Genomic DNA, 56857 nt, shown 5'->3' with positions numbered 1-56857 from the left:
ATCCTGGGTACCGAGGTGCACGTGCACGGCGCTGAAATGTTCAAAAGTGCGGGTTTCGCCCGGCAACAGATTTAGCTCGATATCGACCCGCATGCTGGGCGCATGCAGCCACTCGGGCACCAGCCAGTCACCTCGATGCAGTTGCTCTACCGCCAGGCGTTCGGCAGCAATGTTCAGTGCCACCCGCTGGCCCGCTTCGGCGACCAGTGCGGCCTGGTTCTGTGCATGCAGGCCGCGCACCCGCACCGGCTTGCCAGCCTTGCCCAGCAGCAAGGTTTCGCCGGCACTGACTCGCCCGGCCAGCGCGGTGCCGGTCACCACCACACCCGCGCCGGTAACGGCGAAGGCACGGTCGACGGCCAGGCGAAAACCGCCGCGGGTACTGCGCTGGCGCACTTGCTGTTGCGCCGCCAGCAGGGCCTGGCGCAGGGCATCGACGCCTTCGCCGGTGACGCTCGACAACGGAAATTGCCGCGCCCCGGCATAGGGCCCCGGCGCCAGCAATGCATCGACCTGCGCCTGCACTTCGGCCAGGCGCGCCGGTTCAACCCGGTCGCATTTGCTGATCGCCACCAGGGCCTGGGGAATGCCCAGCAGTTCGATGATGGCCAGGTGCTCGCGGGTTTGCGGCATCACCCCATCGTCGGCAGCCACCACCAGCAGCACCAGGTCGATGCCATGGGCGCCGGCCAGCATGTTGTGAATGAAGCGCTCATGGCCCGGCACGTCGATGAAGCCGGTCAGCGCGGCCCCTTCGGACAGCGCCGCATAGCGGTAGCCAAGATCGATGGTCATGCCACGGGCGCGCTCTTCCTGGCGCTGGTCCCCGGCCTGGCCGGTCAGGGCCTGCAGCAATGCGGTCTTGCCATGGTCGATGTGGCCGGCGGTTCCTACGATCACTGCACCGGCCCCAGTTGCAGGGCAGGCAACTGCGCCAGCCACTGGGCTTCGTCATCCAGCTGGCGCAGGTCCAGCCACAAGGCGTCGTCATCGATACGGCCGAGCACCGGCACCGGCAGGTCACGCAGGGCCCGCTCCAGCACATGCAGGCTGCGCCCACGCAGCTTCTTCGACACCTGTGGGCGCAGGCACAGCGCTACGCTCGGCAGGCGCGCTACCGGCTGGCTGCCGCTGCCGATCATGCCCAGTGCCGGCGCCACGCTGACCTGCCATTGCTCACCGAGGCAGGCCTTCAGCTCAGGCGCCAGGCGCTCGGCCTGGGCCTGGATTTCGGCCTGGTTGCGGGTCAGCAGGCGCAGGCTGGGCAGGCGTTCGGCCAGGCGGTCGGGGTTGCGGTACAGCGCCAGCACCGCTTCGAGGGCCGCGAGGGTGATCTTGTCGACACGCAGCGCGCGCTTGAGCGGGTTCTTCTTGATCCTGGCGATCAGCGCCTTGCGACCGACGATGATCCCGGCTTGCGGCCCGCCCAGCAGCTTGTCGCCACTGAAGGTGACGATATCGGCGCCATCGGCGAGGGCCTGGCGCACGGTCGGCTCGGCAGGCAGGCCCCAGCGGGTCAGGTCGAGCAGGCTGCCGCTGCCCAGGTCTTCAAGCAACGGCAAGTCATGTTGGTGGGCGATGCGCGCCAGCTCGGCGGTGGCGACCTGGGTGGTGAATCCCTGGATGCTGTAGTTGCTGCAATGCACCCGCATCAGCAAACCGGTGCGCGGATTGATGGCGGCCTCGTAGTCGCGGGCGTGGGTGCGGTTGGTGGTGCCGACCTCATGCAGCTTCACGCCGGCGCGGGCCATGATGTCGGGAATACGGAAAGCACCGCCGATCTCGATCAGTTCGCCACGGGAGATGATGCCCTCCTTGCGCGCGCCCAGGCTGTTGAGCGCCAGCAGCACGGCGGCGGCATTGTTGTTGACCACGGTGACGGCTTCGGCGCCAGTCAGCTCGCGGATCAGCCCTTCGATCAGGTCGTCGCGGTCGCCGCGCTTGCCGGTGGCCAGGTCGAATTCGAGGTTGAGCGGGTAACGGGCGGCGGTCTGCATGGCCTCGATGGCTTCCTCTGGCAGCAAGGCGCGGCCAAGGTTGGTGTGCAGCACGGTGCCGGTGAGGTTGAAGACGCGCCGGACCTGGCTGCGCTGCTGATGGGCCAGGCGTTCGCCGGCGCGGCCCAGCAGGACCTCGGCGGCGAGTTCGGCGGTGCAGAGCTGGCCGTTGCGGGCGGGGTCGCGCAGGTCGTCGAGCAGTTGCCGCAGGGTGGCCAGCACGGCGTCGCGGCCGTGCCGGTCGATCAGCGGCAGGCAGGCCGGGTGGCGCAGCAGGGTATCGATGGAGGGCAGGCGTGGGGTGTCGCTGGCGAGGCTGGAGGGCATGCGGTACTACCTTGGACTATTCCGTTGTCTGTTCTGGCCTCTTCGCGGGTGTGGCCGCTCCCACAAAGGTTCTGCGCAGGCCTATGTGGGAGCGGGCGTACCCGCGAAGAGGGCGACTCGGTCTTACAGTGTAGACACTCAGCCACTATCCGGGCGCGAGCATCAGGTTCGGTGCCAGGCGATGAAAGCCCTCCTCGTCCAGGCGGATATCCAGCGCCAGGCTGGCCAGGTCGTCGGCCAGGGGCTCGGCAGCCGCATCGTTTTCCAGGTAGTTGTGCTTCAGGTAGCTTTTGCACGCGGGGCAGCACTCGGCCCGCAACGGCGCCTTGCCCGGGGCATGGCGATCGTCGTCGAGGCTGGTGTAGCGCAAGTCCTTGCTCGACTCGCAATACACGCACTTGACCCGCACCACATGCCATTCACAGGCACACAGCGAACAGGCCAGGTAGCGCAGGCCATTGTGCTTGCCACGGTTGCGCACCACCCCGGCCATGGCCGGTGAACCACAGGCCGGGCACTGCGCCAGGCTGCCGGCCGGCTTGAGTTCAGGCGCGGGCAGTGCCAGCAGCCAGCTGGCCCAGGCCGCCTGCAACGCGGCGCCGAGAAATGGCACCAACGCCGCTGGCACGGCATCGTACTGGCCGGCAAGCAAGGCGATGCCCCAGCCCTTGCGTTGATCGTCGCCACTGCCACGCAGGGCTTGCAGCGCCTCCCCCAACGGACCGCTGGTGTCAGCGTCGAGGTACCCAAGCAAGGCGTGCAACCAGGCCAGCCACGGCCCTTCGCGTACCAGGCTGTCTGCCGCCAGCGGCGGCAAGCCATGACTTATACACAGGCACTGACGCTGCTCGGCCACCGGCATATCACCGGGTGGGTTATCCACAAGCTGCTGCTGGATGCGGCACAAGCGGGCCGCTAGTTTCAGGTAATCGCCAAGGGCATTGCCTTCGGCCAGCTGTTCCAGGCGCGCGGCGCGCAGCTCGAACAGGTTGGCCGGGGGCAGGTGCAGAAACGGCGGCATCACCGCCGATGCTTCGATCTGCCCGGGTTCGAGTATCGTGCTCAAGCGCTCATCCTTCTTTCCGTCCGTGGCTGCCCGGGGTCTTGTCGCCGGTCACTTCGCGGTACCACAATTCATGGTGCTTGCGCGCCCAGGCGCGGCTGACCCGGCCATGCAGCATGGCGCCGACCGAGCCCTTGATCCAGATGCCGGCGTAGATGTGCACGATGATACTGAGGATCAGCACGAACGCCGCCAGGGCATGCAGCAAGGTGGCCAGGCGAATGGCGCCTATGTCGAAGTACTGGCTGAACCAGGCACGCCAGATCACTACGCCGCTGAGCAGCAGGATCAGCATGCACACCAGCAAGGTCCAGAACAGCAGCTTCTGGCCGGCGTTGTACTTGCCGATCGGCGGTACGCCCTCCTCCTGGTTCAGCATGACCCGATCGATCCGACGCAGCCATAGGCGATCGTTGGCGCTGATGAAGTTCGCCCGCCAGAACCGCAGCACCAGGCCAAGGAAGAACACGAACATGGCCACGCCCAGGAACGGGTGGAGGATACGCGTCCATGGCCCGCCACCGAACAAATGGCTGAGCCAGAACAGTGCCGGATGGAACAGCGCCAGCCCGGACAACCCGGCGAGGACGAACAGGATCGCGACGACCCAGTGGTTGCTGCGTTCGTTGGCGTTGTAGCGCAGGATGGGTTTGTGGTCGTTCATGGTCGCTGCTCCTCCTGGCCACCGGGCCGGGTCGGGTCATAGACATGCACCGACGGGTCCACCTGATGCACGCTTTCGTCGGGCGCCGCCGGGTGCTCGTCGTCTTCCACGCGCTGTGGCCCGACCCGTACATAGTGGAAGAACCCGGCCAGCACCGCCGCGCCCATGGCCAGCAGCGCCAGCGGCTTGGTGATGCCCTTCCACAGCCCTACCAGCGGGCTGATCACCGGCTGGTCCGGCAGGCCGGCGTACAGCTTCGGCGTGTCGGCATGGTGCAGCACATACATAACGTGGGTACCGCCGACGCCGTCCGGGTCATACAACCCGGCCTTGTCGTAGCCCCGCGACTGCAGGTCGATGATGCGCTCGGCGGCATGCACCTTCATCTCGTCCTTGCTGCCGAACACGATCGCCCCGGTCGGGCAGGTTTTCACACAGGCCGGCTCCAGGCCCACGGTTACCCGGTCGGAACACAGGGTGCACTTGTAGGCCTTGTGGTCCTTCTGCGAGATCCGCGGGATATTGAACGGGCAGCCAGTGATGCAGTAGCCGCAGCCGATGCAGTGGTCCTGGTTGAAATCGACGATGCCGTTGGCGTGCTTGATGATCGCGCCCGGGCTCGGGCAGGCCTTCAGGCACCCTGGCTCGGCGCAATGCATGCAGCCGTCCTTGCGGATCAGCCACTCCAGGTTGCCGTCGTCGCGCTCGTGCTCGGTGAAGCGCATCAGGGTCCAGGTCTCGGCAGTGAGGTCCTGGGGGTTGTCGTAGGTGCCGTGGTTGTGGCCGACCTCGTCACGCAGTTCGTTCCACTCCGAACACGCCACCTGGCAGGCCTTGCAGCCGATGCACTTGGTGGTGTCGATCAGCTTGGCGACTTCCTGCTGCTGGCGTACCGAAGGCGGTACGGTGGTGGTGGCCGAGCGGGCGATGATGTCTTGGCTGGCCATCAGAGTTTCTCCACTTTTACGAGGAACGACTTGGACTCCGGCGTCTGCGTGTTGCCGTCACCGAGGAACGGCACCAGGGTGTTGGTCAGGTAGCCGTGCCGGGTGGTACCGGTGAAGCCCCAATGCAACGGGATGCCGATCTGGTGCACGGTCTGGTTGTTGACCTGGAGCGGGCGGATCCGCTTGGTCACCACCGCCACCGCCTCGATATGCCCGCGCTTGCTCGACACCCGCACCCGGTCGCCGGCCTTGATGCCCTTCTCGTTGGCCAGCACCTCGCCGATCTCGACGAACTGCTCGGGCTGGGCGATGGCGTTGAGCCGGCAGTGCTTGCTCCAGAAGTGGAAGTGCTCGGTCAACCGGTAGGTGGTCGCCGCATACGGGAACTCCTCGTGCTTGCCGAGGGTGTCCCATACAGAATCGAAGATCCGCCCGGCCGGGTTGCTGGTGGCCTTCTTGTTCTGCGGGTGCAGCGGGTTGATACCAATCGGCGTCTCGAACGGCTCGTAGTGCTCGGGGAACGGCCCTTCGGCCATCTTGTCGATGGCGAAGAACCGGGCCACGCCCTCGGGGTTCATGATGAACGGGTTCATCCCCGCCTCGGGTGGCGAGTCGACCTTGAAATCGGGCACGTCGGTGCCGGTCCAGGCCTTGCCGTTCCACCATACCAGGCGCTTCTTCTCGGCGTCCCACGGCTTGCCTTGCGGGTCGCTGGAGGCACGGTTGTAGAGGATGCGGCGGTTGGCCGGCCAGGCCCAGGCCCAGTTCTGCACCTGGTGCATGCCGTACGGGTCGCTGTTGTCGCGGCGAGCCATCTGGTTGCCCTGCTCGGTCCAGCAGCCGGCGAAGATCCAGCAGCCGGACGCGGTGCTGCCGTCGTCCTTCAACTGGCCGAAGCCGGCCAGCTGCTGGCCGGCCTTGATCACTGCGCCGGTCGGGTCGGTGACGTCGGTCACTGCCCAGCCGTTCATTTCCCTGGCCAGCTCCTCCGGGGACGGCTCTGCGGGAATCTTGTATGGCCAGCTGATGTTCATCAGCGCGTCTGGGTAGGCGCCGCCCTCGGCCTGGTAGCGTTGGCGCAGGCGCAGGAACAGCTCGCTCATGATGTGCACGTCGGTGCGGGTCTCACCCGGGCCGTCGGCGCCCTTCCAGTGCCACTGCAGCCAGCGGCTGCTGTTGACCAGCGAGCCGTCTTCCTCGGCGAAGCAGGTGGTGGGCAGGCGGATCACTTCGGTCTGGATATTGGCCGTATCGACGTCGTTGAACGGCCCGGCATTGCGCCAGAACTCCGATGTTTCGGTGGCCAGCGGGTCCATGATCACCAGCCACTTGAGCTTGCCCAGGGCCGCGGTGACACGGTTCTTGTCCGGCAGCGCGGCAATCGGGTTGAAGCCCTGGCACATGTAGCCGTTGACCTTGCCCTGGCCCATCATCTCGAACATGCGCAGCACGTCGTAGGCTGGCACGTCGAGCTTGGGCAGCCAGTCGTAGCCCCAGTTGTTTTCTGCCGTGGCATTGGCGCCGTACCAGGCCTTCATCAGGCTGACGTGGAACTTGCCGTAGTTCTGCCAGTACGACAGCTGGCCTGGGCGCAGTGGCTTGGAGGCGCGCTTGTCGATGTAGGCGGCGTAGTCCTGCTCGGCATCGCCGGGCAGGGTCAGGTAACCCGGCAGCGAGTTGGACAGCAGGCCGAGGTCGGTCAGGCCCTGGATGTTGGAGTGCCCGCGCAAGGCGTTGACCCCACCACCCGGCATGCCGACGTTGCCCAGCAGCAGCTGGACCATCGCCGCACTGCGAATGATCTGCGCGCCGATCGAATGCTGCGTCCAGCCGAGGGCGTAGAGGATCGTCATGGTCTTGCCCGGTACCGAGCAGGTGGCGATCTCTTCCCAGATCTTCAGCATGGCGTCCTGCGGCATGCCACAGGTCATGCTGGCCAGTTCCGGGGTGTAGCGGCTGTAGTGCTGCTTCATCAGCTGGAACACGCAACGCGGGTGCTGCAGGGTCGGGTCGACCTTGGCAAAACCGTCCTCACCCAGCTCGTAGCCCCAGCCGGACTTGTCGGCATACACGCGCTTGGCTTCGTCGTAGCCGCTGAACAGCCCGTCCTCGAAGCCATAGGTTTGCTTGACGATGAACGACACGTCGGTGTAGTTGCGCACGTATTCGTGCTGGATCTTGTCGTTGCTCAGCAGGTAGTTGATCAGCCCGCCCATGAAGGCGATGTCGGTGCCGGTGCGAATTGGCGCGTAGTAGTCCGCCACCGAAGCGGTACGGGTAAAGCGTGGGTCGACCACGATCAGCCGCGCCTTGTTGTGGGCCTTGGCCTCGGTCACCCATTTGAAGCCGCACGGATGCGCTTCTGCTGCGTTGCCACCCATCACCAGGACCAGATTCGCGTTGGCGATATCGGACCAGTGGTTGGTCATGGCGCCACGGCCGTACGTCGGGGCAAGACTTGCCACCGTCGGGCCATGTCAGACACGTGCCTGGTTATCGAACCCCAGCATGCCTGTTGCGCGGATGACCTTGTGGGTCAGGTAGCCCGCCTCGCTGGAGGCGGCAGAAGCAGCGAGAAAACCGGTGGTGAGCCAGCGGTTTACCGTTTGCCCCTGGGCGTTCTTCTCGATGAAGTTGGCATCGCGGTCCTGCTTCATCAGCTCGGCGACGCGGTCGAGCGCCTCGTCCCAGCTGACCCGCACCCACTCCTTGCTGCCCGGCTTGCGTACCTCGGGGTACTGCAGGCGGCTCGGGCTGTGGATGAAGTCCAGCAGGCCGGCGCCTTTCGGGCACAGGGTGCCGCGGTTGACCGGGTGGTCGGCGTCACCTTCGATATGGATGATGTTCTGTTTGACGTTCTTGCCCGCATCACCCTGGCTGTACATGATCAGGCCGCAGCCGACCGAGCAGTAGGGGCAGGTGTTGCGGGTTTCTTTGGTGTGCGCCAACTTGAAGTGGCGCACCTGCTCGGCGAATGCCGGTGTCGGGGCCATGCCCAACGCCGCAAGGCTCGAGCCTCCAAGGCCGACGGCGGCGACCTTGAAGAATTGCCGACGGTTCAGGTCCATCGTGCACTCCTGATCAGGTGGTGGACGCACGGAACATGGCCGGCGCCTCTTGGTAGTCACGGTGGCGGCCAATTGATGGCCGCCAACAGGTAAGACTAGCCAAGAATCGAGAAGGTGCGATGACCTGGGTCAGCTGCCGCCTTGTTTGCTGACCTGGCCGGTGCCATCCCCCACCGGCTGATCAACAACGCGGCAGGTTGCGCACCACATTCAGCGCGGCGCTGCTCTGCGCCACCGGCATGATCTCGACGGTATTGATGTTCACATGCCCCGGTTGCTCTGCAATCCATGCCACCGTGGCGGCAATGTCCTCGGGCAGAATGGCCTGTACATCACGGTACAGGGCCTGCACGGCCTCCAGGTCACCATTGAGGCGCACCACCGAGAAATCAGTGCCCGAGCACAGCCCCGGCTCGATGTTGCTCACCCGCACCCGGGTACCGGCCAGGTCGGCACGCAGGTTGAGGCTGAACTGGCGGACGAAGGCCTTGCTGGCGCCATAGACGTTACCGCCTGGGTAGGGATAGGTGCCGGCGATGGAACCGATGTTGATGATCATGCCACTGTCGGCCTCGACCATCTGCGGCAGGATCTTGTGCGTGACCATGGCCAGGCCGGTGATGTTGGTGTCGATCATGCGCTGCCAGTTTTCCGCACTGCTGGCCTGGGCACGGTCTACGCCCAGCGCCAGCCCGGCGTTGTTGACCAGCAGGTCGATGTGCAGCGATGCGTCCTGAATCTGCGCCATCGCGGCCGCGATCGAGGCAGGGTCGGTGACGTCCAGCGCCAGCGGGATGAAGTTGACCCCCAGTTCGGCTTCCAGCGACTGCAGTTTATCCATGCGCCGGGCACCGCCGATCACGCGATAGCCCTTGCCGACCAGCGTGCGGCAGATGGCACGGCCAAAGCCTGCGGAAGCGCCGGTTACGAATGCGGTTTTCATCAGTTGTCTCCTAATGGGATGGGTCAGGCCAGGTACTTCACGCCGAGGCTGGTGAACAGGCAGAGCATCGAGAACACCAGCGCCTTGCGCACCACTTCGTTGCCCTTGCGCAGGGCCAGTGCGCTACCCAGGTGGTTACCCAGGATGTTGCAGGCCACCAGTGGCAGCGCCAGCAGGTACACGACCTTGCCGGCCATGACAAAGGCCACCAGAGCACCGATGTTGGACGCGAAGTTGAAGGTCTTGGAGTTGGCCGAACTGGAAACCAGGTCCATGCGCAGCAGGTAGTGGAAGGCGATGATGAACATGCTGCCGGTACCAGGGCCGAAGAAGCCGTCATAGAAACCGATGGCCAGGCAGGTCAGCGGGACCACGGTGAACAGCATGCGCGACGACAGCTCGCGCTCCTCGACTGGGCGATCCTTCGGTGTGAGGAAGATGAGGATGCCGAACGGAATCAGCGCCAGGATGATCTTGCCTACGGTCTCCTGGGAGATCGACACGATCAGGTGCGCCCCCAGGTAGGCTCCGAGCAGCGAGAACGGCACGCCGACCAGCGCCACCTGCCAGACCATCCTGCTGTTGGCCAGGAAGTTGCGGATAGCAGCCAATGTGCCGAGGGTGCTCACCAGTTTTTCCTGGCCGAGGGCCACTTGCGGTGGCATGCCGACCAGCAGGAAGCCCGGCACCAGGAACAACCCGCCGCCCCCGGCGATACTGTCGACGAAGCCCGCGACAAAGGCGATTGCGCCGAGCATGAGGATGGCGAGTAACCAGTGTTCCGCCCAGAAAGCGCCTAACAGTTCCATAGCAATACTTCCATCGAGTCAGTAAAAGGGATCAGGAGAGAACTTCGTAGAGATGGTCGGCCCGGGCGAAATGCACGCGGCTCAGGTCGTTGACCGCGAACACGCGCAACAACCAGCGGTCGGCACCGTCGTTCTGCGGCTCGAAGCCATCGCGGGCGTGCAGCACGCGTTGGTTCTTGAACACCATGAAATCGCCTGGCAGCAGCAGGTGCGGCTCATCGAAGCGGCGGCTTTCCAGCACACTGCGCAGGTTGCCCAAGGCTTGCTCGGCGCGCAGGTTGAGGCCGTGGGTGTTCTCGCTGTCGAAGCGGCACAACCACTCCCCTGTGTGGCCACGCGCCAGCACCGGCAGTTCGGCCGTACGACGACGGTTGCTGGCAAATGAGTCCGGGCGGCGGATTTCGAACTGCGGCAGGCAAAGCTCACGCACCGTCGATGGCGACAGCGCGGCGATCACCGCATCGAGGTTGACCAGGGTGGTGCTGATGCGCGGGTCGCAGCGCATGCCGAAGAAGGACAGGTACTCCGGGCAGCAGGACGCGGCACCGAGAGGTTCGCTGGAGAGCGGCAGGTCCGGGTTGTCCACATGGTAGGAAAAGCGCAGGCGCGAGCCATGTGAACTCTTGTGGCTGGACGAGCTGCGCGATGGAATGACATGGCGAAACAGACGGCCGTCATTCTCTCCCTCGTAGACGACCGGGTGGATCCCCATCAGGCTCTGCATGGTCAGGCTGACCAGGCAGGCGATAGGTGTGCTGCGCGGACTGAGCACCCCCGAATAGGGCGTGGGCGGAATATCACGGTCCCGTGGGCAGTTGCGCACGATCATGCTGGTGAGGTGCGGTGTTTCGACGAAACTGCGGATTTGTTGGCAAAGCGCGTTGCCCAGCACGTCCTCGGCCTGGTCCTTGAGTTGCGGATAGAGTTCCTTGCTCGTCTCGAAATCGAGCGGGGTATTGTTCAGCAGGGTTTGCCAGGCACTGGAGATGACCCAGGGCAGGCGGATCTCGAGGGAGGTCTGAGGCTCGGCCCCTTGTTGCAGATGTGCGCTTTCCATTTCGAACTGGTATTCCATTGAGCAGGCGCGAAGCCGTTCGGTGTCGTTCCAAGCCGGGCAGAAGCGGCTTCAGACGTTGTTTTGTTAAACCGTTCACAGCTGTGCGATGGCCAAGCAGGCGAGCCATCATGGCGCCTGCACATTGCATCGACTCAATCATTGTAATTTCAAAAATATCGTCGATTCAATTTATTTCTTTCAGAACCAAATGACCGATTGAATCGATTTAATCAAGTTATTGATTTCAAAAGATTTCTATTTTTGCCTGGGATGGACCTGGAACGGGCTTGCTTGGGGCGTGCCTTCTCCCTGCAACGCAATCGGTGCAATTTACCTACACAAAAACAGAATTACTCCCATTGGGGCTTTCGTGCTAGGCTTCCGCGCTATCGCATTTTCTGGGTGCCATTTCTATGTGGGTTCCTCACTACAGCGACCTGGCACAGCCGGTCTACCTGATGATCGCCGACGCGTTGGAGCAAGACATCGGCAGCGGCAGGCTTATGCCCGGCGAGCGCCTGCCGACACTCAAGGACTTGGCCGAAACCCTGAATGTCACCCCAGGCACCATCGGCCGAGCCTACGACGAAGCCGCCAAGCGTGGCCTGGTGGTAGGCGAAGTGGGGCGCGGCACCTTCGTGCTGCCGCAGCGGCCGGTACAGAGCGCTGCCCCTGCACCAAGCGTTGCACCGCAGCCAGCACCTGCGGAGCGTCAAAGTGGCCAGATCGACCTTTCGATCATCAAGCCCAACGATGCCCACATGACCGACTGGCTGCGCGGCGCCATCAACGAACTGGCCGCGTCGCCCGGCCTGGCACAGGTGCTCGACTACGTCACCGAGGGCGGCCACGCCACCCACAAGCAAGCCGGTGCAAGCTGGATCCAGCGCTGGCTGCCAGAGGCACGCTGGCAACAGGTGGTGCTGACTTCAGGAGCCCAGCACGGCTTGCTGGTGGCCATCAGCAGCCTGTCGAAAAGCGACGATGTGGTGCTGTGCGAGTCGTTCTGCTACCCGGGCATCATCTCCCTGGCCCACAGCATGGGCCGTCGCCTGCGCGGCGTGGCCATGGACGAGCACGGCCTGATTCCCGAGGCATTGCGCGCAGCCTGCCTGGAGCACCGCCCGTCGCTGCTGGTGTGCGTGACCACCCACCAGAACCCGACCAACTCGATCATGCCCCATGCCCGGCGCCAGGCCATCGCCGAGATCGCCCGTGAGTTCGACCTTTTCATCGTCGATGACGATATCTATGGTTTCCTCGAGCCTGCTGCGGACTACCAGCCATTGGCTGCGTATGCACCCGAGCGCTCGGTCTATCTCACGAGCCTGTCCAAGAGTGTGCTGCCGGCACTGCGCATCGGTTATCTGTACGCCCCGCCGCAAACCCTTTCGCGGTTATCGTCGATGGTCCGCAGCAGCGTCTGGATGCCATCGCCACTGATGGCGCAACTGGCCAGCAACCTGATCAACAGCGGCATGGCCGACCAACTGGTGCGGGTTCAGCAGGACGAGGCAGCGGCGCGCCAGCAAATGGCGCGGGAAATTCTTGGCAGGTACAAGATCCGCAGCCAGCCGAACAGCTTCCACATCTGGCTGGAACTACCGGAACCGTGGACCAGCGACGAATTTGCCAACCTGGCGCGCAACAACGGCGTGACGGTCGTCAGCGGCAGCCAGTTCCTGCCAGAACGCAGCCGTGCCACCTGCGGGGTGCGTATCGCCTTGATGGCGCCCAAGCGCGAAGAACTGGGGTTTGCCCTGACCAAGTTGGTCAGCTTGCTGGACTCGCCGGAACCGCGGTTGTTCTATTGAGCAGTCCTTGTAACGGAATGGGATTCCCATTCTTTGGGGGCGCTTGGCGTTCACTCGCAACAGGTGGCTGAGTCCATTTAATTACAAGTGCTGCACTGCCTTCGGGATAATGCTGCAGCACAAAAGCCCACTTACCGCCAATGCGTCGGTGAACTCACTGCAGCAGTCACAGACGAACTCGGCCAGTGTCACCCAAAAAGGTGGAGCAGAACGGCACCCGCAAGAACCATGCTCACGCCCACCATCTGAAGACAAGACAAACGCTCCCGATAGAAGAGAAAGCCAAGTATCGCAGCGATACCACCCGACAGCGTACTGATCACAGTGACAATGGAAATCGAACCATTGAGTGCTCCCCAGGAAAAGGCAGAAAAGCCACCTAGGTTACACAGGCTGGCGCCGCACAATGATGCACAAGTCCCCGCGCTGATTTTCGACCAGCTCCTCAGCAACTTTAGTGCCTCCCGAATGAGGAAGACCACTCCAACTGCGTACCCCAACGCCAACATGTTCACTGGGCCAAGCGATGGTAGTACAAACTTCCCTTGAAGCCAGAAACTAAAGCCGTAGAGCGCCGCCGCCAACAAAGCGAAACCTATCGGCAAGCGGCTCATGAAGCGCCCCTGCTCGCTTGCCTTGCTAGCGCTACTGGCTAACAGCACACCAAGGAAACAGGTCAGCAAGCCTACAAACTGCCAAGGTGACAATTCATCACCGCCCAGCCAGGCCAGTAACGTGGTAAAAATTCCATAGGAGGTCACTATCGGGGCCACGAGTGCTGTGTTACCAGTGGCAAAAGCCTTGGATAGTGAAAGAGCACCCAATACTGTGCAAAGCGCCGCAGCGCCACCGAGTAGCAACGCGCTGGCAGGCGCCACTAGTACCTTCTCCAACTGACCGGCCGCTATAGAGACGATCAGGCCCATCAATAGCAGTCCTAATAGCTGTCCAAAAAAAACAGCACGGCGGATTCCAACAGCCCGGGCGTTTATTCCTATCAGGAAATCCGCTGAGCCCCACAATACAGCTGCTACCAAACCCATGATGACGTCCATGCTTAGACTCCTTTAGACACCTGGAAAATGCGGCAGACCAGCAAGTAAGCGCGCACGAACTAATCAGTGAAAACTTGATATCTTGCAAAGGCCGGACGTACTCATTCGACTAATACCTCGCCCGCCTTCCGTTACAAATTTGTAACAGGAAACAAGAAATCTTTCCGACGAATAGAGCGTTCATCGCGCTGCTTCTCGCCCAGGCCATCATCAACCTTCCGGTTATTGCAATCAGACCGAGCTTAAGTTGGATCAGGGCAGGATCAGTAAAGCGGCCGCATTAGATATCCCCAGGTGCTTTGCTCGTTCCACCCCGCCGAAAGTGGTGGATATTAAGCGATCCAGGCAGAAAAAGTGTCCTCCAGTAGAAGTTCAGAAACCGCTTACAGCCAAGGTAAGAACTTCCTAGAACCATATGCAACACGTAACTTCTACCAGGCACTTTTCCGACTCAGTCGACTGTCGTAATGGAATTGGGGTTTTCCGCAACATCGGCGAAGCTGCGCCTATACTGCGCCGCTTTCTTTTTCCGGGAAGCCCACACAGCAGTACCTGGGTTTTCTCCTAAAAAAAACCCAGAGCATTTGCCCTGGGTTTTGGTCTTGCAAGAGGCTTAACCGCTCTGATTAGAACGGAATATCGTCATCGAAGCTGTCGAAGTCAGCTGCCGGTTGCGGCGCTGGCTGCTGCGGCGCCGGGCGCTGCGGAGCCTGTTGCGGGCGCGGGGCCTGCTGGCGTGGGGCCTGGTTGTACTGCTGCTGGCCACCGCCATAGTTGCCGCCAGCTTGATTGTACGGGTCACCGCCCTGCTGCTGGCCCTGCGGACGACCGCCGAGCAGCTGCATGGTGCCGTTGATGTCGACGATGATCTCGGTGGTGTAGCGCTTGATACCGTCTTTTTCCCATTCACGGGTCTGCAGCTTGCCTTCGATGTAGCACTGCGAACCCTTGCGCAGGTACTCGCCGGCGATTTCGGCAACCTTGCCGAACAGCGACACACGGTGCCATTCGGTACGCTCGACCTTCTGGCCCGACTGCTTGTCGGTCCACTGCTCGCTGGTAGCCAGGCTCAGGTTGGTCACGGCGTTACCGTTGGGCAGGTAGCGGACTTCGGGATCCTGGCCACAGGTACCGACCAGAATGACTTTGTTAACCCCACGGGCCATAACGTTCTCCTAGGCTTCGCACGCCGAAGAGGCCGGGTTCACCAGGCGCTCGAGGGTCGTACGGTCCAAAATTTTCGTATCCAGTTTGATATAGATGGCGGCTTCATCTGCCACCACAACGGCGTCGGTCACACCCGGCACGGCCATCAGGCGCTCGGTCAGGCCGGCTTCCCGGACTGCCTCTGGCGTCAGCGGCATGCGCAGGCTGGTCACATAGGGCGGCTCGTTCATGCGCAAGGCGACGACCAACCAGATGGCACACAGCACCGCACAACCGAGGAACACCATGTTCAGCCCGCCGTGCTGGAACAACCAGCCACCGAGGATTCCTCCCAGGGCAGCGCCGAGGAACTGGCTGGTGGAGTAGACCCCCATCGCCGTTCCCTTGCCACCTGCAGGCGACACCTTGCTCACCAGCGAAGGCAGCGATGCCTCCAGCAGGTTGAATGCAGTAAAGAATACCACGGTGCCAACCACCAGTCCGCGCAAACCGTCAGCCCACTCCCAGAAGTATATCTCCGTCAGCAGCAGGACACTCACCGCGCCGGCCAACACGCGTTTCATCTTGCGCTTCTTTTCGCCGTAGATGATGAACGGGACCATTGCAAAAAATGAGATGAACAGCGCGGTCAGGTATACCCACCAGTGTTGCTCCTTGGGCAGGCCGCCGCGCTCGACAAAGGCCAGTGGCAGCGCGACGAAGCTGGCCATGAGAATGGCATGCAGGATGAAAATGCCCGCATCCAGGCGCAGAAGGTCCGGATGGCGCAGGGTCGGGCCGATCGCCTGGCGGGCCACGCCCGACTCGCGGTGCTGCAGGATGCTATGGGTATTGGGCACGACAAAGGCGATCAGCAGGATACCCACCAGGGCAAGTCCTGCCGTGGCCAGGAACAATCCTGACAAGCCAAAGGCACTTGTCAGTAACGGGCCAACGACCATGGCGACGGCAAACGAAAGGCCAATGCTCATGCCGATCATGGCCATGGCCTTGGTCCGGTGTTGCTCGCGGGTAAGGTCGGACAGCAGCGCCATGACCGCAGCGGAAATCGCCCCGGCCCCCTGCAGGATACGCCCGGCGATCACCCCCCAGATGGAGTCGGCCTGGGCCGCCAGGACACTGCCCAGGGCAAAGATCACCAAACCCAGGTAAATCACCGGCCGACGGCCGATGCGGTCGGAAATCATCCCGAACGGGATCTGCAATATGGCCTGGGTGAGGCCATAGGCACCAATGGCCAGGCCGATCAGTGCAGGGGTGGCACCGGCCAGGTCCATGCCGTAGGTGGCCAGCACCGGCAAGACCATGAACATGCCCAGCATACGAAAGGCAAAGACCAGGGCCAGGCCGCCAGCGGCGCGGGTTTCGCCGCCACTCATGCGCTCGTTGTGGGTGTCGTGCATGGATTAATCTCGTGTGAACCGGCGGCGATTCTATCAGTCCGACAGCTTGACGGCATCTACGCGACGCTTTGCCGCGTACTGGCAGCGCGCCGTATACTTCCTTGTTTATGCCCGCCGAGCGAGGCCGCAGTGGACAAGATCCTGATTCGTGGGGCACGCACCCACAACCTGAAAAACATCGACCTGACCCTGCCCCGGGACAAGCTGATCGTGATCACCGGCCTGTCCGGTTCGGGCAAGTCATCCCTGGCGTTCGACACCCTCTACGCCGAAGGCCAGCGGCGCTACGTGGAATCGCTCTCGGCCTATGCCCGGCAGTTCCTGTCGATGATGGAAAAGCCCGACGTCGACACCATCGAAGGCCTGTCGCCGGCCATTTCCATCGAGCAGAAGTCGACCTCGCACAACCCCCGTTCCACGGTCGGCACCATCACCGAAATCTACGACTACCTGCGCCTGTTGTATGCCCGCGTCGGTACCCCGCGTTGCCCGGACCACGATATTCCGCTGGAGGCGCAAACGATCAGCCAGATGGTCGACCTGGTGCTGGAGCGCCCGGAAGGCAGCAAGCTGATGCTGCTGGCCCCGGTGGTTCGCGAGCGCAAGGGCGAACACCTGGCAGTATTCGACGAGCTGCGTGCGCAAGGCTTTGTCCGCGCACGCGTCAACGGCAAGCTCTACGAACTCGATGAGCTACCCAAGCTGGACAAGCAGAAAAAGCACAGCATCGATGTGGTAGTCGACCGCTTCAAGGTACGTGCCGACCTGCAACAGCGCCTGGCCGAGTCGTTCGAAACCGCGCTGAAACTGGCCGACGGCATCGCCCTGGTGGCGCCGATGGACGATGAACCGGGCGAAGAGACGATCTTCTCCGCACGCTTCGCCTGCCCGGTCTGTGGCCACGCCATCAGCGAGCTGGAGCCGAAGCTGTTCTCCTTCAACAACCCTGCCGGTGCCTGCCCGACTTGCGATGGCCTGGGGGTCAAGCAGTTCTTCGACACCAAGCGCCTGGTCAATGCCGAGCTCACCCTGGCCGAAGGTGCGATCCGCGGCTGGGACCGGCGCAACGTGTACTACTTCCAGATGCTCGGTTCGCTGGCTGCGCATTATGGCTTCAGCCTGGAAGAGCCGTTCGGCGAGCTCTCGGCAGAACACCAGAAGGTGATCCTGCAGGGCAGCGGCAAGCAGAGTGTCGACTTCAAGTACCTCAACGACCGGGGCGACATCGTCAAGCGCTCGCACCCGTTCGAAGGCATCGTGCCGAACCTGGAACGGCGCTATCGCGAAACCGAGTCGGCCACCGTGCGTGAAGAGCTGGCCAAGTACCTCGGCACCCAGCCCTGCCCGGATTGCCGCGGTACTCGCCTGCGCCGCGAAGCGCGCCATGTGTGGGTGGGTGAGAAGACCCTGCCAGCGGTGACCAACCTGCCGATCGGTGAAGCCAGCAACTATTTCGGCGCCCTGACCCTGACCGGTCGCCGTGGCGAAATCGCCGCGAAGATCCTCAAGGAAATCTGCGAGCGCCTGCAATTCCTGGTCAACGTCGGCCTCGACTACCTCACCCTCGACCGCAGCGCCGATACCCTGTCCGGTGGCGAGGCACAGCGAATCCGCCTGGCCAGCCAGATCGGCGCCGGCCTGGTGGGGGTGATGTACATCCTCGACGAGCCGTCCATCGGCCTTCACCAACGCGACAACGACCGCCTGCTGGCCACCCTCAATCACCTGCGCGACCTGGGCAATACAGTGATCGTGGTGGAACACGACGAGGACGCCATCCGCCTGGCCGACTACGTCGTGGACATCGGCCCCGGTGCCGGCGTACATGGCGGCAAGATCGTCGCCGAGGGCACGCCACAGGAAGTCATGGCCCACCCCGACTCGCTGACCGGCAAGTACCTGTCCGGGCGCAAGAAGATCGTCGTGCCGGCCAAGCGCACGCCGCGCAACAAGAAGCTGCAACTCAAGCTCAAGGGCGCGCGTGGCAACAACCTGCAAAACGTCGACCTGGAAATCCCGATCGGCCTGCTGACCTGCGTGACCGGGGTGTCCGGTTCGGGCAAGTCGACGCTCATCAACAACACGCTGTTCCCGCTGGCCGCCACCGCCCTGAATGGCGCAAGCAGCCTGGAGGCTGCGCCGCACAGCAGCATGGATGGCCTGCAGCACCTGGACAAGGTGGTGGATATCGATCAGAGCCCGATCGGCCGCACTCCTCGTTCGAACCCGGCAACCTATACCGGCATCTTCACGCCCATCCGCGAGCTGTTCTCCGGCGTTCCGGAATCGCGCTCGCGCGGTTATGGCCCCGGGCGGTTCTCGTTCAACGTCAAGGGCGGCCGTTGCGAGGCCTGCCAGGGCGATGGCCTGATCAAGGTGGAGATGCACTTCCTGCCGGACATCTACGTGCCGTGCGACGTGTGCAAGAGCAAGCGCTACAACCGCGAAACGCTGGAGATCAAGTACAAGGGCAAGAACATCCACGAAGTGCTGGAAATGACCATCGAGGATGCCCGCGAGTTCTTCGACGCGGTACCAGCGCTCGCGCGCAAGCTACAGACGTTGATGGACGTCGGGCTGTCCTACATCAAGCTGGGGCAGTCGGCGACCACGTTGTCGGGTGGCGAGGCACAGCGGGTGAAACTGTCGCGCGAGCTGTCCAAGCGTGATACCGGCAAGACCCTCTACATTCTCGACGAGCCGACCACAGGCCTGCACTTTGCCGATATCCAGCAGTTGCTGGACGTGCTGCATCGCCTGCGCGACCACGGCAATACCGTGGTGGTGATCGAGCACAACCTGGATGTGATCAAGACTGCGGACTGGCTGGTGGACCTTGGGCCGGAGGGTGGCTCGAAAGGTGGACAGATCATTGCCTGTGGCACACCGGAAGAACTCAGCGAGATGAAGCAGTCCTATACCGGGCATTACCTGAAACCGCTTCTGGAGCGGGATCGCGCTTGAGGCAAATGGGGCGCTTTGCGCCCCTATCAACACGAGGCCGCTCCTGCAGCCGACCGCATTATCCTCGGATAAATGCGGTCGGCTGCAGGAGCGGCCTTGTGTCGCGAAGGGCTGCAAAGCAGCCCCCAGCATCTATTTACATCTGCGACTGCAAGTAGTTCTCGAGGCCAATGGCCTTGATCAGCCCCTGCTGCTTCTCCAGCCAATAGGTGTGGTCTTCTTCGGTGTCAGCCAGCTGCGCGCGCAAGATGTCACGGCTGACGTAATCCTTGTGCAGCTCACACAGTTCGATACCTTTGCATAACGCGGCACGCACCTTGTACTCGAGCTTGAGATCAGCTTCGATCATTTCCGGCACGGTGCTGCCCACTTCCAGGTCATCCGCGCGCATGTCAGGTGTGCCTTCGAGCATGAGGATACGACGCATCAGGGCATCGGCGTGCTGCGTCTCCTCTTCCATCTCGTGGTTGATGCGCTCATAGAGCTTGGACAGGCCCCAATCTTCATACATACGCGAGTGAATGAAGTACTGGTCGCGCGCAGCCAGTTCGCCCTTCAACAGCGTGACGAGGTAGTTGATTACGTCCGGGTGGCCTTGCATCGCCCTGCTTCTCCATGTGAAAACGTCTATTGCCCATAGTGTGAACCAGCTTTTACTTGCGGTCACTGAAAAATGCGCAATAAGAAGCAAAAAAAGCCCTGAACAGTAGTGATATTCATTGAAAAACCGCCCAAATGAGGGCGGTTCTTCTTATCACTTCGACTTAGGCGAGATCGATGCGCAAAGCCTTGGCAACCCCTTCGCCGTAGGCGGGATCGGCCTTGAAGAAGTACTGCAGTTGGCGCTGGACCACGTCTTGGCTTACACCTGCCATGGCTCCCGCGATGTTGTTGATCAACAGGGCTTTCTGCTCATCATTCATCAAGCGGAACAGCGCACCGGCATGGCTGTAGTAATCGCTGTCTTCGCGATGATTGTAACGGTCCGCCGCCCCCTCCAACGTTAGCGCGGGCTCAGCATGACGTGGTGACTGCTTCGGCGCGTCGCCATAGCTGTTGGGCTCATAGTTGGGCGCGCTACCGTACGTGCCGCTGGCCATGGAACCATCGCGCTGGTAGCTGTTAACCGGGCAACGTGGCGCGTTAACCGGCAACTGCTGGTGGTTGGTACCCACCCGGTAGCGGTGCGCATCAGCGTAGGCGAACACCCGACCTTGCAGCATGCGGTCCGGCGACAAACCGACACCTGGCACCATGTTGCTTGGACCAAATGCAGCTTGCTCGACCTCAGCGAAGTAGTTCAGCGGGTTGCGGTTGAGTTCAAGCACACCGACCTCGATCAGCGGGTAGTCCTTCTGCGACCAGGTCTTGGTGACGTCGAAGGGGTTCTCGTCGCGGTTGGCTGCCTCGGCTTCACTCATTACCTGGATGCATACGGTCCAGCGTGGATAGTCGCCGCGCTCGATCGCTTCGAAGAGATCGCGCTGAGCGTAGTCCGGATCGGTACCGGCCAGGCGTGCAGCCTCCGCCGGGGCGAGGTTCTTGATGCCTTGCTGAGTCTTGAAGTGCCATTTGACCCAGGTACGTTGCCCCTCGGCATTGATCAGGCTGTAGGTATGGCTGCCGAAGCCGTGCATGTGGCGGTAGCCGTCCGGAATGCCGCGGTCGGAGAACAGGATAGTGACCTGATGCAGCGCCTCGGGGGAGTGCGACCAGAAGTCCCACATCATTTGCGCATTTTTCAGGTTGGTTTGCGGGTGACGCTTCTGCGTGTGGATGAAGTCAGGGAACTTCAGCGGGTCGCGGATGAAAAACACCGGCGTGTTGTTGCCAACAATGTCCCAGTTGCCTTCCTCGGTATAGAACTTCACGGCAAAGCCGCGCGGATCGCGTTCGGTGTCGGCCGAACCACGCTCGCCACCCACGGTGGAAAAACGCAGGAACGTCTCGGTTTGCTTGCCGATCTGCTCAAACAGCTTGGCACTGGTGTAAGCCGTGATATCGCGCGTGACGGTAAAGGTACCGTAGGCACCCGAGCCCTTGGCATGGACGCGGCGCTCGGGGATATTCTCGCGGTTGAAATGGGCAAGCTTCTCGATCAGGTGGAAGTCGTCGAGCAGCAACGGGCCGCGTGGGCCGGCGGAACGGGAATTCTGGTTATCGGCTACAGGGGCACCGCTGGCGGTGGTGAGAATCTTGCTCATGGGCTCTCCTTATCGGTCTACAAGCGCCGGCTGATCGGCTGTGGAGAGAGTATTGACGAGCAAGGTTACAAGAACAAATTCATTACATGACTTGTATCAATAGAAATAAACAATACATCCAGAAACAAAAAACCGGGCACTAGGCCCGGTTCTTTGTAGCAGACAGAACGTCTTACTCAGCAGCTTCTACAGCACCGCCGACCGGACGATCAACCAGCTCGACATACGCCATAGGAGCGTTGTCGCCAGCGCGGAAACCGCACTTCAGGATGCGCAGGTAGCCGCCCTGACGGGTGGCGTAACGCTTGCCCAGGTCATTGAACAGCTTGCCAACAGCGGACTTCGAACGGGTACGGTCGAAGGCCAGACGACGGTTAGCTACGCTGTCTTCCTTGGCCAGGGTGATCAGCGGCTCGGCAACGCGGCGCAGTTCCTTGGCTTTCGGCAGGGTGGTTTTGATCAGCTCGTGCTCGATCAGCGACACTGCCATGTTCTGGAACATAGCCTTGCGGTGAGAGCTGGTACGGCTCAGGTGACGTCCACTTTTACGATGACGCATGATTCATTCCTTACCAAACACTACGTTCGGTGATTACGACGATCAGGCGGTCGCCTTGTCGTCTTTCTTAAGACTTGCAGGCGGCCAGTTGTCGAGGCGCATGCCGAGAGACAGACCACGAGAGGCCAGCACGTCCTTGATTTCAGTCAGGGACTTCTTGCCCAGGTTAGGAGTCTTCAACAGCTCTACTTCGGTACGCTGAATCAGGTCGCCGATGTAGTAGATGTTCTCCGCCTTGAGGCAGTTGGCCGAACGTACAGTCAGTTCCAGGTCGTCAACCGGACGCAGCAGGATCGGATCGATCTCGTCTTCCTGCTCGACTACGACAGGCTCGCTGTCACCCTTGAGGTCGACGAACGCGGCCAGCTGCTGTTGCAGGATGGTCGCAGCGCGGCGAATAGCCTCTTCAGGGTCCAGGGTGCCGTTGGTTTCCAGATCAATGACCAGCTTGTCCAGGTTGGTACGCTGTTCAACACGGGCGTTCTCGACCACATAGGCGATACGACGCACCGGGCTGAACGAAGCGTCCAGCTGCAGACGGCCAATGCTACGGCTTTCGTCTTCGTCGGTTTGACGGGAGTCGGCCGGCTCGTAACCACGACCACGAGCTACGGTGAGCTTCATGTTCAGGGCGCCGTTCGACGCCAGGTTCGCGATTACGTGATCGGGGTTGACGATCTCGACATCGTGATCCAGCTGAATATCGGCAGCGGTAACCACCCCCGAACCCTTTTTCGACAAGGTCAGCGTAACTTCGTCACGACCGTGCAGCTTGATAGCCAGGCCTTTCAGGTTCAACAGGATTTCAATGACGTCTTCCTGTACACCTTCGATCGCGGAGTACTCGTGGAGTACGCCATCGATCTCGGCCTCGACTACTGCACAGCCAGGCATGGAGGACAACAGGATGCGGCGCAGCGCGTTGCCCAGGGTATGGCCGAAACCACGCTCGAGAGGCTCGAGCGTGATCTTGGCGCGGGTCGGACTGACTACCTGCACATCAATGTGGCGGGGAGTCAGGAACTCATTTACCGAAATCTGCATGGATGCACCTATTTTCTAGCCCTTACTTGGAGTAGAGCTCGACAATCAGGTTCTCGTTGATGTCGGCAGACAGGTCGCTGCGAGCAGGAACGTTCTTGAAAACGCCCGACTTTTTAGCAGCATCCACATCAACCCACTCAACGCGGCCACGCTGGGCGCACAGTTCAAGGGCTTGAACAATGCGCAGCTGGTTCGACGACTTCTCGCGAACCGCGACCACGTCACCCGGACGAACTTGGTAGGATGGAATGTTCACAGTCTTACCGTTGACGCTGATCGCTTTGTGCGAAACCAGCTGACGGGATTCGGCGCGAGTCGAACCGAAGCCCATACGGTAGACGACGTTATCCAGACGGCACTCGAGCAGTTGCAGCAGGTTCTCACCGGTTGCGCCTTTTTTCGAGGCAGCAGCCTGGTAGTAACCGCGGAACTGACGCTCCAGAACACCGTAGATACGACGAACTTTTTGCTTCTCGCGCAGCTGGGTACCGTAGTCGGACTGACGGCCACGGCGCTGGCCGTGGATACCTGGGGCTGCTTCGATGTTGCACTTCGATTCCAGAGCGCGAACGCCGCTCTTCAGGAACAGGTCAGTGCCTTCACGGCGAGACAGTTTGCATTTTGGACCAATGTAACGTGCCATTTATCTGTCTCCTGATTACACGCGACGCTTCTTCGGCGGACGGCACCCGTTGTGCGGGATTGGCGTCACGTCGGTGATGCTGGCGATCTTGTAGCCGCAGCTGTTCAGTGCACGAACGGCGGACTCACGACCTGGACCTGGACCCTTGACGTTCACGTCGAGGTTCTTCAGACCGTATTCCAGCGCAGCTTGACCAGCACGCTCAGCAGCGATCTGGGCTGCGAACGGGGTGGATTTGCGCGAACCACGGAAACCCGAACCACCGGAGGTCGCCCAGGACAAAGCGTTGCCCTGACGGTCGGTGATGGTCACGATGGTGTTGTTGAAAGAGGCATGGATGTGGGCGATGCCATCAACCACTGTCTTTTTGACTTTCTTACGAGGACGAGCAGCAGGTTTTGCCATGTCTATATTCCTGGGCGATTACTTGCGGATCGGCTTACGCGGGCCCTTACGGGTGCGTGCGTTGGTCTTGGTGCGCTGACCGCGAACCGGCAGACCTTTACGATGACGCAGGCCGCGGTAGCAACCCAGGTCCATCAAGCGCTTGATCTTCATGTTGATGTCACGACGCAGGTCACCTTCGGTGGTGAACTTCGCGACTTCGCCACGCAGGGTTTCGATTTGCTCGTCGCTCAGATCCTTGATCTTAGCGGCTGGGTTTACACCAGCGTCTGCACAGATCTTCTGTGCAGTAGTGCGACCGACACCATAGATGTAGGTCAGCGAGATAACAGCATGCTTGTTATCTGGAATGTTGACGCCTGCAATACGGGCCATTCAGTGGGACTCCAATTGACAGCTACCTACGCCCCGGAAGCCAAGAAATAGGGCGCGAGATAATATCGCTGTAGAAACGAATAATCAACCCAGCAGCACACTAGCTGCTGGGTTTGAAGCGCAGATCACACTCAGCCTTGGCGCTGTTTGTGACGCGGTTCCGCGCTGCAGATCACTCGTACGACGCCTTCGCGACGGATGATCTTGCAGTTACGGCACAGCTTTTTCACCGATGCACGAACTTTCATTACCGACTCCTCGAACCTTAGGGGCGTATCAGCGCAGCAGACCGCTGCCACCGTAGCCTTTCAGGTTGGCTTTCTTCATCAGGGATTCGTACTGGTGCGAAACGAGGTGCGATTGTACTTGGGACATGAAGTCCATCACAACCACTACCACAATCAGCAACGAGGTCCCGCCAAGGTAGAACGGCACATTTGCTGCCACCACCAGGAACTGGGGCAGAAGGCAGACGGCCATCATGTAAAGAGCACCGAACATGGTCAGACGGGTCAGAACGCCATCAATGTAGCGTGCCGACTGCTCACCAGGACGGATACCCGGAATAAAGGCACCGGACTTCTTCAGGTTTTCCGCTACGTCTTTCGGGTTGAACATCAGCGCTGTGTAGAAGAAGCAGAAGAAAATGATCCCTGCACTAAACAGCAGAATGTTCAACGGCTGACCAGGAGCGATCGATTGCGAGATGTCCTGCAGCCAGCCCATACCTTCGGACTGACCGAACCAGGCACCCAGCGAAGCCGGGAACAGCAGAATGCTGCTCGCGAAAATGGCCGGGATAACCCCCGCCATGTTCACCTTCAGCGGCAGGTGGCTAGTCTGCGCAGCGAAGACCTTGCGGCCCTGCTGACGCTTGGCGTAGTGAACGGCGATACGACGCTGACCACGCTCAATGAACACCACGAAGCCGATAATCGCTACTGCCAGCAAACCGATAGCGACCAAGGCGAAAATGTTGATATCGCCTGTGCGTGCAGACTCGAAAGACTGCCCGATTGCTCTCGGAAGACCGGCAACGATACCTGCGAAGATCAACATCGAGATACCGTTGCCCACACCGCGCTCGGTGATCTGCTCGCCCAGCCACATCATGAACATCGCGCCTGCCACGAAGGTGGAGACGGCGACGACATGGAAGCCCAGACCTACAGAAAACGCCACGCCCTGGTTGGCCAGGCCAATGGACATGCCAATGGCTTGGACCAGTGCCAGGATAACGGTGCCGTAGCGGGTGTACTGGCTGATCTTGCGACGGCCAGCTTCACCTTCCTTCTTCAACTGCTCCAGTTGCGGGCTGACCGCCGTCATCAGCTGCATGATGATCGATGCCGAGATGTACGGCATGATCCCCAGTGCAAAGATGCTCATGCGCTCGAGCGCGCCACCGGAAAACATGTTGAACAAGCTAAGAATGGTCCCCTCATTCTGCCGAAACAGATCCGCCAGACGGTCTGGATTGATGCCAGGAACCGGGATATGCGCACCTATCCGATAGACGATGATCGCCATGAACAGAAAGCGCAGACGAGCCCAGAGTTCCGACATCCCGCCCTTACCGAGCGAAGAGAGAGCACCTTGCTTAGCCATTTATTCCTCGAACTTGCCGCCAGCTGCTTCGATAGCCGCACGCGCACCCTTGGTGGCTGCGATACCCTTGATGGTGACTGCGCGAGTGACTTCGCCAGACAGCATGATTTTCACGCGCTGTACGTTCTGGCCGATCACGTTGGCATCCTTCAGGGATTGCACGGAGATCACGTCGCCTTCCACCTTGGCCAGCTCGGACAGACGCACTTCGGCGCGGTCCATGGCTTTCAGGGAAACGAAGCCGAATTTCGGCAGACGACGGTGCAGCGGCTGTTGACCGCCTTCGAAGCCCGGAGCGATGGTGCCACCGGAACGGGAGGTCTGACCTTTGTGACCACGGCCACCAGTCTTGCCCAAACCGCTACCGATACCACGACCCGGACGATGCTTCTCGCGACGGGAACCCGGCGCTGGACTCAGATCATTGAGTTTCATCGATTAACCCTCGACCTTCAGCATGTAGTAAGCCTTGTTGATCATCCCGCGGTTCTCGGGAGTATCCTGGACTTCTACAGTGTGACCGATGCGACGCAGACCCAGGCCTTTAACGCACAGTTTGTGGTTAGGCAGACGGCCGGCAGTGCTCTTGATCAGCGTTACTTTTACGGTTGCCATGATCAGAAGATCTCCTCAACGCTCTTGCCGCGCTTGGCAGCAATGGATTCAGGAGATTGCATGGCTTTCAGACCCTTGAAGGTGGCGTAAACCACGTTCACTGGGTTGGTCGAACCGTAGCACTTGGCCAGAACGTTCTGAACACCAGCAACTTCCAGGACAGCACGCATTGCGCCACCGGCGATGATACCGGTACCTTCCGAGGCAGGCTGCATGTAAACCTTCGAGGCGCCGTGGGCAGCCTTGGTGGCGTACTGCAGGGTGGTGCCCTTCAGGTCAACCTGGATCATGTTGCGGCGAGCAGCTTCCATAGCCTTCTGGATCGCGGCAGGTACTTCGCGCGACTTGCCACGGCCGAAGCCAACACGGCCTTTGCCATCACCTACCACGGTCAGCGCGGTGAAGGTGAAGATACGGCCGCCTTTTACGGTTTTGGCAACGCGGTTAACTTGAACCAGCTTCTCGATGTAGCCTTCGTCGCGCTTTTGATCGTTATTTGCCATAACTTAGAACTCCAGCCCGCCTTCACGAGCAGCATCAGCCAGCGCCTTGACGCGGCCGTGGTACTTGAAGCCGGAACGGTCAAAGGCAACTTGAGATACACCGGCGGCTTTCGCACGCTCAGCTACCAGCTTGCCAACCTTAGTGGCCGCGTCGATGTTGCCAGTGGCGCCATCACGCAGTTCTTTGTCCAAGGTCGAGGCGCTTGCCAGAACCTTGCTGCCGTCGGCCGAAATGACCTGGGCGTAGATGTGCTGCGAGGAGCGGAACACGCACAGGCGCACGACTTCGAGTTCGTGCATCTTGAGGCGTGCTTTGCGAGCGCGACGCAGTCGAGTAACTTTTTTGTCGGTCATTTGCTAGGCCCTACTTCTTCTTGGCTTCTTTACGACGGACTACTTCGTCCGCGTAACGCACACCCTTGCCTTTGTAAGGCTCTGGCGGACGGAAGTCGCGGATTTCAGCGGCCACCTGACCCACCAGCTGCTTGTCGATACCCTTGATCAGGATGTCGGTCTGGCTTGGGGTTTCAGCGGTGATACCGGCTGGCAGTTCGTAGTCCACTGGGTGCGAGAAGCCCAGAGCCAGGTTCAGGACGGTGCCCTTGGCCTGTGCCTTGTAACCAACACCGATCAGCTGGAGCTTGCGCTCGAAGCCTTGGCTTACGCCCTGGACCATGTTGTTCACCAGAGCGCGGGTGGTACCGGCCATGGCGCGAGCTTGCTGGTCACCGTTGCGAGCAGCGAAACGCAGCTCACCAGCTTCTTCGGTAACTTCAACAGACGAGTGAACGTTCAGTTCGAGAGTGCCTTTGGCACCCTTCACCGAAAGCTGCTGGCCGGCGAATTTGACTTCGACGCCTGCTGGCAGCTTAACGGGGTTCTTAGCGACGCGAGACATGCCTATCTCCCCTTAGAACACTGTGCACAGAACTTCGCCGCCGACACCGGCAGCGCGCGCAGCGCGATCAGTCATCACACCTTTGTTGGTGGAGACGATAGACACGCCCAGGCCGCCACGTACTTTCGGCAGCTCTGCGACGGACTTGTACTGGCGCAGGCCTGGACGGCTGGAGCGCTTCAGTTCCTCGATGACCGGACGGCCTTCGAAGTACTTCAGTTCGATCGACAGGGAAGGCTTGGCCTCACCAGTTACCTGGTAGCCAGCGATGTAACCTTCGTCCTTCAGAACTTTGGCAACCGCGACCTTCAGGGTGGAGGAAGGCATGCTTACGACGGACTTTTCAGCCATCTGGGCATTACGGATGCGAGTTAGCATGTCCGCTAACGGGTCCTGCATACTCATGGGCTAGATGCTCCTGATACAAGAATTATTAGCCTTGCGGCTATCACAACCACCCGAGCAGGCAGGGCAAAAAACCCAGGCTCAGGTGAGCCGGTCATTCTAGACACAAGGCAGAAACGAAACAAGCCCCATATAGGGGCTTGTTTGTTGGCGAGGTCACCGGCGGTCGGAAGATTACTCCCCTTCCACCGGGATCACACCGGCAGCGATTACCAGGAGGCCTTGACCAGACCCGGTACGTCACCGCGCATTGCAGCTTGACGCAGCATGTTACGGCCCAGGCCGAACTTACGGTATACACCGTGAGGACGACCGGTCAGGCGGCAACGGTTGCGCAGGCGCGAGGCGCTAGCGTCACGTGGCTGCTTCTGCAGAGCGACAACGGCAGCGAAACGCTCTTCAGGAGAAGCGTTCAGGTTGACGATGGTCGCTTTCAGCTCAGCACGCTTCTTAGCGAACTTGGCTACCGTGAGCTGACGCTTCAGCTCGCGGTTCTTCATGCTCTTCTTGGCCATTTTCCTACTCCAATCAGTTGCGGAACGGGAACTTGAAAGCACGCAGCAGAGCGCGGCCTTCGTCGTCCGAACGAGCAGTGGTGGTCAGGGTGATGTCCAAACCGCGCAGAGCATCGATCTTGTCGTAGTCGATTTCCGGGAAGATGATCTGCTCTTTCACGCCCATGCTGTAGTTGCCACGGCCATCGAAGGACTTGGCATTCAGGCCGCGGAAGTCGCGTACCCGAGGCAGGGAGATCGCCAGCAGGCGGTCCAGGAATTCGTACATCTTGTCGCGACGCAGGGTCACCTTGACGCCGATCGGCCAGCCCTCACGGACTTTGAAGCCCGCGATGGATTTACGAGCGAAAGTCACGACCGGCTTCTGACCGGTGATCTTTTCCAGGTCGGCAACAGCGTGCTCAATGACTTTCTTGTCGCCGATCGCTTCGCCCAGACCCATGTTCAGGGTGATCTTGGTAACGCGCGGAACTTCCATCACGTTCGACAGCTTAAGTTCTTCCTTAAGCTTAGGAGCGATTTCGTTCCGGTAAATCTCTTTCAGTCGTGCCATGGTCTTCTACCTAGCAGTGTTCAAGCATCAACCGCTTTTTGGGTCGACTTGAAGACACGAATTTTTTTACCGTCTTCTACTTTGAAACCAACGCGGTCAGCCTTGTTGGTTTCACCGTTGAAGATGGCAACGTTGGAAGCGTGCAGAGGCGCTTCTTTCTCGACGATACCGCCCTGTACGCCCGCCATCGGGTTAGGCTTGGTATGACGCTTGACCAGGTTCACACCACCAACAACCAGACGGTTGTCAGCCAGAACCTTCAGCACCTTACCGCGCTTACCCTTGTCTTTGCCGGCGATCACGATGATCTCGTCGTCACGACGAATCTTTTGCATGTCGGATCTCCTTACAGCACTTCAGGGGCGAGCGAGACGATCTTCATGAACTTCTCGGAACGAAGCTCACGGGTCACTGGCCCGAAGATGCGAGTGCCGATCGGCTCTTGCTTGTTGTTCAGCAGAACAGCAGCGTTGCCGTCGAAACGAATGATGGAACCGTCGGCGCGACGAACACCGTGACGGGTGCGGACGACAACAGCGGTCATCACCTGGCCTTTCTTGACCTTGCCGCGCGGAATTGCTTCCTTGACGGTTACTTTGATGATGTCACCGATGCCGGCGTAACGGCGGTGCGAACCGCCGAGTACCTTGATGCACATGACGCGACGAGCGCCGCTGTTATCGGCCACATCGAGCATGGATTGAGTCTGAATCATAAAATTTCTCCGACCCTTAGCCCTTAGACTTCAACAGCGCGTTCGAGGACTTCAACCAGTGCCCAGGACTTGGTCTTGGCCAGCGGACGGGTTTCACGGATGGAAACCTTGTCGCCGATTTTGCACTGGTTGGATTCGTCGTGCGCGTGCAGCTTAGTCGAACGCTTAACGTATTTACCGTAGATCGGGTGCTTGACGCGACGCTCGATCAGAACGGTGATGGTCTTGTCCATTTTGTCGCTGACGACACGGCCAGTCAGCGTACGGACGGTTTTTTCAGCTTCAGCCATGATCACTTACCTGCCTGCTGGTTGAGCACAGTTTTCACGCGAGCGATGTCACGCTTAACTTGCGAGAGCAGGTGCGACTGCCCCAACTGGCCAGTTGCTTTCTGCATACGCAGATTGAACTGGTCGCGCAGCAAGCCGAGCAGTTGCTCATTCAGTTGCTGTGCCGATTTTTCACGAAGTTCATTCGCTTTCATCACATCACCGTCCGCTTAACAAAGGAGGTGGCGAGAGGCAGCTTTGCAGCAGCCAGGGCGAAAGCTTCGCGCGCCAGCTCTTCAGAAACACCTTCGATTTCATACAGGACTTTGCCTGGCTGAATCTGGGCAACCCAGTATTCCACGGAGCCCTTACCTTTACCCATACGAACCTCGAGAGGCTTCTTGGAGATCGGCTTGTCCGGGAACACACGGATCCAGATCTTGCCGCCACGTTTAACGTGACGGGTCAGCGCACGACGTGCGGACTCGATCTGGCGAGCGGTGAGGCGACCGCGAGCAACAGCTTTCAGGGCGAATTCGCCGAAGCTGACTTTGCTACCGCGCAGTGCCAGACCACGGTTGTGGCCAGTCATCTGCTTGCGGAATTTTGTACGCTTTGGTTGCAACATTTGGCGTACCCCTTACTTAGCAGCTTTTTTACGAGGCGCTGGTGCTTGTGGTTTCAGTTCTTCTTGGCGACCACCAATCACTTCGCCTTTGAAGATCCAAACCTTCACACCGATCACACCGTAGGTGGTGTGAGCTTCGTAGGTGTTGTAGTCGATATCGGCACGCAGGGTGTGCAGAGGCACACGACCTTCGCGATACCACTCGGTACGAGCAATCTCAGCACCGCCGAGACGACCGCTCACCTGGATCTTGATGCCCTTGGCACCAATACGCATGGCGTTCTGTACGGCGCGCTTCATGGCGCGACGGAACATTACGCGGCGTTCCAGCTGCTGAGCTACGCTCTGCGCAACCAGCATGGCGTCGAGTTCCGGCTTGCGGATCTCTTCGATGTTGATGTGCACAGGCACACCCATCTGCTTGGTCAGGTCCTGACGCAGCTTCTCGACATCTTCACCTTTCTTACCGATAACGATACCGGGACGAGCGGTGTGGATGGTGATGCGTGCAGTTTGAGCCGGACGATGAATATCGATACGGCTTACGGACGCGCTTTTTAGTTTGTCCTGGAGGTACTCACGCGTTTTCAGATCCTTCAACAGGTAATCTGCGTAAGTAGCACCGTCTGCGTACCAGACGGAGGTGTGCTCCTTGACGATTCCCAGGCGAATGCCAGTGGGATGTACTTTCTGACCCATCTGATCGACTCCGTTACTTGTCCGCAACCTTGACAGTGATATGGCAAGACCGCTTGACGATGCGATCAGCACGGCCCTTGGCACGTGGCATGATGCGCTTCAGCGAACGCCCTTCGTTGACGAAGACGGTGGAGACCTTCAGGTCATCAACGTCTGCGCCTTCGTTGTGTTCGGCGTTGGCTACGGCCGACTCGAGGACTTTCTTCATGATTTCAGCGGCTTTTTTGCTGCTGAAGGCCAACAGGTTGAGCGCTTCGCCCACCTTCTTCCCGCGGATCTGGTCGGCGACCAAGCGGGCTTTCTGGGCGGAGATGCGAGCGCCCGACAACTTAGCGGCTACTTCCATTTCCTTACCCCTTAACGCTTGGCTTTCTTGTCAGCCACGTGCCCGCGGTAGGTGCGGGTACCGGCGAACTCGCCCAGTTTGTGGCCGACCATGTCTTCGTTCACCAGAACTGGGACATGTTGACGACCGTTGTGTACCGCGATGGTCAGACCGACCATTTGTGGCAGGATCATCGAACGGCGCGACCAGGTTTTAACTGGCTTGCGATCGTTCTTCTCCACCGCCACTTCGACCTTCTTCAGCAGGTGAAGATCGATAAAAGGACCTTTTTTCAGAGAACGTGGCACTGTCGTATCCCTCTAGTTACTTGCGACGACGGACGATCATGTTGTCGGTACGCTTATTACCACGGGTCTTCGCACCCTTGGTTGGGAAGCCCCATGGCGATACCGGATGACGACCACCGGAGGTACGACCTTCACCACCACCGTGTGGGTGGTCAACCGGGTTCATGGCAACACCACGAACGGTTGGGCGAACGCCGCGCCAGCGTTTGGCACCAGCTTTACCCAGCGAACGCAGGCTGTGCTCGGAGTTCGAGACTTCGCCCAGGGTCGCACGGCACTCAGCCAGGACTTTACGCATTTCACCAGAGCGCAGACGCAGGGTCACGTAGACACCTTCGCGAGCGATCAGCTGAGCCGAAGCACCAGCGGAACGAGCGATCTGAGCACCTTTGCCCGGCTTCAGTTCGATGCCGTGAACGGTGCTACCTACTGGAATGTTGCGCAGCTGCAGGGAGTTACCGGCCTTGATTGGGGCCAGGGCACCTGCGATCAGCTGGTCGCCAGCGCTCACGCCTTTAGGGGCGATGATGTAGCGACGCTCACCGTCTGCGTAGCACAGCAGGGCGATGTGAGCAGTACGGTTCGGGTCGTATTCGATACGCTCGACAGTGGCTGGAATGCCATCTTTGTCGTTGCGACGGAAGTCGACCAGACGGTAATGCTGCTTATGACCACCACCAACGTGACGAGTGGTGATGCGGCCATTGTTGTTACGACCACCAGACTTCGATTTCTTCTCGATCAGCGGTGCGTGAGGAGCGCCTTTGTGCAGCTCCTGGTTGACCACCTTGACCACGAAACGGCGGCCAGGGGAAGTCGGTTTGCATTTAACGATTGCCATGATGCACCCCTTCCTTACTCAGCACTGCTGCTGAAATCGAGATCTTGGCCTGGCTGAAGGGAGACGATCGCCTTCTTCCAGTCATTACGCTTGCCCAGACCACGTGCGGTACGCTTGGTTTTACCCAGAACGTTAACAGTCGACACGTTTTCAACTTTTACGTTGAACAGGCCTTCGACAGCTTTCTTGATTTCCAGCTTGGTTGCATCGGTAGCAACCTTGAATACGAACTGGCCTTTTTTCTCAGCCAGAACGGTAGCCTTCTCGGAAACGTGCGGGCCAAGGAGGACTTTAAATACGCGTTCCTGGTTCATCCCAGCAGCTCCTCGAATTTCTTCACGGCCGAGACAGTGATCAACACTTTCTCGTATGCGATCAGACTGACCGGGTCGGAACCTTGTACGTCACGTACATCGACGTGCGGCAGGTTGCGAGCAGCCAGGTACAGGTTCTGATCAACAGCGTCGGAAACGATCAGTACGTCGTTCAGACCCATGCCGTTCAGCTTGTTCAGCAGATCTTTGGTTTTCGGTGCTTCGACAGCGAAGTCCTGAACCACGACCAGACGGTCGCTACGCACCAGCTCAGCGAGGATGGAGCGCAGGGCTGCGCGGTACATCTTCTTGTTGAGCTTTTGCGAGTGATCTTGAGGGCGAGCTGCGAAGGTAACACCACCGCCACGCCAGATCGGACCACGAGTGGTACCAGCACGAGCACGGCCAGTACCCTTCTGACGCCATGGGCGCTTACCGCCACCAGCCACGTCGGAACGGGTCTTTTGCTGTTTGGTGCCCTGACGGCCGCCGGCCATGTAGGCCACGACTGCTTGGTGTACCAGCGTCTCGTTGAATTCGCCACCGAAAGTCAGTTCGGAAACTTCGATCGCCTGAGCGTCATTTACATTGAGTTGCATGTCAGTTTCCCCTTAACCGCGAGCCTTGACAGCTGGACGTACAACCACGTCGCCGCCAGTAGCGCCTGGAACGGCACCCTTGACCAGCAGCAGGTTGCGTTCAGCGTCTACGCGAACTACTTCCAGGGACTGAACAGTCACGCGCTCGGCGCCCATGTGACCGGACATTTTCTTGCCCTTGAACACACGACCAGGAGTCTGGCACTGGCCGATGGAACCTGGGACACGGTGCGACACGGAGTTACCGTGGGTGTTGTCCTGGCCACGGAAGTTCCAGCGCTTGATGGTACCGGCGAAGCCTTTACCTTTGGACTGACCAGTAACGTCTACCAGCTGGCCTGCAGTGAAGAGTTCAGCTTTGATCAGATCGCCAGCCTGGAAATCGCCTTCTTCAAGACGGAACTCCCAGACACCGCGACCAGCGGCAACGTTGGCCTTGGCGAAGTGGCCTGCCTGAGCGGCAGTCACACGCGAAGCACGACGCTCGCCGACAGTGACTTGCACTGCACGGTAGCCATCGGTTTCTTCAGTTTTGAACTGGGTGACGCGATTCGGCTCGATCTCGATGACCGTGACCGGAATGGAGACACCTTCTTCGGTGAAAATGCGGGTCATACCGCACTTGCGACCGATTACACCAATAGTCATGTTGTAAACCTCATGAGTGTACGGGGCTTTCACCCGCTATGGCCGCCCATTTCAGAGCGTTACACGACCAGACCGAAGTCTTAGCCGAGGCTGATCTGTACTTCCACACCTGCCGCCAGATCGAGCTTCATCAGCGCGTCAACGGTTTTATCCGTTGGCTGGACGATGTCCAGAACACGCTTATGAGTGCGGATCTCGTACTGGTCACGCGCGTCTTTGTTGACGTGCGGGGAAACCAGAACGGTGAAACGCTCTTTGCGGGTAGGCAGTGGAATTGGACCACGCACTTGTGCACCAGTACGTTTCGCGGTTTCCACGATTTCCTGGGTGGATTGGTCGATCAGGCGATGGTCGAAAGCCTTCAACCTGATACGGATTTGCTGATTTTGCATTGGATTTCAGACTCCAGGCTGTTCCCAACGGGCGCACTACGCCCGCTAAAAGGAGGCGTGATTCTATAGACGCCCCCATTTAGTGTCAACCCAATAAAAAAAACCCCCGCTGAGCGGGGGTTTTTTCAATCGGTCGAGTGATTACTCGATGATTTTGGCTACGACGCCGGCGCCGACGGTACGACCGCCTTCACGGATAGCGAAGCGCAGACCGTCTTCCATTGCGATGGTCTTGATCAGGGTGACAGTCATCTGGATGTTGTCACCTGGCATTACCATTTCAACGCCTTCCGGCAGTTCGCAGTTACCGGTCACGTCAGTGGTACGGAAGTAGAACTGAGGACGGTAGCCTTTGAAGAACGGAGTGTGACGACCGCCTTCTTCCTTCGACAGAACGTAGACTTCTGCGGTGAACTTGGTGTGCGGCTTGACCGAACCCGGCTTGACCAGAACCTGACCACGCTCAACTTCGTCACGCTTGGTACCACGCAGCAGAACGCCGCAGTTCTCGCCAGCGCGGCCTTCGTCCAGCAGCTTGCGGAACATTTCAACACCGGTGCAGGTGGTGTTGGTGGTTGGGCGCAGGCCAACGATTTCCAGCGGATCCTGAACGCGGACGATACCACGCTCGATACGACCGGTAACAACGGTACCACGACCCGAGATCGAGAATACGTCTTCGATCGGCATCAGGAACGGCTGGTCAACGGCACGGATCGGCTCAGGGATGTAGGCATCCAGAGTTTCTACCAGCTTCTTGACAGCGGTAGTACCCATTTCGTTGTCGTCTTTGCCTTCCAGCGCCATACGAGCCGAACCGATGATGATCGGGGTATCGTCGCCTGGGAAGTCGTAGGTGGACAGCAGGTCGCGAACTTCCATCTCGACCAGTTCCAGCAGTTCAGCGTCGTCTACCAGGTCAGCCTTGTTCAGGAAGACCACGATGTACGGAACGCCTACCTGACGGGACAGCAGGATGTGCTCACGGGTTTGTGGCATCGGACCATCGGCGGCCGAGCAAACCAGGATCGCGCCGTCCATCTGGGCAGCACCGGTGATCATGTTCTTCACGTAGTCAGCGTGACCTGGGCAGTCAACGTGAGCGTAGTGACGAATGTTCGAGTTGTACTCGACGTGAGCGGTGTTGATGGTGATACCGCGCGCTTTTTCTTCCGGAGCCGAGTCGATCTTGTCGAACTCAACGACTGCCGAACCGAATACTTCGGAGCAGACGCGAGTCAGAGCTGCGGTCAGAGTGGTCTTACCGTGGTCAACGTGGCCGATGGTGCCGACGTTAACGTGGGGAAGGGAACGATCAAATTTTTCTTTAGCCACGACAGTGAACCTCTTGCCTAAAGGGCTGGATTAGCCTTGTTTTTTAACGAGTGCTTCGACGATGTTCGACGGAGCTTCGGAGTACTTGGAGAATTCCATGGAGTAGCTTGCGCGACCCTGAGACATGGAACGAACGTCGGTCGCATAACCGAACATCTCTCCCAGCGGGACTTCTGCACGGATAACCTTGCCGGAAACCGAGTCATCCATACCCTGGATCAGACCACGACGACGGTTCAGGTCACCCATCACGTCACCCATGTAGTCCTCAGGGGTTACTACCTCAACCTTCATGATCGGCTCAAGCACAACACCGCCGCCCTTCTGGGCCAGCTGCTTGGTCGCCATGGAGGCCGCGATCTTGAACGCCATCTCGTTGGAGTCGACGTCGTGGTACGAACCGTCGAACACGGTAGCCTTCAGACCGATCAGAGGATAGCCGGCAACAACGCCGTTCTTCATCTGCTCTTCGATACCCTTCTGGATCGCTGGGATGTATTCCTTAGGAACCACACCGCCAACGACTTCGTTGGTGAAGACCAGGCCTTCGGTGATGTTGCCTTTTTCGTCCTGATCCGGCTCGGAGAAGCGGATCCAGCAGTGACCGAACTGACCACGACCACCGGACTGACGAACGAACTTACCTTCGATCTCGACACCAGACTTGGTGATCTTCTCGCGGTACGAAACCTGCGGCTTGCCGATGTTGGCCTCAACGTTGAACTCGCGCTTCATGCGGTCAACGATGATGTCCAGGTGCAGCTCACCCATACCGGAGATGATGGTCTGGCCGGTTTCTTCGTCGGTCTTGACGCGGAACGACGGGTCTTCCTGGGCCAGTTTGCCCAGAGCGATACCCATCTTTTCCTGGTCTTGCTTGGTCTTCGGCTCAACCGACAGAGAAATTACCGGCTCAGGGAAGTCCATACGCTCAAGGATGATTGGCTTGTCGGCGTCGCACAGGGTTTCACCAGTGGTAACGTCCTTCATGCCGATCAGGGCCGCGATGTCGCCAGCGCGTACTTCCTTGATCTCTTCACGCTGGTTGGCGTGCATCTGCACCATACGACCAACGCGCTCTTTCTTGCCTTTTACCGAGTTGATGACCGAGTCACCGGAGCTCAGAACGCCCGAGTAGACGCGAACGAAGGTCAGGGTACCTACGAACGGGTCGGTAGCGATCTTGAACGCCAGAGCCGAGAACGGCTCGTTGTCGTCGGCGTGACGCTCGTCTTGGCGAACAGCCGGGTCGTCCTTGGCCAGGTCGGCGTCGTCCGGATTGATACCCTTGATTGCAGGGATCTCGGTCGGAGCCGGCAGGTAGTCGATAACGGCGTCGAGAACCAGGGGCACGCCCTTGTTCTTGAACGAGGAACCGCAGACAGCAGGAACGATCTCGCTCGCCAGAGTACGGGCGCGCAGACCAGCCTTGATGTCTTCGACGGACAGGTCACCTTCTTCAAGGTACTTGTTCATCAGCTCTTCGTTGGCTTCGGCAGCTGCCTCGACCATGTTGCTGCGCCATTCGTTGGCCAGGTCAACCAGCTCGGCAGGAATTTCTTCCTCGCGGTAGGTGGTGCCCTTGTCGTCTTCGTTCCAGTAGATGGCTTTCATCTTGATCAGGTCGACCTGACCCTGGAAGTCGTCTTCTGCACCGATAGCCAGCTGGACCGGAACCGGGGTGTGACCCAGGCGGTTCTTGATCTGGCCGACAACGCGCAGGAAGTTGGCACCGGCACGGTCCATCTTGTTCACGTAGACAACACGTGGAACGCCGTACTTGTTGGCCTGACGCCATACGGTTTCGGACTGCGGCTCAACGCCGGAGGTACCGCAGAACACAACGACCGCGCCGTCGAGTACACGCAGCGAACGCTCTACTTCAATGGTGAAGTCAACGTGGCCGGGGGTATCGATGACGTTTACGCGGTAGTTGTCATACTGACCACGGGAACCTTTCCAGAAGGTGGTAACGGCAGCGGAGGTAATGGTGATACCGCGCTCCTGCTCCTGCACCATCCAGTCGGTGGTCGCGGCGCCGTCGTGCACCTCGCCCATCTTGTGGCTCAGACCTGTGTAGAACAGGATCCGCTCGGTAGTGGTAGTCTTGCCCGCGTCAACGTGGGCGCAAATACCGATGTTACGGTAGCGGTTAATTGCTGTAGTACGAGCCATAAAGCCCTCGCAAAATGATTGATGCTTGAATTAGAAGCGGTAGTGCGAGAACGCTTTGTTGGCTTCGGCCATACGGTGCACGTCTTCACGCTTCTTGACTGCAGCACCCTTGCCTTCAGCAGCATCCAGCAGTTCGCCGGCCAGGCGCAGGGCCATCGACTTCTCGCCGCGCTTGCGGGCGTAGTCTACGAGCCAGCGCATTGCCAGAGCGTTACGACGGGATGGACGAACTTCAACCGGAACCTGGTAAGTGGCACCGCCGACACGGCGGGACTTAACTTCGACCAGCGGAGCGATGGCGTCGAGAGCTTTCTCGAAGATTTCCAGGGGGTCGCTGTTCTTGCGAGCTTTGACGGTATCCAGGGCACCGTAAACGATGCGCTCGGCTACGGCCTTCTTGCCGCTTTCCATCACGTGGTTCATGAACTTGGCGAGAATCTGGGATCCGTACTTCGGATCGTCAAGGATCTCACGTTTTGCTGCTACACGACGTCTTGGCATGATAAGCCCTCAAACGGTCTTCAGGTTAGCCCGGGACCAGGTCTCTCGACCCCTGCCCGACCTTACTCTTATCGACTCAAATAAATGGATGTCTGCAAACGACCGATTACTTCGGACGCTTGGTACCGTACTTCGAACGACCCTGGTTACGGCCTTTGACGCCCGAAGTATCCAGAGAGCCGCGAACGGTGTGGTAACGAACACCTGGCAAGTCTTTTACACGGCCGCCACGGATCAGGACGACGCTGTGCTCTTGCAGGTTGTGGCCTTCACCACCGATGTACGAGGAAACCTCGAAACCGTTGGTCAGACGCACACGGCATACTTTACGCAGTGCCGAGTTAGGTTTTTTCGGCGTGGTGGTGTACACGCGGGTGCACACGCCACGACGCTGCGGGCAGTTCTGCAGCGCAGGTACGTCGGATTTCTCGACGGTACGCTTACGCGGCTGACGTACCAGCTGGTTGATAGTTGCCATCTACTAGCTCCACTGATTGTCTTGCGACGCTATTGTCTTGCAAGAAAGCCAAAAATTGGCGAGACGGAGCCTCACCAAATTTAAGGGTACAAAAGTCTAAAGAGGATCTTGCACCCAGTCAAGACGAGGCCCCGGCCCTCCCCGCCCGGTCATCGGCAACAATTGATGTCACCGATGGCCTTGCGAGATGCGCCGGGGCCCTGCCCTGTACTTAGTTACCGCTGGAGTTCAGCGCTTCGGTCAGTGCGGCTTCCACCTCACTGGCGCTCACACGCAGCGGCTTGTCGGCGTCACGGCGGCGCTTGCGCTCGCTGTGGTAGGCCAGACCAGTACCGGCCGGGATCAGACGACCCACGACCACGTTCTCTTTCAGGCCGCGCAGGTAGTCGCGCTTGCCGGTTACCGCCGCTTCGGTCAGTACGCGGGTGGTTTCCTGGAAGGAAGCCGCGGAGATGAACGACTCGGTCGACAGCGAGGCCTTGGTGATACCCAGCAGCACGCGGGTGAACTTGGAGACGAACTTGTCCTCGGCGGCGAGACGCTCGTTCTCTACCAGCACCTGGGTCAGTTCCATCTGGTCGCCCTTGATGAAGCTGGAATCGCCCGACTCGGTGATCTCGACCTTACGCAGCATCTGACGCAGGATGGTCTCGATGTGCTTGTCGTTGATCTTCACGCCCTGCAGACGGTAAACGTCCTGGATCTCGTTGACGATGTACTTCGCCAGCGCGCTCACACCCAGCAGACGCAGGATGTCGTGCGGATCGCTCGGGCCGTCGGAGATAACTTCGCCGCGGTTTACCTGTTCGCCTTCGAAGACGTTCAGGTGGCGCCACTTCGGAATCAGCTCTTCGTACGGCTCGCTGCCATCGGTCGGGGTAATGACCAGGCGACGCTTGCCCTTGGTCTCTTTACCGAATGCGATGGTGCCGCTGACTTCAGCCAGAATCGAGGCTTCTTTCGGACGGCGCGCTTCGAACAGGTCGGCAACGCGCGGCAGACCACCGGTGATGTCACGGGTCTTCGACGTTTCTTGCGGGATACGCGCGATAACGTCACCAACACCGATCTGCGCACCGTCAGCCACACCGACAAGGGCGTTGGCCGGCAGGAAGTACTGGGCAGGTACGTCGGTACCTGGCAGGTACAGGTCCTTGCCAGAAGCGTCGACCATCTTGATTGCCGGACGGATTTCCTTACCAGCGGCAGGGCGATCCTTGACGTCCAGGACTTCAATGTTGGTCAAACCGGTCAGTTCGTCGGTCTGACGCTTGATGGTGATGCCTTCTTCCATGCCCACGAAGGTCACGGTACCTTTCAGCTCGGTAACGATCGGGTGGGTGTGCGGGTCCCACTTGGCGACGATGGCGCCAGCTTCGACCTTTTCACCTTCCTTGACCGAAATCACCGCACCGTAAGGCAGCTTGTAGCGCTCACGCTCACGGCCGAATTCGTCGGCAATGGCCAGTTCGCCCGAACGCGATACGGCAACCAGGTTGCCATCGGCACGCTCTACCTGCTTGAGGTTGTGCAGACGGACCATACCGCCGTTCTTCACCTGGACGCTGTCGGCAGCCGAAGTACGGCTTGCAGCACCACCGATGTGGAACGTACGCATGGTCAGCTGGGTACCCGGCTCACCGATCGACTGGGCAGCGATAACGCCGACAGCTTCACCGATGTTCACCTGGTGACCGCGAGCCAGGTCACGACCGTAGCACTTGGCGCAGATGCCGTAGCGGGTTTCACAGTTGATCGGCGAACGCACGACCACTTCGTCGATGCTGTTCAGCTCGATGAACTCGACCCACTTCTCGTCGACCAGGGTACCGGCCGGAACGATGACGTCCTCGGTGCCTGGCTTGAACACGTCACGGGCGATGACACGACCCAATACACGCTCACCCAGCGGCTCTACAACGTCGCCACCTTCGATGTGCGGGGTCATCAGCAGGCCCTGGTCGGTGCCGCAATCGATCTCGGTAACCACCAGATCCTGGGCAACGTCTACCAGACGGCGAGTCAGGTAACCGGAGTTCGCAGTCTTCAGTGCGGTATCCGCCAGACCCTTACGAGCACCGTGGGTCGAAATGAAGTACTGCAGAACGCTCAGGCCTTCACGGAAGTTCGCCGTGATCGGCGTCTCGATGATCGAGCCGTCCGGCTTGGCCATCAGGCCACGCATACCGGCCAGCTGACGGATCTGGGCCGCGGAACCCCGCGCACCGGAGTCAGCCATCATGTACATCGAGTTGAAGGACTCTTGCTCGACTTCGTTGCCTTCGCGGTCGATGACCTTCTCTTTCGAGAGGTTGGCCATCATCGCCTTGGACACTTCGTCGTTCGCCTTCGACCACAAGTCGATGACCTTGTTGTACTTCTCGCCCTGGGTTACCAGGCCGGAGGCGTACTGGCTCTCGATTTCCTTCACTTCTTCGGTAGCGGTACCGATGATGCGGGCTTTCTCGTCCGGGATAACGAAGTCGTTAACACCGATGGAAACGCCGGAAATGGTCGAGTAAGCGAAACCGGTGTACATCAGCTGGTCAGCGAAGATAACGGTCTCTTTCAGACCAACCACGCGGTAGCACTGGTTGATCAGCTTGGAGATCGCCTTCTTCTTCATCGGCTGGTTGACCACGTCGTACGGCAGGCCTGCCGGTACAACCTGGAACAGCAGCGCACGGCCGACAGTGGTGTCGACGATGCGGGTGTTCTTGACCACGGAACCGTCACGCTCTTTCACGGTTTCGTTGATACGAACCTTGATTTTCGCGTGCAGCGCAGCCTCGCCGGCGCGGAATACGCGGTCGACTTCCTGCAGGTCGGCGAATACGCGACCTTCGCCCTTGGCGTTGATGGCTTCGCGGGTCATGTAGTACAGACCCAGTACAACGTCCTGCGACGGAACGATGATTGGCTCACCGTTGGCTGGCGACAGGATGTTGTTGGTCGACATCATCAGCGCGCGCGCTTCGAGCTGGGCTTCCAGGGTCAGCGGCACGTGAACGGCCATCTGGTCACCGTCGAAGTCGGCGTTGTACGCAGCACAGACCAGCGGGTGCAGCTGGATAGCCTTGCCTTCGATCAGAACCGGCTCGAAGGCCTGGATACCCAGACGGTGCAGGGTTGGTGCACGGTTGAGCAGTACGGGGTGTTCGCGGATTACCTCGGCGAGCACGTCCCAAACCTCTGGCAGCTCGCGCTCGACCATCTTCTTGGCAGCCTTGATGGTGGTCGCCAGACCACGCATCTCCAGCTTGCCGAAAATGAACGGCTTGAACAGCTCGAGGGCCATCTTCTTCGGCAGACCGCACTGGTGCAGACGCAGGGTCGGGCCTACGGTAATTACCGAACGGCCAGAGTAGTCCACACGCTTACCGAGCAGGTTCTGACGGAAGCGACCTTGCTTACCCTTGATCATGTCGGCCAGGGACTTCAGCGGGCGCTTGTTCGAGCCAGTGATGGCGCGACCGCGACGGCCGTTGTCCAGCAGGGCGTCGACCGCTTCCTGCAGCATGCGCTTTTCGTTGCGCACGATGATGTCCGGCGCCGACAGATCGAGCAGGCGCTTCAGACGGTTGTTACGGTTGATCACCCGACGATACAGGTCGTTCAGGTCGGAAGTCGCGAAGCGGCCACCATCCAGCGGCACCAGCGGACGCAGGTCCGGCGGCAGCACTGGCAGGACGGTCAGTACCATCCACTCAGGCAGGTTGCCCGAGCCCTGGAACGCTTCCATCAGCTTCAGGCGCTTGGACAGCTTCTTGATCTTGGTTTCCGAGTTGGTCTGCGGAATCTCTTCACGCAGGCGGCCGATCTCGTGCTCCAGGTCGATAGCGTGCAGCAGCTCGCGGACAGCCTCGGCACCCATGCGGGCGTCGAAGTCGTCACCGAACTCTTCCAGCGCTTCGAAATACTGCTCGTCGTTCAGCAGCTGGCCCTTTTCCAGGGTGGTCATGCCCGGGTCGATAACCACGTAGCTCTCGAAGTAGAGCACGCGCTCGATATCACGCAGGGTCATGTCCATCAGCAGGCCGATACGGGACGGCAGCGACTTCAGGAACCAGATGTGGGCAACCGGCGAGGCCAGTTCGATGTGCGCCATGCGCTCACGACGAACCTTGGCCAGGGCAACTTCAACGCCGCACTTCTCGCAGATCACGCCGCGGTGCTTGAGGCGCTTGTACTTGCCGCACAGGCACTCGTAGTCCTTGACTGGGCCAAAGATCTTGGCGCAGAACAGGCCGTCACGCTCAGGCTTGAACGTACGGTAGTTGATGGTTTCCGGCTTCTTAACTTCACCGAACGACCACGAACGGATCATTTCAGGCGACGCCAGACCGATGCGGATGGCGTCGAACTCTTCGACTTGACCCTGGTTTTTCAGCAAATTCAGTAGGTCTTTCAAGGCCTTTCCTCCTGGCGGAGCAGGGAGCGGGCATTACCTGCCCCACTCCCCTTCGCGTCACGTGTTATTCGGTTTCCAGATCGATATCGATACCGAGCGAACGGATCTCTTTGATCAACACGTTGAAGGACTCGGGCATGCCCGGCTCCATACGGTGATCGCCATCCACGATGTTCTTGTACATCTTGGTACGGCCGTTCACGTCGTCCGACTTCACTGTGAGCATTTCTTGCAGGGTGTATGCCGCGCCGTATGCTTCCAGCGCCCACACTTCCATCTCCCCGAAACGCTGACCACCGAACTGCGCCTTACCACCCAGCGGCTGCTGGGTAACCAGGCTATAGGAACCAGTGGAACGCGCGTGCATCTTGTCGTCCACCAAGTGGTTCAGCTTGAGCATGTACATGTAACCAACGGTCACAGGACGCTCGAACTTGTTGCCGGTACGGCCATCGAACAGCACCATCTGGCCGCTCTCTGGCAGGTCGGCCAGCTTCAGCATGGCCTTGATCTCGCGCTCCTTGGCACCATCGAAGACCGGGGTAGCCATCGGCACGCCCTTCTTCAGGTTGTTGGCCAGGGCCATGATCTCTTCGTCGGTGAACTCGTCCAGGTTTTCCTGGCGACCACCGATCTCGTTGTAGACCTCGGTCAGGAACACGCGCAGTTCAGCGGCCTTGCGCTGTTCTTCGATCATGCGGTCGATCTTCTCGCCCAGACCCTTGGCCGCCAGGCCCAGGTGGGTTTCGAGGATCTGACCGACGTTCATACGCGAAGGTACGCCCAGCGGGTTCAGTACGACGTCGACCGGAGTACCGTTGGCGTCGTGTGGCATGTCTTCGACCGGCATGATCACCGAGACAACACCCTTGTTACCGTGACGACCGGCCATCTTGTCACCCGGCTGGATGCGACGGCGGATTGCCAGGTAAACCTTGACGATCTTCAGTACGCCCGGTGCCAGGTCATCGCCCTGCTGCAGCTTGCGCTTCTTGTCTTCGAACTTGTCGTCCAGCAGACGGCGACGGTCGACGATGTACTGCTGAGCCTTTTCCAGCTGCTCGTTCAGTGCATCCTCAGCCATGCGCAGTTTGAACCACTGGCCGTGCTCCAGACCGTCCAGCACTTCGTCAGTGATCACGGTGCCTTTCTTCAGGCCCGCACCACCGTCGACCACCTGGCCGTTCAGGGCAGAACGCAGACGCTCGAAGGTTGCACCTTCGACGATGCGGAACTCTTCGTTGAGGTCCTTGCGGATCTCGTCCAGCTGCATCTTCTCGATGGCCAGGGCGCGGCTGTCGCGCTCGACGCCATCACGGGTGAAGACCTGTACGTCAATGACAGTACCTTTGGTGCCGGTTGGCACGCGCAGGGAGGTGTCCTTAACGTCGCTGGCTTTCTCGCCGAAGATTGCGCGCAGCAGTTTTTCTTCCGGAGTCAGCTGGGTTTCGCCTTTTGGCGTGACCTTGCCGACCAGGATGTCGCCAGCGCCGACTTCGGCACCCACGTAGACGATACCGGCTTCGTCCAGCTTGTTCAGTGCGGCCTCACCCACGTTCGGGATGTCCGCAGTGATTTCCTCTGGGCCAAGCTTGGTGTCACGCGCCACACAGGTCAGTTCCTGGATGTGGATAGTGGTGAAGCGGTCTTCCTGAACCACACGCTCGGAAAGGCAGATGGAGTCTTCGAAGTTGAAGCCGTTCCACGCCATGAACGCGATGCGCATGTTCTGACCCAGTGCCAGTTCACCCATGTCGGTGGACGGACCGTCGGCCATGATGTCGCCACGCTGAACCTTGTCACCCTTGCTCACCAGCGGACGCTGGTTGATGCAGGTGTTCTGGTTCGAACGGGTGTATTTGGTCAGGTTGTAGATGTCTACACCGGCTTCGCCGGTTTCCACTTCGTCGTCGGCAACGCGGACAACGATACGGCTGGCGTCGACCGAGTCGATCACACCACCGCGGCGAGCAACCACGCAGACACCGGAGTCACGGGCAACGTTGCGCTCCATGCCGGTACCTACCAGCGGCTTGTCGGCGCGCAGGGTCGGTACAGCCTGACGCTGCATGTTCGAACCCATCAACGCACGGTTGGCGTCGTCGTGCTCGAGGAACGGAATCAGCGACGCAGCGACCGAAACAACCTGCTTCGGCGAAACGTCCATCAAGGTGACGTCTTCCGGCGCCTTGACGGTGAATTCGTTCAGGTGACGAACCGCTACCAGCTCATCGATCAGTTGCTTCTTCTCGTTCATCGCGGCCGAAGCCTGGGCGATGACGTGATCCGCTTCTTCAATGGCCGACAGGAACACGATGTCGTCGCTGACCACACCTTCCTTCACCACGCGGTACGGGCTTTCCAGGAAGCCGTACTGGTTGGTGCGGGCATAGGCTGCCAGGGAGTTGATCAGACCGATGTTCGGACCTTCAGGGGTCTCGATCGGGCACACGCGACCGTAGTGGGTCGGGTGTACGTCACGGACTTCGAAGCCGGCGCGCTCACGGGTCAGACCACCTGGGCCGAGTGCGGAGACGCGGCGCTTGTGGGTGATCTCGGAGAGCGGGTTGTTCTGGTCCATGAACTGCGACAGCTGGCTGGAACCGAAGAACTCTTTCACCGCCGCCGCAACCGGCTTGGCGTTGATCAGGTCTTGCGGCATCAGGCCTTCGCTCTCTGCCATCGACAGGCGTTCCTTGACCGCGCGCTCGACACGCACCAGGCCAACGCGGAACTGGTTTTCGGCCATTTCGCCGACGCAACGCACGCGACGGTTACCCAGGTGGTCGATGTCGTCGACGATGCCTTTGCCGTTACGGATGTCGACCAGGGTCTTCAGGACCTCGACGATATCTTCCTTGCTCAGCACGCCCGAACCTTCGATCTCGGTACGACCGATACGGCGGTTGAACTTCATGCGGCCAACGGCAGACAGGTCGTAACGCTCGGCACTGAAGAACAGGTTGTTGAACAGGGTCTCGGCGGCATCCTTGGTTGGCGGCTCGCCTGGACGCATCATGCGGTAGATCTCGACCAGGGCTTCCAGCTGGTTGCTGGTGGTGTCGATCTTCAGGGTGTCGGAGATGAACGGACCGCAATCGATGTCGTTGGTGTACAGGGTTTCGATACGAACGACCTGTGCCTTGGCGACCTTGATCAGCAGCTCGGTGGTCATCTCGGTGTTGCATTCGGCCAGGATCTCGCCAGTAGCCGGATGCACGATGGCCTTGGCAGTCGTACGGCCCAGGACGTATTCCATTGGAACGTCCAGCTGCTTGACGCCAGCCTTCTCGAGCTGGTTGATGTGGCGCGCGGTAATACGGCGGCCCTGCTCGACAATGACCTTGCCGGTTTCGTCATGGATGTCCATGACGGCAACTTCACCACGCAGACGCTGCGGCACCAGTTCCAGGCTGAGTTTCTCACCGGAAATGTGGAAGACGTTGGTGGTGTAGAAGGTGTTCAGCACTTCTTCAGTGCTGTAGCCCAGGGCACGCAGCAGCACCGAGGCCGGCAGTTTGCGGCGACGGTCGATACGCACGAACACGCAGTCCTTCGGATCGAACTCGAAGTCCAGCCAGGAACCGCGGTAAGGGATGATGCGAGCGGAGTACAGCAGCTTGCCGGAGCTGTGCGTCTTGCCACGGTCGTGGTCGAAGAACACACCAGGCGAACGGTGCAGCTGGGAAACGATCACACGCTCGGTACCGTTGATTACGAAGGTACCGTTTTCAGTCATCAGGGGGATTTCACCCATGTAGACTTCTTGCTCTTTGATGTCCTTGATCGCTTTGTTCGACGATTCCTTGTCGAAAATGATCAGGCGCACCTTGACCCGCAGTGGGACCGCGAAGGTCACGCCACGCAGGACACATTCCTTCACATCGAAGGCGGGTTCGCCCAGGCGATAGCCTACGTACTCCAGGGCAGCATTGCCGGAGTAGCTGATGATCGGAAATACCGATTTGAAGGCCGCGTGCAGGCCGACGTCGCGGAACTGATCCTTGGATGCTCCCGCTTGCAGGAATTCGCGATACGAATCCAGCTGGATGGCCAGGAGGTAAGGCACATCCATGACGTCCGGCAACTTGCTAAAGTCCTTGCGGATACGTTTTTTCTCAGTGTATGAGTAAGCCATCAGCGTTCCCCAGCTTGGTCACCTGCTTGTTTGGCTTCTCCCGGCGGGAGCAGCCAGAAAATCGTGCAAACCCCTTGGTTTGCGCACCCACATGGGTGTCTTGCAGCTTGTTATCGGGGCCGGCCTGACCGACCACCAATAACGGAAAAAGGCCGGTGGCATAAGCCACCAGCCATCAGCCCTTCGCTCAACGCTCGGACTGGAGTCGCAAGGTCGAGATTACTTCAGCTCGACTTTAGCGCCAGCTTCTTCCAGCTTCTTCTTCGCGTCTTCAGCGGCTTCTTTCGAAACGCCTTCAGCGATAACCTGAGGAGCGCCGTCGACTTTCTCTTTGGCTTCTTTCAGGCCCAGACCGGTCAGTTCACGAACGGCCTTGATCACGTTTACTTTCTTGTCGCCAGCTTCGGTCAGAACGACGTTGAACTCGGTCTGCTCTTCAACAGCGGCAGCAGCGGTAGCTGGGCCAGCGGCAACAGCAGCAGCAGCGGTAACGCCGAAGGTTTCTTCCATCGCTTTGATCAGTTCAACAATTTCCAGAACAGTTTTCTGGCCGATCGCTTCGATGATTTGTTCGTTAGTCAGAGACATGACTTAAATCCTGTATTGGGGTGACAGCCTACGCAGCCATCAAATTAAACGTATGATTTTGAAAGAGTTGCGTGTGCCTTAGGCAGCAGCAGCTTCTTTCTGGTCGCGCAGAGCTGCCAGGGTACGAGCCAGCTTGCTGGTTGCACCTTGGATTACGCTCATCAGCTGTGCGATAGCCTCGTCGCGAGTTGGCAGGGTTGCCAGCACGTCGATCTGGTTAGCGGCAAGGAACTTGCCGTCGAACGCAGCTGCCTTGATCTCGAACTTGTCCTGACCCTTGGCGAACTCTTTGAACAGACGGGCAGCAGCGCCCGGGTGTTCGTTGGAGAAGGCAATCAGGGTCGGGCCTTTGAACGCGTCGTTGAGGATCGAGAATTCGGTGCCTTCAACAGCGCGCTTCAGCAGGGTGTTACGTACGACACGTACGTAAACGCCAGCTTCGCGGGCCTCTTTACGGAGTCCGGTCATTGCGCCTACAGTCACACCACGGGCATCAGCCACGACAGCGGACAGAGCGACTTTGGCAGCCTCGTTGACTTCAGCGACGATGGCCTTCTTGTCTTCGAGTTTAATTGCCACGGGTTTACTCCTGGTTTTTACCGTTTCATCTGGCCGAAGCCGGATGTCGTTTTGGTGTCTGATTCGGTAACGAATCGGGAGCACCATCTGCGTGGGCTGGTTTTTTAAGGCTTGCGCCGCCTACGGTCTTGGATAGCCCCCGCCAGGCAGGGACCCCAATTTTTGCTGGTGGCGCGACAGGTCGCGCCACCATGTTCTTACACGTTCAGCGAGCTCTGATCGATGACCAGACCTGGGCCCATGGTGGTGCTCAGGGTAACGCGCTTGACGTAGATACCTTTCGAGGAAGCTGGCTTGATACGCTTTAGATCAGCGATCAGGGCTTCAACGTTTTCCTTCAGCTTGCCGGCTTCGAAGCCGACCTTGCCAACGGAGGTGTGGATGATACCGTTCTTGTCGGTACGGTAGCGAACCTGACCAGCCTTGGCGTTCTTGACGGCGCCGGCTACGTCTGGGGTCACGGTACCCACTTTCGGGTTAGGCATCAGGCCGCGAGGACCCAGAACCTGACCCAGCTGACCTACAACGCGCATGGCATCAGGCGATGCGATGACGACGTCATAGTTCAGGTCGCCGCCTTTCATTTCGGCAGCCAGATCGTCCATACCTACGCGGTCAGCGCCGGCAGCCAGAGCGGCTTCAGCAGCTGGACCCTGGGTGAAGACGGCAACGCGAACGGTCTTGCCAGTGCCGTGCGGCAGCACGGTAGCGCTACGTACGACCTGGTCGGATTTACGCGGGTCAACACCGAGGTTAACGGCGATGTCGTAGGACTCTACGAACTTGGCAGCCGGCAGCGAGGCCAGCAGATTGGCCGCTTCTTCGAAGTTGTAGGCTTTGCCTGCTTCGATTTTCTCGGCGATTGCCTTTTGGCGTTTGGTCAGCTTAGCCATTACACACCCTCCACGTTCAGGCCCATGCTGCGGGCAGAGCCAGCGATGGTGCGTACAGCAGCGTCCAGGTCAGCGGCAGTCAGGTCAGCCTGTTTGGCTTTGGCGATGTCTTCCAGCTGAGCGCGGGTAACGGTACCGACTTTAACGGTGTTCGGGCGAGCCGAACCACTGGTCAGGCCAGCAGCTTTCTTCAGCAGAACCGAGGCAGGGGTGCTCTTGGTCTCGAAGGTGAAGCTACGGTCGCTGTAGACAGTGATGATCACAGGAGTCGGCAGGCCGGCTTCTTGACCCTGGGTACGGGCGTTGAAGGCCTTGCAGAATTCCATGATGTTCACACCGTGTTGACCCAGTGCTGGACCAACGGGTGGGCTTGGGTTGGCCTGGCCGGCCTTAACTTGCAGCTTGATGTAAGCCTGAATCTTCTTAGCCATGAGCTACTCCAAAATCGGGTACGAACGCCTGATGGCTCCCCGGATGACTTGCGTTTTATCCCAGTGACGACAAAACCCCGCAGCACACAGGGCTGCGGGGTATGGGATGCTGCGTTCGCCTAGACCTTTTCGACCTGGCTGAACTCGAGCTCCACCGGAGTAGAGCGACCGAAAATGAGCACTGCAACCTGCAGGCGGCTCTTCTCGTAGTTGACCTCTTCGACGCTACCATTGAAGTCTGCAAACGGACCGTCAATGACTCGAACCACTTCACCTGGCTCGAACAGCGTCTTCGGCTTCGGCTTGTCACTACCGTCGGCAACGCGACGCAGGATAGCCTCGGCTTCCTTATCGGTGATTGGCGCAGGCTTGTCTGCGGTACCACCAATAAAGCCCATCACGCGAGGGGTATCCTTGACCAAGTGCCAAGTCCCTTCGTTCATCTCCATCTGGACCAGAACATAGCCAGGGAAGAATTTACGCTCGCTCTTGCGCTTCTGGCCATTGCGCATTTCGACGACTTCTTCGGTCGGGACCAGGATCTCGCCGAAACCGTCTTCCATGCCAGCCAGCTTGACGCGCTCGATCAGAGAGCGCATTACATGCTTCTCGTAACCCGAGTAAGCATGCACAACATACCAACGCTTAGCCACGGGACACCTTTAGCCAACGATCAAGGAGACCGCCCAGCCGAGCAGGGAATCAAGACCCCACAGCAGCAGTGCCATAACCAGCACGACAGCCACGACAATCAGCGTGGTCTGGGTGGTTTCCTGGCGGGTCGGCCACACGACTTTACGAATCTCGGTACGAGCTTCCTTCGCCAGCGCAAAGAACGACTTGCCCTTCGCAGTCTGCAGAGCTACAAAGCCCGCGACAGCAGCCAGGACGAGAAGTGCAAGGACGCGATACAGGATCGGGGAGGCGGAGTAATACTGATTACCCACTACGCCGACAACCACCAAAGCCACTACAGCCAGCCACTTGAACAGATCAAAACGCGATTCTTGGGCTTCAGTTTTGGGAGTCATCGAGGAGGATCCTGTGAGAAGAAAGCCATCACACCGAGGTGAAATGGCAGGTCAGGAGGGAATCGAACCCCCAACCTACGGTTTTGGAGACCGTCGCTCTGCCAATTGAGCTACTGACCTGTAACGCTGTATCAGGCCGGCCATTATACCGGCCTGATCAAGTAAATCAACTACTTATTCAATAATTTTTGCTACGACGCCGGCGCCGACGGTACGACCGCCTTCACGGATAGCGAAGCGCAGACCGTCTTCCATTGCGATGGTCTTGATCAGGGTGACAGTCATCTGGATGTTGTCACCTGGCATTACCATTTCAACGCCTTCCGGCAGTTCGCAGTTACCGGTCACGTCAGTGGTACGGAAGTAGAACTGAGGACGGTAGCCTTTGAAGAACGGAGTGTGACGACCGCCTTCTTCCTTCGACAGAACGTAGACTTCTGCGGTGAACTTGGTGTGCGGCTTGACCGAACCCGGCTTGACCAGAACCTGACCACGCTCAACTTCGTCACGCTTGGTACCACGCAGCAGAACGCCGCAGTTCTCGCCAGCGCGGCCTTCGTCCAGCAGCTTGCGGAACATTTCAACACCGGTGCAGGTGGTGTTGGTGGTTGGGCGCAGGCCAACGATTTCCAGCGGATCCTGAACGCGGACGATACCACGCTCGATACGACCGGTAACAACGGTACCACGACCCGAGATCGAGAATACGTCTTCGATCGGCATCAGGAACGGCTGGTCAACGGCACGGATCGGCTCAGGGATGTAGGCATCCAGAGTTTCTACCAGCTTCTTGACAGCGGTAGTACCCATTTCGTTGTCGTCTTTGCCTTCCAGCGCCATACGAGCCGAACCGATGATGATCGGGGTGTCGTCGCCTGGGAAGTCGTAGGTGGACAGCAGGTCGCGAACTTCCATCTCGACCAGTTCCAGCAGTTCAGCGTCGTCTACCAGGTCAGCCTTGTTCAGGAAGACCACGATGTACGGAACGCCTACCTGACGGGACAGCAGGATGTGCTCACGGGTTTGTGGCATCGGACCATCGGCGGCCGAGCAAACCAGGATCGCGCCGTCCATCTGGGCAGCACCGGTGATCATGTTCTTCACGTAGTCAGCGTGACCTGGGCAGTCAACGTGAGCGTAGTGACGAATGTTCGAGTTGTACTCGACGTGAGCGGTGTTGATGGTGATACCGCGCGCTTTTTCTTCCGGAGCCGAGTCGATCTTGTCGAACTCAACGACTGCCGAACCGAATACTTCGGAGCAGACGCGAGTCAGAGCTGCGGTCAGAGTGGTCTTACCGTGGTCAACGTGGCCGATAGTGCCGACGTTAACGTGGGGAAGGGAACGATCAAACTTTTCCTTAGCCATCGATACAATCCTCCGCAGAAGAAATAGTCTTGCGCTGATAAAACAAAGGCAGATATTTTCATATCTGCCTTGTTTATATGGAGCTCTTGAGCGGACTTGAACCGCTGACCTCACCCTTACCAAGGGTGTGCTCTACCAACTGAGCTACAAGAGCGAAACACTTTGTGCAAAATCCAGCAAACTTGGAGCGGGTAGCGGGAATCGAACCCGCATCATCAGCTTGGAAGGCTGAGGTTCTACCACTAAACTATACCCGCGGAGCTTGCGGCTCTCGCTAAAACTGGTGGAGGGAGAAGGATTCGAACCTTCGAAGCTCTCGCAACGGATTTACAGTCCGTCCCCTTTGACCGCTCGGGAATCCCTCCAGATGTGGCCGGCATTCTATTTGTCTGCCGTCCCAGTGTCAAGCGTTTTTTCAAATTTTTTCAATCAAATCTGAAACTTAGCTGCTTTGACACCGCTTCCAGTTCTACCACCTGAGTGGTGTTCCCTGTGAAGCGGGCGCCATTCTATCAAGCTATTCGCCAGTTGCAATACCCTGGCAGAAAATAATTTTGTGCTTTAAGTCTTTGAAATCATTGGAAAGAGCGGCGAGGACCGTTTGGTCCAACAAACGCTCGCTTTCCGGGGCAACCTTGAGCCAGCGCCCCTCCGCACCAGGCAACTGCCCCACCACCGGGAGCGTGGCGATATCCAGGCTCATCAGACGCTGACGCAGCGCCTCGAGCTCGCCCTGCCCCATCACACCACCGACTACCAGGCACTCATCCCGGCGCTTGGGCGGCGTCGACACGCCTGTTTCACGTAACAGGCGGATTTCCTGCTGATTCCCCTTGTACAGCGACAGCGGGGCGACTTCCTTGACCTTCAGCGGGGCTTCCTGCTGATGCCATACGTAATAAAAGACGTTGAGCACCAGCAACAACAGAAACAACCAACGCATAGGCACCTCAATCCAATGGGCAGGCCATGGCCAGGCCAACGAAAACCAGGTCAGGCACGACCCGCGCCTGTGGCACAGCCTCCCTCACCAGCGGCGCGTCGCCTCCGGTAAGGAACACTGCGAAATCTTCCCCCCACAAGGCACGCGCCTGATCGAGCTGGGTACGTGCAAAACCCTGGAGCATCAGTACGCAGCCGCGTTCGACCGCTTCGACAGTCGAGCGCCCAGGCGCCAGGCTGGTCAAAGCACGCTCAGCGGAAGCATCGTCATAACGAATACGTCGTGTGTGCGTACGCAACTGGCTGCGCATCAACGGCATGCCCGGACAGATGTAGCCACCCAGGTGCTCGCCGTCCGCGGCAACGAAATCCGCTTTTGCAGCCGTCCCCAGGTCAATGACCAGGCAAGCACCTTTGGCCAGGTGGAACGCACCCAGCGCTGCCAACCAGCGATCCATGCCCAGGCGCTGATAGTCGTCATAGCCATTGCGCACCCCGGCCATTTCCCGGGCTGGGTGGGCCACGAGCGCCTGCACGGCAAATGCCTGGGCAATCAATGCGCAAAGCGCGTCGGTTTCATCCTCACTGCGCACACTGACAATACGGCAACCGGTCAAACGCACCGAAGCCAGCGCAGCCACTTCAGCCACCAAGGCCTGATCGGAGTCGACGATACCGCCGCTCTCGATCGCTGCATCAGCGACATGGATTACCCGCCACTTGATAAAGCTGTTACCGCAATCGAGCTCAAGAATCATCACGCAACCTCAAACTGAGCTCACCACCACTGAAGCTCTTTTCCACCCCGTCCACCTCAAGGCGCAAGCCGCCTTGCCCGTCGACGCCTAGAACCACGCCATCAATACGCGTGCTACCGGCGATCAGTGAAACGTTACGCCCCTGCCAGAGGTGCGCCTGCTCCCATTCTTCCTGGAACGCGGCAAAACCATAACGACGATGCCGGGCCAATTCATGCTGCAACTGTTGGCTAAGCAACGCGACCAGGCGGTTACGGTCAATTGCCGCCCCCACCTCGCGACGCATCGAAGTCCATTCCTGGTCGACTTGATCGTTGGCCTGCATGTTCACATTGATACCGATACCCAGCACCACATGACAGACATCTGCCGGGTCGCCGACCAGCTCCAGGAGAATGCCGGTAATCTTCTGCCCGCGAACAAGGACATCGTTGGGCCACTTGAGCCCCACATCCTTCACCCCGAACGCCTGCAGGGTACGCATTACCGCCAACCCAACTACCAGACTGAGGCCTTCGAGCTGGCGCATGCCGCCGTCCACACGAAGCACCAGGCTGTAATAGAGGTTTTCGGCAAACGGGCTGACCCATTGTCGACCACGCCGACCACGGCCGGCGCTCTGCCGTTCGGCAAGAATCAGAAACGGAGCCGCCTGCCCTTGACCTGCCAGCCGCAGACCTTCGGCATTGGTCGAGTCGATCGTCTCATGAATGAAAACCGGCCACTGCTCGCCCGCAGCAAAACTGGCGATTGCCTGCGCATCGAGCAAAGCCAGTGGCGCAGCCAACTGATAGCCGCGCCCACGAACCTTGTGAATGGTGAGGTTCAGCTCGCTCTCCAGGTGCTGCAGCTGCTTCCAAACGGCGCTGCGACTCACCCCGAGGGCTGCCCCCAGAGCTTCTCCGGAATGGAACCTGCCATCCTTGAGAAGATTCAACAACTTCAGCATGCCAGTCTCGACTTGGAATAAGGCAGGCATGATAGCTATGGGTTGTTGGCTTGCATAGGAAAAGGGCCTGTCGACAGGAGCGGGCGGGCTTGGTTCTGGCCTTTTGGGGCGGCCGGCGCGGGACTGTTTTCAGTCGCGACGCAGGCGGCGTGGTTTGCCAGGTCGATCGGGATTGCAGGGACCACGCTTGTTTTGCCGGCGCAAAGACAAAACCCCTACCTGCATGTGCAGATAGGGGTTTTGCGAAATGAATCTTGACGATGACCTACTCTCACATGGGGAAGCCCCACACTACCATCGGCGATGCATCGTTTCACTACTGAGTTCGGGATGGGATCAGGTGGTTCCAATGCTCTATGGTCGTCAAGAAATTCTGTTGCCAGAAGGTCTTGTTAGACACTCCAGCGAATTCGGATATGTGATGTTCGTGGTTCGTTGCGAACTTTCGGTTCGTATCATCTTCACCACCGCAATCTGCGTCAGCAAATTGCTTGGGTGTTATATGGTCAAGCCTCACGGGCAATTAGTATTGGTTAGCTCAACGCCTCACAGCGCTTACACACCCAACCTATCAACGTCGTAGTCTTCGACGGCCCTTCAGGGAACTCAAGGTTCCAGTGAGATCTCATCTTGAGGCAAGTTTCCCGCTTAGATGCTTTCAGCGGTTATCTCTTCCGAACATAGCTACCCGGCAATGCCACTGGCGTGACAACCGGAACACCAGAGGTTCGTCCACTCCGGTCCTCTCGTACTAGGAGCAGCCCCTCTCAAATCTCAAACGTCCACGGCAGATAGGGACCGAACTGTCTCACGACGTTCTAAACCCAGCTCGCGTACCACTTTAAATGGCGAACAGCCATACCCTTGGGACCGGCTTCAGCCCCAGGATGTGATGAGCCGACATCGAGGTGCCAAACACCGCCGTCGATATGAACTC

60 protein-coding genes, 4 tRNA genes and 2 rRNA genes (2 of these 66 only partly in view) are annotated in these 56857 nt (G+C 59.4%); 2 read left to right on the top strand and 64 right to left on the bottom strand.

Features of this window, described 5'->3' with window-relative positions; translation table 11 throughout:
* The 9 genes from selB to ACJA3S_RS02530 form a co-directional block, all read right to left on the bottom strand.
* Positions 1–900, bottom strand: partial view of a selenocysteine-specific translation elongation factor gene (gene selB, locus ACJA3S_RS02570; protein ID WP_406820739.1) — the start only. Its footprint begins 1023 nt before the window's first position; only the first 900 of its 1923 coding nucleotides appear in the window; it begins with the start codon at positions 898–900; its stop codon lies off the left edge, out of view.
* Positions 897–2324, bottom strand: a complete 1428-nt coding sequence (selA, locus tag ACJA3S_RS02565; RefSeq protein ID WP_406820738.1) for an L-seryl-tRNA(Sec) selenium transferase — start codon at positions 2322–2324, stop codon at positions 897–899. Before selA ends, selB begins: the two co-directional genes overlap by 4 nt.
* 145 nt (positions 2325–2469) lie before the next feature.
* Positions 2470–3390, bottom strand: coding sequence for a formate dehydrogenase accessory protein FdhE (gene fdhE / locus ACJA3S_RS02560; RefSeq protein WP_406820737.1), 921 nt, complete (start codon positions 3388–3390; stop codon positions 2470–2472).
* Between the two features lie 4 nt (positions 3391–3394).
* A complete protein-coding gene (locus ACJA3S_RS02555; RefSeq protein ID WP_406820736.1) occupies positions 3395–4051 on the bottom strand; it encodes a formate dehydrogenase subunit gamma in 657 nt (218 codons plus the stop codon).
* The gene (gene fdxH / locus ACJA3S_RS02550; RefSeq protein WP_406820735.1) at positions 4048–4998 is read right to left on the bottom strand and encodes a formate dehydrogenase subunit beta; all 951 of its coding nucleotides are present in this window, start codon (positions 4996–4998) and stop codon (positions 4048–4050) included. Before fdxH ends, ACJA3S_RS02555 begins: the two co-directional genes overlap by 4 nt.
* Complete coding sequence (gene fdnG / locus ACJA3S_RS02545) at positions 4998–8066, bottom strand: formate dehydrogenase-N subunit alpha (RefSeq protein WP_170028032.1); 3069 nt, start codon at positions 8064–8066, stop codon at positions 4998–5000. The genes fdxH and fdnG overlap by 1 nt, the downstream gene beginning before the upstream one ends.
* Positions 8067–8247: 181 nt before the next feature.
* A complete protein-coding gene (locus ACJA3S_RS02540; RefSeq protein ID WP_406820734.1) occupies positions 8248–9009 on the bottom strand; it encodes an SDR family NAD(P)-dependent oxidoreductase in 762 nt (253 codons plus the stop codon).
* A gap of 23 nt (positions 9010–9032) precedes the next feature.
* A complete protein-coding gene (locus tag ACJA3S_RS02535) occupies positions 9033–9818 on the bottom strand; it encodes a TSUP family transporter (RefSeq protein WP_170028002.1) in 786 nt (261 codons plus the stop codon).
* Between the two features lie 31 nt (positions 9819–9849).
* On the bottom strand, positions 9850–10875 hold the full coding sequence (locus tag ACJA3S_RS02530) for a TauD/TfdA family dioxygenase (protein WP_406820733.1): 1026 nt from the start codon (positions 10873–10875) through the stop codon (positions 9850–9852).
* Between the two features lie 413 nt (positions 10876–11288).
* Between ACJA3S_RS02530 and ACJA3S_RS02525 the strand changes: the two genes are divergently transcribed.
* A complete protein-coding gene (locus ACJA3S_RS02525) occupies positions 11289–12689 on the top strand; it encodes a PLP-dependent aminotransferase family protein (RefSeq protein ID WP_406820732.1) in 1401 nt (466 codons plus the stop codon).
* Between the two features lie 188 nt (positions 12690–12877).
* On the opposite strand, the gene ACJA3S_RS02520 is transcribed toward ACJA3S_RS02525, so the two are convergent.
* The 3 genes from ACJA3S_RS02520 to ACJA3S_RS02510 form a co-directional block, all read right to left on the bottom strand.
* The gene (locus ACJA3S_RS02520; protein WP_406820731.1) at positions 12878–13744 is read right to left on the bottom strand and encodes an EamA family transporter; all 867 of its coding nucleotides are present in this window, start codon (positions 13742–13744) and stop codon (positions 12878–12880) included.
* Positions 13745–14370: 626 nt separating this feature from the next.
* Positions 14371–14910 (bottom strand): single-stranded DNA-binding protein, encoded by a 540-nt coding sequence (locus tag ACJA3S_RS02515; protein WP_170027998.1) that lies wholly within the window; start codon positions 14908–14910, stop codon positions 14371–14373.
* A 9-nt stretch (positions 14911–14919) separates the two neighbouring features.
* Complete coding sequence (locus tag ACJA3S_RS02510; RefSeq protein ID WP_406820730.1) at positions 14920–16314, bottom strand: MFS transporter; 1395 nt, start codon at positions 16312–16314, stop codon at positions 14920–14922.
* Between the two features lie 129 nt (positions 16315–16443).
* Here ACJA3S_RS02510 and uvrA point away from each other — a divergent pair, with 129 nt between their 5' ends.
* The gene (gene uvrA, locus ACJA3S_RS02505) at positions 16444–19278 is read left to right on the top strand and encodes an excinuclease ABC subunit UvrA (protein ID WP_406820729.1); all 2835 of its coding nucleotides are present in this window, start codon (positions 16444–16446) and stop codon (positions 19276–19278) included.
* Positions 19279–19414: 136 nt separating this feature from the next.
* On the opposite strand, the gene bfr is transcribed toward uvrA, so the two are convergent.
* From bfr to ACJA3S_RS02245, 52 genes are all read right to left on the bottom strand, one after another.
* Positions 19415–19879: a bacterioferritin gene (gene bfr, locus ACJA3S_RS02500; protein WP_084857331.1), complete on the bottom strand. Its 465-nt coding sequence runs from the start codon at positions 19877–19879 to the stop codon at positions 19415–19417.
* 163 nt (positions 19880–20042) lie between these two features.
* The gene (locus ACJA3S_RS02495) at positions 20043–21482 is read right to left on the bottom strand and encodes a catalase (protein ID WP_406820728.1); all 1440 of its coding nucleotides are present in this window, start codon (positions 21480–21482) and stop codon (positions 20043–20045) included.
* Between the two features lie 172 nt (positions 21483–21654).
* The gene (gene rplQ / locus ACJA3S_RS02490) at positions 21655–22041 is read right to left on the bottom strand and encodes a 50S ribosomal protein L17 (protein WP_003255451.1); all 387 of its coding nucleotides are present in this window, start codon (positions 22039–22041) and stop codon (positions 21655–21657) included.
* 42 nt (positions 22042–22083) lie between these two features.
* A complete protein-coding gene (locus ACJA3S_RS02485) occupies positions 22084–23085 on the bottom strand; it encodes a DNA-directed RNA polymerase subunit alpha (RefSeq protein WP_003255452.1) in 1002 nt (333 codons plus the stop codon).
* A gap of 22 nt (positions 23086–23107) precedes the next feature.
* A complete protein-coding gene (gene rpsD / locus ACJA3S_RS02480; protein ID WP_087503320.1) occupies positions 23108–23728 on the bottom strand; it encodes a 30S ribosomal protein S4 in 621 nt (206 codons plus the stop codon).
* 15 nt (positions 23729–23743) lie between these two features.
* The gene (gene rpsK / locus ACJA3S_RS02475; protein ID WP_003255454.1) at positions 23744–24133 is read right to left on the bottom strand and encodes a 30S ribosomal protein S11; all 390 of its coding nucleotides are present in this window, start codon (positions 24131–24133) and stop codon (positions 23744–23746) included.
* 18 nt (positions 24134–24151) lie between these two features.
* Complete coding sequence (gene rpsM / locus ACJA3S_RS02470; RefSeq protein ID WP_003257112.1) at positions 24152–24508, bottom strand: 30S ribosomal protein S13; 357 nt, start codon at positions 24506–24508, stop codon at positions 24152–24154.
* A 131-nt stretch (positions 24509–24639) separates the two neighbouring features.
* Positions 24640–24756 (bottom strand): 50S ribosomal protein L36, encoded by a 117-nt coding sequence (gene rpmJ, locus ACJA3S_RS02465; protein ID WP_002555468.1) that lies wholly within the window; start codon positions 24754–24756, stop codon positions 24640–24642.
* A gap of 28 nt (positions 24757–24784) precedes the next feature.
* Positions 24785–26116, bottom strand: a complete 1332-nt coding sequence (secY, locus tag ACJA3S_RS02460) for a preprotein translocase subunit SecY (RefSeq protein ID WP_003257108.1) — start codon at positions 26114–26116, stop codon at positions 24785–24787.
* Positions 26117–26551, bottom strand: a complete 435-nt coding sequence (gene rplO, locus ACJA3S_RS02455) for a 50S ribosomal protein L15 (RefSeq protein WP_170027994.1) — start codon at positions 26549–26551, stop codon at positions 26117–26119.
* Positions 26552–26554: 3 nt separating this feature from the next.
* Positions 26555–26731, bottom strand: coding sequence for a 50S ribosomal protein L30 (gene rpmD / locus ACJA3S_RS02450; RefSeq protein ID WP_028690238.1), 177 nt, complete (start codon positions 26729–26731; stop codon positions 26555–26557).
* Between the two features lie 2 nt (positions 26732–26733).
* Entirely contained in the window at positions 26734–27234 is a 501-nt protein-coding gene (gene rpsE / locus ACJA3S_RS02445; RefSeq protein ID WP_003255465.1) for a 30S ribosomal protein S5, read from the bottom strand.
* A gap of 3 nt (positions 27235–27237) precedes the next feature.
* Positions 27238–27588 (bottom strand): 50S ribosomal protein L18, encoded by a 351-nt coding sequence (gene rplR, locus ACJA3S_RS02440; protein ID WP_009397496.1) that lies wholly within the window; start codon positions 27586–27588, stop codon positions 27238–27240.
* Positions 27589–27598: 10 nt separating this feature from the next.
* Entirely contained in the window at positions 27599–28132 is a 534-nt protein-coding gene (rplF, locus tag ACJA3S_RS02435; RefSeq protein WP_170027993.1) for a 50S ribosomal protein L6, read from the bottom strand.
* Between the two features lie 12 nt (positions 28133–28144).
* Entirely contained in the window at positions 28145–28537 is a 393-nt protein-coding gene (gene rpsH, locus ACJA3S_RS02430; RefSeq protein ID WP_009681971.1) for a 30S ribosomal protein S8, read from the bottom strand.
* 209 nt (positions 28538–28746) lie between these two features.
* Positions 28747–29052 (bottom strand): 30S ribosomal protein S14, encoded by a 306-nt coding sequence (rpsN, locus tag ACJA3S_RS02425; protein ID WP_003255472.1) that lies wholly within the window; start codon positions 29050–29052, stop codon positions 28747–28749.
* A gap of 13 nt (positions 29053–29065) precedes the next feature.
* Positions 29066–29605, bottom strand: coding sequence for a 50S ribosomal protein L5 (rplE, locus tag ACJA3S_RS02420; protein ID WP_003257095.1), 540 nt, complete (start codon positions 29603–29605; stop codon positions 29066–29068).
* A 20-nt stretch (positions 29606–29625) separates the two neighbouring features.
* Complete coding sequence (rplX, locus tag ACJA3S_RS02415) at positions 29626–29940, bottom strand: 50S ribosomal protein L24 (protein WP_013970637.1); 315 nt, start codon at positions 29938–29940, stop codon at positions 29626–29628.
* Positions 29941–29951: 11 nt separating this feature from the next.
* Positions 29952–30320 (bottom strand): 50S ribosomal protein L14, encoded by a 369-nt coding sequence (gene rplN, locus ACJA3S_RS02410; RefSeq protein WP_003243907.1) that lies wholly within the window; start codon positions 30318–30320, stop codon positions 29952–29954.
* A gap of 23 nt (positions 30321–30343) precedes the next feature.
* Entirely contained in the window at positions 30344–30610 is a 267-nt protein-coding gene (gene rpsQ, locus ACJA3S_RS02405; protein ID WP_008089812.1) for a 30S ribosomal protein S17, read from the bottom strand.
* Between the two features lie 2 nt (positions 30611–30612).
* On the bottom strand, positions 30613–30804 hold the full coding sequence (gene rpmC / locus ACJA3S_RS02400) for a 50S ribosomal protein L29 (protein ID WP_002555481.1): 192 nt from the start codon (positions 30802–30804) through the stop codon (positions 30613–30615).
* Complete coding sequence (gene rplP / locus ACJA3S_RS02395; RefSeq protein ID WP_003255479.1) at positions 30804–31217, bottom strand: 50S ribosomal protein L16; 414 nt, start codon at positions 31215–31217, stop codon at positions 30804–30806. Before rplP ends, rpmC begins: the two co-directional genes overlap by 1 nt.
* Positions 31218–31229: 12 nt before the next feature.
* Entirely contained in the window at positions 31230–31916 is a 687-nt protein-coding gene (gene rpsC, locus ACJA3S_RS02390; protein WP_003255481.1) for a 30S ribosomal protein S3, read from the bottom strand.
* Positions 31917–31929: 13 nt separating this feature from the next.
* Complete coding sequence (gene rplV / locus ACJA3S_RS02385; RefSeq protein WP_003103908.1) at positions 31930–32262, bottom strand: 50S ribosomal protein L22; 333 nt, start codon at positions 32260–32262, stop codon at positions 31930–31932.
* An 11-nt stretch (positions 32263–32273) separates the two neighbouring features.
* Positions 32274–32549, bottom strand: coding sequence for a 30S ribosomal protein S19 (gene rpsS / locus ACJA3S_RS02380; RefSeq protein WP_003255482.1), 276 nt, complete (start codon positions 32547–32549; stop codon positions 32274–32276).
* 16 nt (positions 32550–32565) lie between these two features.
* Positions 32566–33390: a 50S ribosomal protein L2 gene (rplB, locus tag ACJA3S_RS02375; protein ID WP_170027992.1), complete on the bottom strand. Its 825-nt coding sequence runs from the start codon at positions 33388–33390 to the stop codon at positions 32566–32568.
* A gap of 14 nt (positions 33391–33404) precedes the next feature.
* Positions 33405–33704 (bottom strand): 50S ribosomal protein L23, encoded by a 300-nt coding sequence (gene rplW / locus ACJA3S_RS02370; protein WP_003255484.1) that lies wholly within the window; start codon positions 33702–33704, stop codon positions 33405–33407.
* Positions 33701–34303, bottom strand: a complete 603-nt coding sequence (gene rplD, locus ACJA3S_RS02365; RefSeq protein WP_008089819.1) for a 50S ribosomal protein L4 — start codon at positions 34301–34303, stop codon at positions 33701–33703. Before rplD ends, rplW begins: the two co-directional genes overlap by 4 nt.
* 12 nt (positions 34304–34315) lie before the next feature.
* Positions 34316–34951 (bottom strand): 50S ribosomal protein L3, encoded by a 636-nt coding sequence (gene rplC, locus ACJA3S_RS02360; protein WP_003257089.1) that lies wholly within the window; start codon positions 34949–34951, stop codon positions 34316–34318.
* 80 nt (positions 34952–35031) lie between these two features.
* Complete coding sequence (rpsJ, locus tag ACJA3S_RS02355; protein ID WP_003186070.1) at positions 35032–35343, bottom strand: 30S ribosomal protein S10; 312 nt, start codon at positions 35341–35343, stop codon at positions 35032–35034.
* Between the two features lie 141 nt (positions 35344–35484).
* The gene (gene tuf / locus ACJA3S_RS02350) at positions 35485–36678 is read right to left on the bottom strand and encodes an elongation factor Tu (protein WP_170027986.1); all 1194 of its coding nucleotides are present in this window, start codon (positions 36676–36678) and stop codon (positions 35485–35487) included.
* Between the two features lie 30 nt (positions 36679–36708).
* A complete protein-coding gene (gene fusA, locus ACJA3S_RS02345) occupies positions 36709–38853 on the bottom strand; it encodes an elongation factor G (protein ID WP_186678990.1) in 2145 nt (714 codons plus the stop codon).
* A 30-nt stretch (positions 38854–38883) separates the two neighbouring features.
* Positions 38884–39354: a 30S ribosomal protein S7 gene (rpsG, locus tag ACJA3S_RS02340; RefSeq protein WP_003246741.1), complete on the bottom strand. Its 471-nt coding sequence runs from the start codon at positions 39352–39354 to the stop codon at positions 38884–38886.
* A gap of 106 nt (positions 39355–39460) precedes the next feature.
* Positions 39461–39832 carry a 30S ribosomal protein S12 gene (gene rpsL, locus ACJA3S_RS02335; protein ID WP_003257088.1) on the bottom strand — a complete coding sequence of 124 codons (372 nt, stop codon included), beginning with the start codon at positions 39830–39832 and terminating at the stop codon, positions 39461–39463.
* Positions 39833–40043: 211 nt separating this feature from the next.
* Positions 40044–44243 (bottom strand): DNA-directed RNA polymerase subunit beta', encoded by a 4200-nt coding sequence (gene rpoC / locus ACJA3S_RS02330; RefSeq protein WP_406820727.1) that lies wholly within the window; start codon positions 44241–44243, stop codon positions 40044–40046.
* 64 nt (positions 44244–44307) lie between these two features.
* Complete coding sequence (gene rpoB / locus ACJA3S_RS02325) at positions 44308–48381, bottom strand: DNA-directed RNA polymerase subunit beta (protein ID WP_170027989.1); 4074 nt, start codon at positions 48379–48381, stop codon at positions 44308–44310.
* A 219-nt stretch (positions 48382–48600) separates the two neighbouring features.
* Positions 48601–48969 carry a 50S ribosomal protein L7/L12 gene (rplL, locus tag ACJA3S_RS02320; RefSeq protein ID WP_170027988.1) on the bottom strand — a complete coding sequence of 123 codons (369 nt, stop codon included), beginning with the start codon at positions 48967–48969 and terminating at the stop codon, positions 48601–48603.
* 78 nt (positions 48970–49047) lie between these two features.
* Positions 49048–49548 carry a 50S ribosomal protein L10 gene (gene rplJ, locus ACJA3S_RS02315; RefSeq protein ID WP_003257082.1) on the bottom strand — a complete coding sequence of 167 codons (501 nt, stop codon included), beginning with the start codon at positions 49546–49548 and terminating at the stop codon, positions 49048–49050.
* A gap of 197 nt (positions 49549–49745) precedes the next feature.
* Positions 49746–50441 (bottom strand): 50S ribosomal protein L1, encoded by a 696-nt coding sequence (gene rplA, locus ACJA3S_RS02310; protein ID WP_406820726.1) that lies wholly within the window; start codon positions 50439–50441, stop codon positions 49746–49748.
* Entirely contained in the window at positions 50441–50872 is a 432-nt protein-coding gene (gene rplK, locus ACJA3S_RS02305) for a 50S ribosomal protein L11 (RefSeq protein ID WP_003255500.1), read from the bottom strand. Before rplK ends, rplA begins: the two co-directional genes overlap by 1 nt.
* Positions 50873–50991: 119 nt before the next feature.
* Positions 50992–51525, bottom strand: a complete 534-nt coding sequence (gene nusG, locus ACJA3S_RS02300; protein WP_003255501.1) for a transcription termination/antitermination protein NusG — start codon at positions 51523–51525, stop codon at positions 50992–50994.
* 9 nt (positions 51526–51534) lie between these two features.
* Positions 51535–51903: a preprotein translocase subunit SecE gene (secE, locus tag ACJA3S_RS02295; RefSeq protein WP_003257081.1), complete on the bottom strand. Its 369-nt coding sequence runs from the start codon at positions 51901–51903 to the stop codon at positions 51535–51537.
* Between the two features lie 44 nt (positions 51904–51947).
* A tRNA-Trp gene (locus ACJA3S_RS02290) sits at positions 51948–52023 on the bottom strand.
* Between the two features lie 54 nt (positions 52024–52077).
* Complete coding sequence (gene tuf, locus ACJA3S_RS02285) at positions 52078–53271, bottom strand: elongation factor Tu (protein ID WP_170027986.1); 1194 nt, start codon at positions 53269–53271, stop codon at positions 52078–52080.
* 78 nt (positions 53272–53349) lie between these two features.
* A tRNA-Thr gene (locus ACJA3S_RS02280) sits at positions 53350–53425 on the bottom strand.
* Between the two features lie 29 nt (positions 53426–53454).
* Positions 53455–53528 (bottom strand) — tRNA-Gly (locus tag ACJA3S_RS02275).
* Positions 53529–53552: 24 nt separating this feature from the next.
* A tRNA-Tyr gene (locus tag ACJA3S_RS02270) sits at positions 53553–53636 on the bottom strand.
* 152 nt (positions 53637–53788) lie between these two features.
* Positions 53789–54214 carry a hypothetical protein gene (locus ACJA3S_RS02265; protein ID WP_406820725.1) on the bottom strand — a complete coding sequence of 142 codons (426 nt, stop codon included), beginning with the start codon at positions 54212–54214 and terminating at the stop codon, positions 53789–53791.
* A 7-nt stretch (positions 54215–54221) separates the two neighbouring features.
* Entirely contained in the window at positions 54222–54971 is a 750-nt protein-coding gene (locus ACJA3S_RS02260; protein ID WP_170027984.1) for a pantothenate kinase, read from the bottom strand.
* Positions 54961–55920, bottom strand: coding sequence for a bifunctional biotin--[acetyl-CoA-carboxylase] ligase/biotin operon repressor BirA (gene birA / locus ACJA3S_RS02255; RefSeq protein ID WP_406820724.1), 960 nt, complete (start codon positions 55918–55920; stop codon positions 54961–54963). The genes ACJA3S_RS02260 and birA overlap by 11 nt, the downstream gene beginning before the upstream one ends.
* A 252-nt stretch (positions 55921–56172) precedes the next feature.
* A 5S ribosomal RNA gene (gene rrf / locus ACJA3S_RS02250) occupies positions 56173–56288 on the bottom strand.
* A gap of 134 nt (positions 56289–56422) precedes the next feature.
* Positions 56423–56857: ribosomal RNA gene (locus ACJA3S_RS02245) — 23S ribosomal RNA — on the bottom strand; it runs 2457 nt beyond the window's last position.

The organism is Pseudomonas sp. KnCO4 (genome assembly GCF_045344305.1).
Classification (GTDB): Bacteria; Pseudomonadota; Gammaproteobacteria; order Pseudomonadales; family Pseudomonadaceae; genus Aquipseudomonas; species Aquipseudomonas anuradhapurensis.
The sequence above is the reverse complement of the archived record's forward strand: the minus strand, read 5'-3'. Positions and strand labels throughout refer to the sequence as shown.

Excerpts from the sequence above, each read along its gene's own strand:
- selA (WP_406820738.1), bottom strand. The coding sequence starts at position 2,324 with ATGCCCTCCAGCCTCGCCAGCGACACCCCACGCCTGCCCTCCATCGAT.
- ACJA3S_RS02555 (WP_406820736.1), bottom strand. The coding sequence starts at position 4,051 with ATGAACGACCACAAACCCATCCTGCGCTACAACGCCAACGAACGCAGC.
- fdxH (WP_406820735.1), bottom strand. The coding sequence starts at position 4,998 with ATGGCCAGCCAAGACATCATCGCCCGCTCGGCCACCACCACCGTACCG.
- ACJA3S_RS02540 (WP_406820734.1), bottom strand. The coding sequence starts at position 9,009 with ATGAAAACCGCATTCGTAACCGGCGCTTCCGCAGGCTTTGGCCGTGCC.
- ACJA3S_RS02535 (WP_170028002.1), bottom strand. The coding sequence starts at position 9,818 with ATGGAACTGTTAGGCGCTTTCTGGGCGGAACACTGGTTACTCGCCATC.
- ACJA3S_RS02530 (WP_406820733.1), bottom strand. The coding sequence starts at position 10,875 with ATGGAAAGCGCACATCTGCAACAAGGGGCCGAGCCTCAGACCTCCCTC.
- ACJA3S_RS02525 (WP_406820732.1), top strand. The coding sequence starts at position 11,289 with ATGTGGGTTCCTCACTACAGCGACCTGGCACAGCCGGTCTACCTGATG.
- ACJA3S_RS02520 (WP_406820731.1), bottom strand. The coding sequence starts at position 13,744 with ATGGACGTCATCATGGGTTTGGTAGCAGCTGTATTGTGGGGCTCAGCG.
- ACJA3S_RS02515 (WP_170027998.1), bottom strand. The coding sequence starts at position 14,910 with ATGGCCCGTGGGGTTAACAAAGTCATTCTGGTCGGTACCTGTGGCCAG.
- ACJA3S_RS02510 (WP_406820730.1), bottom strand. The coding sequence starts at position 16,314 with ATGCACGACACCCACAACGAGCGCATGAGTGGCGGCGAAACCCGCGCC.
- bfr (WP_084857331.1), bottom strand. The coding sequence starts at position 19,879 with ATGCAAGGCCACCCGGACGTAATCAACTACCTCGTCACGCTGTTGAAG.
- ACJA3S_RS02495 (WP_406820728.1), bottom strand. The coding sequence starts at position 21,482 with ATGAGCAAGATTCTCACCACCGCCAGCGGTGCCCCTGTAGCCGATAAC.
- rplQ (WP_003255451.1), bottom strand. The coding sequence starts at position 22,041 with ATGCGTCATCGTAAAAGTGGACGTCACCTGAGCCGTACCAGCTCTCAC.
- ACJA3S_RS02485 (WP_003255452.1), bottom strand. The coding sequence starts at position 23,085 with ATGCAGATTTCGGTAAATGAGTTCCTGACTCCCCGCCACATTGATGTG.
- rpsD (WP_087503320.1), bottom strand. The coding sequence starts at position 23,728 with ATGGCACGTTACATTGGTCCAAAATGCAAACTGTCTCGCCGTGAAGGC.
- rpsK (WP_003255454.1), bottom strand. The coding sequence starts at position 24,133 with ATGGCAAAACCTGCTGCTCGTCCTCGTAAGAAAGTCAAAAAGACAGTG.
- rpsM (WP_003257112.1), bottom strand. The coding sequence starts at position 24,508 with ATGGCCCGTATTGCAGGCGTCAACATTCCAGATAACAAGCATGCTGTT.
- rpmJ (WP_002555468.1), bottom strand. The coding sequence starts at position 24,756 with ATGAAAGTTCGTGCATCGGTGAAAAAGCTGTGCCGTAACTGCAAGATC.
- secY (WP_003257108.1), bottom strand. The coding sequence starts at position 26,116 with ATGGCTAAGCAAGGTGCTCTCTCTTCGCTCGGTAAGGGCGGGATGTCG.
- rplO (WP_170027994.1), bottom strand. The coding sequence starts at position 26,551 with ATGAAACTCAATGATCTGAGTCCAGCGCCGGGTTCCCGTCGCGAGAAG.
- rpmD (WP_028690238.1), bottom strand. The coding sequence starts at position 26,731 with ATGGCAACCGTAAAAGTAACGCTGATCAAGAGCACTGCCGGCCGTCTG.
- rpsE (WP_003255465.1), bottom strand. The coding sequence starts at position 27,234 with ATGGCAAATAACGATCAAAAGCGCGACGAAGGCTACATCGAGAAGCTG.
- rplR (WP_009397496.1), bottom strand. The coding sequence starts at position 27,588 with ATGACCGACAAAAAAGTTACTCGACTGCGTCGCGCTCGCAAAGCACGC.
- rplF (WP_170027993.1), bottom strand. The coding sequence starts at position 28,132 with ATGTCTCGCGTCGCTAAGAACCCCGTTAAGCTGCCAGCAGGCGTCGAA.
- rpsH (WP_009681971.1), bottom strand. The coding sequence starts at position 28,537 with ATGAGTATGCAGGACCCGTTAGCGGACATGCTAACTCGCATCCGTAAT.
- rpsN (WP_003255472.1), bottom strand. The coding sequence starts at position 29,052 with ATGGCCAAGAAGAGCATGAAGAACCGCGAGCTGAAGCGTCAGCTCACG.
- rplE (WP_003257095.1), bottom strand. The coding sequence starts at position 29,605 with ATGGCACGACTGAAAGAGATTTACCGGAACGAAATCGCTCCTAAGCTT.
- rplX (WP_013970637.1), bottom strand. The coding sequence starts at position 29,940 with ATGCAAAAGATTCGTCGTGACGACGAGATCATCGTGATCGCCGGCAAA.
- rplN (WP_003243907.1), bottom strand. The coding sequence starts at position 30,320 with ATGATTCAGACTCAATCCATGCTCGATGTGGCCGATAACAGCGGCGCT.
- rpsQ (WP_008089812.1), bottom strand. The coding sequence starts at position 30,610 with ATGGCTGAAGCTGAAAAAACCGTCCGTACGCTGACTGGCCGTGTCGTC.
- rpmC (WP_002555481.1), bottom strand. The coding sequence starts at position 30,804 with ATGAAAGCGAATGAACTTCGTGAAAAATCGGCACAGCAACTGAATGAG.
- rplP (WP_003255479.1), bottom strand. The coding sequence starts at position 31,217 with ATGTTGCAACCAAAGCGTACAAAATTCCGCAAGCAGATGACTGGCCAC.
- rpsC (WP_003255481.1), bottom strand. The coding sequence starts at position 31,916 with ATGGGTCAGAAAGTACATCCCACTGGCATTCGCCTGGGAATCGTCAAG.
- rplV (WP_003103908.1), bottom strand. The coding sequence starts at position 32,262 with ATGGAAGTAGCCGCTAAGTTGTCGGGCGCTCGCATCTCCGCCCAGAAA.
- rplB (WP_170027992.1), bottom strand. The coding sequence starts at position 33,390 with ATGGCAATCGTTAAATGCAAACCGACTTCCCCTGGCCGCCGTTTCGTG.
- rplW (WP_003255484.1), bottom strand. The coding sequence starts at position 33,704 with ATGAACCAGGAACGCGTATTTAAAGTCCTCCTTGGCCCGCACGTTTCC.
- rplD (WP_008089819.1), bottom strand. The coding sequence starts at position 34,303 with ATGCAACTCAATGTAAATGACGCTCAGGCGATCGAAGTTTCCGAACTG.
- rplC (WP_003257089.1), bottom strand. The coding sequence starts at position 34,951 with ATGACTATTGGTGTAATCGGTCGCAAGTGCGGTATGACCCGCATTTTC.
- rpsJ (WP_003186070.1), bottom strand. The coding sequence starts at position 35,343 with ATGCAAAATCAGCAAATCCGTATCAGGTTGAAGGCTTTCGACCATCGC.
- fusA (WP_186678990.1), bottom strand. The coding sequence starts at position 38,853 with ATGGCTCGTACTACAGCAATTAACCGCTACCGTAACATCGGTATTTGC.
- rpsG (WP_003246741.1), bottom strand. The coding sequence starts at position 39,354 with ATGCCAAGACGTCGTGTAGCAGCAAAACGTGAGATCCTTGACGATCCG.
- rpsL (WP_003257088.1), bottom strand. The coding sequence starts at position 39,832 with ATGGCAACTATCAACCAGCTGGTACGTCAGCCGCGTAAGCGTACCGTC.
- rpoB (WP_170027989.1), bottom strand. The coding sequence starts at position 48,381 with ATGGCTTACTCATACACTGAGAAAAAACGTATCCGCAAGGACTTTAGC.
- rplL (WP_170027988.1), bottom strand. The coding sequence starts at position 48,969 with ATGTCTCTGACTAACGAACAAATCATCGAAGCGATCGGCCAGAAAACT.
- rplA (WP_406820726.1), bottom strand. The coding sequence starts at position 50,441 with ATGGCTAAGCTGACCAAACGCCAAAAGGCAATCGCCGAGAAAATCGAA.
- rplK (WP_003255500.1), bottom strand. The coding sequence starts at position 50,872 with ATGGCTAAGAAGATTCAGGCTTACATCAAGCTGCAAGTTAAGGCCGGC.
- secE (WP_003257081.1), bottom strand. The coding sequence starts at position 51,903 with ATGACTCCCAAAACTGAAGCCCAAGAATCGCGTTTTGATCTGTTCAAG.
- tuf (WP_170027986.1), bottom strand. The coding sequence starts at position 53,271 with ATGGCTAAGGAAAAGTTTGATCGTTCCCTTCCCCACGTTAACGTCGGC.
- ACJA3S_RS02265 (WP_406820725.1), bottom strand. The coding sequence starts at position 54,214 with ATGCGTTGGTTGTTTCTGTTGTTGCTGGTGCTCAACGTCTTTTATTAC.
- ACJA3S_RS02260 (WP_170027984.1), bottom strand. The coding sequence starts at position 54,971 with ATGATTCTTGAGCTCGATTGCGGTAACAGCTTTATCAAGTGGCGGGTA.
- birA (WP_406820724.1), bottom strand. The coding sequence starts at position 55,920 with ATGCTGAAGTTGTTGAATCTTCTCAAGGATGGCAGGTTCCATTCCGGA.